The following is a 57,671-nucleotide window of genomic DNA, read 5'->3' as shown; positions in this document are numbered from 1 at the left end:
CCTGCACGAACGCACGGTCATCGCCATCGCCCACCGCCTCCAGACCGCCCACGACGCCGACCGCGTCGTCGTCATGGAGGACGGCCGCATCATCGAGGTCGGCACCCACGACGCCCTGGTGGCCGCGGGCGGCCCGTACGCCGCCCTGTGGCACTCCTGGCACAGCAGCGACTGACCCCTCGGCCGGCCCGCAGCTCGCGCACGTGGGCGCCCGTTCGGCTCGGGTGGCCCGCCGGGTTCGGTTGGCCCGCTCGCGCACGTGGGCGCCCGCTCGGCTCGGGTGGCCCGCCGGGCTCGGTTGGCCCGCTCGCGCACGTGGGCGCCCGCTCGGCTCGGGTGGCCCGCCCAGCTCCGTTGCCCGCCGGGCTCGGGTGGCCCGCCAGCGCCGTTGCCCGTCCAGCGCCGTTGGCCCGCCCGGCTCGGGTGGGCCAACCCGGCTCGGGCCGACCTCCGCCTTCGGGTGCGCCCAGGCCGACCCGCTCGGGTGGCCGGTTCGTGCTCGCGCGCGGGTTACCGGCGCTTCGCGGCCAGCCGCTTCAAGTCCTCCGGAGGGGCCGCCAGGATCTTGCCGCGTGACCGCCAGGCCATGATCGACCCGATCGAGACGGCCGACATGACCGAGCCGATCGAGAGCCAGGAGCCGATCGACAGGATCGACAGGTTGGAGCCGATGGACCCGATGGAGAGCGACGACCCCACCGACCCGATCGACAGCACCGAGCCTTTCGAATAGATGCTCAGCACGGAACCCTCGGACTTGTACGACAGGATCGAGCCGTCCTTCATCCCGTGATTATCCCGCCCCCCTCCGTCTCGTGCCGCCCCCGACCTGTCAGAAGTCGGCGCAGATGTACGGCATCCGACGAGGGAACAGGCTGGTGAGCGAAGCCACCGCGGCCCCGTCGACCTGGCCCAGACCGCGTGTGACCACCTCGACGGGGTCGAGAACCCCGTACAGCAGGGCGCTGAACCCACCCACCGAGAGCGTCGCCGCCGGGGTCGAGGTGCCCTTGGTCACCGTCAGCCGGCCGTCCTCGCCGACCAGCCGCCACAGCCCGCCCACCAGCGGATCGTCGACGATCTCGATCGTGACGTCGCCCGCGCCCACCGCCGTGCCCGTCAGCGCCGGCATGTCGAGCACGCGCACCATCGGCCCACCGTGCCGGGGATGGTCGACCTTGGCCTCAGTCGTCACGGTGAAATCGGTGCCCCACAGCTCGGGCACCTCCTCGGTGCTCACCCGCACGTGGACGCGCGCCACCTGATCGACGTGCCGCCCGAAGAACTGCAACAGCAGGGCCCGCCCCAGCGGCCCGGTCGTGAGCAGGTCAGAAGCGTAGAGATCCCCGCCGTACGCCGCCACCTGGTAATCCACCACGCCGACGACCTCACCGTCGACGCGAGCGACCGCCACCCACCGCTTGTCATCACGGAACTCGGCCGCGCGCGTCGCGTCGTACACGGCGAACCCGTGACGCTCCCCGAGCAGGCGCTCCCGCAGCCCCAGCCACTCGTCGAACCCGTCCCGCATCGGCAACCGCTCCACCTCACCGGGCAGCTCGGCCCGTGTCAGATGGGAGAGCCCCTCAGGCGCGAACGTGGCGATGCGGTGGCGCGGCGTCCCGACATAGCCGAACCGGGCGTAGAAGCTCGGCCGGAACGGGTAGAGCGCGCTCACGGTGCTGCCCTCGTCGCGGGCCTGGCGCAGCAGCCGCTCCAGCACCCCACGAACGATCCCTCGGCGCCGCGCGGACGGATGCGACGCGACCGACGCCACACCGGCCATGTCGTGCACCACGCCCCGCACGTTCTGCCGCATCCGCAACGAGGCCGCGCAGGCCAACGTCTGGCCATCCTCCTCGGCGACCAGGTTGATCGCCGTCTCGAAGAACCTCATGCGCTGCTCATAGGCCGCCTCGTCGCCGTCGGACCACGGTGAGGGCAGGAACGCGTACGTCTGCAGCGGGAACATGGTCGCCGTGCGCTCCGCCGCGCTGATCTGTCGGAACTCCATGGACTCATCCAACACCGGGGCGACCCGGTGGCGCCCGCTTGGTTTCCAACCTGTGGATAACGAGGAACGCCCTGGTGAACGGGCCCCGGCGACGCGCCGGGGGACCCCGGTTTGGCAAGGCTCCCGATGACCAGCTAATGTTTCTTCCGTCGCCGGGGCAAGCCGGAACGCAGGCAAGCCAAGCGACGTGCGGACGTAGCGCAGCTGGTAGCGCATCACCTTGCCAAGGTGAGGGTCGCGGGTTCGAATCCCGTCGTCCGCTCGGAGAGGCCTTCACAGACGTGCTGGGCCGGCTCGGTGGAGTGGCCGAGAGGCGAGGCAACGGCCTGCAAAGCCGTCTACACGGGTTCAAATCCCGTCTCCACCTCGGCAAGGTTTTTGTTTTACGGGCGATTGGCGCAGCGGGAGCGCGCTTCCTTGACACGGAAGAGGTCACTGGTTCGATCCCAGTATCGCCCACCAGGTCAGAGGCCATATCCAGTGACGGATATGGCCTCTTCTCATCACTGGGTGACTATCTGGGTGACTAAGCCCCGAGTTCTTCCTCGGTCGGAAAGATCCGATCCATGGCCTCAGGTCCCGTGAGCAGGACAGGCCGCAGCTGGGGGCGGTACACCTTCTCGGTGACCGAGGTGCCGGAGTGTCCGCACAGGTCCGCGATGTCCTAGAGCGAGGCACCGCCATCTGACACGAGCGACACGAAGCTGTGCCGTAGCTCCCGAGGTGTCCAGTCGGCCGGAGTTTCGTCGAGGCTACTGGGCTAATCGAAGCCGTGGGAGCGTTGCGGCAGATGCCGACGGTGAGCGTTGCGGTCAGCAAATTTGGACCGGTTCGCCATCGGCGAGAGGGTCAGTCCTATGCCTGGTCGACAGTCGGTGCCTTCCCCTGATTAGTGGGTAGCGAGACGAAGGATGTACCGGCCGAGGTAGCCGTCAGAGGCCGTCAGAGGCCGTTGAGGCAGGCTTTGTTCAAACTTTCTGTACGTCTTCAAGGCGGCCCGATCGGGCCGCTCACTCCGTCGCCGAGGGCAGCGCACTGCCGCCCGCGAGGGATGCGGGCGGCGGCGCGCTAACGCTCCTCGGCCACACTCGTGGAAAGCGGAGAGAGAGGTCGGGCCTGCCGAAGACCGCCAGAGCCCTCGGGTATGAAGAGGGTCCCGGCAGCCGACCGGCACGGCCAGGGCGACGCGGCGCAGGTGCCCGTGCCGGGCGTAGCGCGTGGGCGGGCCGGTAACTGGTTGCGGTTACTGCGCCTCCGGCGGGGGCACTCCGGCTCCGGGATGGCTGCGCACCCCGTCACCCTCGACCCGGGCAAGCCGAGCAGGACCCCCGACGGCGCCCGCCGACCTGGGTGCCTATGTCAAGGCCATCTTGACGCGGCGGGCGCCGGCGGCGGCCCGCTCCCACGGTGGCGGGTCGAGCGTGACGGGATGACAGCGTGCCAAAAAGCGCTTGGACGGCGAACCCTGACGTTCGCAGGGGCTCTGCGATAGCCGCTATCTCTGGTTATGCGTCTTGAGCCAAGCATTCCATTTGGAACCGACCGTGTTATCGGGAAGTCCTGCTTTTGACCTCTCTTGAGGTCTTGCACTGTCAATCCATGTCATACCGATTAGCGATCCGCGATGATGCCGTCGACCGAAGGCAGAAGTGAAGGGTAGTCCGTAAACAAAGAGCGGTTGGAAAATGCGTGGCAGCACTTCTATTAGCGCTCCGCCGACTAGGCCGATCAACGCGCCCGCAAGGAAGTTGCTACCCTCGCGGTTTCGGGCAAGCGACTCATCCGCAATTCTAATGGCGGGAGTAGTTGCATCCCCTGGTTCGAAGTCGTCCCAGGAGAGCTTGGATGAATCCCTTAGACTAGGCGAGGCGTAGGTGACCGACTCCCCCGGGAATAATGGCCCCAAATCAATCTTGGAACTTGCAAATCCATCGAATCCTACATATGGCAACCGCAATTCCGCGATGTTGCCGCTGAAATCGCCTAGGGGTCGCATCATCTCGCCTCGGAGCACGATGCGCTCCACGCGCGAGTATGTTTTGGGAATCACTAATGAAATGAGCTCCGTCACATCTACGGACTGTATCTTAAGCGCTACAACTTGCTCGGATCCATCTTCGAACTGCCGGAAGGCCATAGGATTTCGTAATCGGGCGTCACCGGTCAGGAGAATGGTGGCGTAGTTTTCCTGACTATTGACAATGTTGGTTAGCGACCAAGCGAGTATATCGACGCGCTCGAAGTCATCGATCGTGTCCCGCCCTCCCTCTGTGGCGAAAGCTAAGGTCGTCCGGATCCCTGGTGAGTCTTTCGATGGCTTAAGGGTAGTCACTGCAGATATGCCGCCCCGATATTCAGAATTTGGAATCGGCTGATTCGCAGACTGATATATCTCGAACGCGGTTATTGCACCTGCTGTCGCTATGGAAGAAAAGAGCAGAAGTTCGATGTACCATCTGACGCCGAGAAGGGGCCGCGAGTCGCCCGTTTGATCCATCGGCTTGGCTCCTCCCAGATGTAGCGATCGCTTGCAGTGGTGCTACGAGGCGTTGGTGCTTGCTGGGAACCTGTGGGCAGCAGCCCCTAGGGGCGCGACGTCATTGCATCCATGGTCGTCACCGTCGACCAAGTCGAAGAGGGGGTTGTCGGATGCTTGTCAGACGAACTGGCGCGATAGTGCCCATCCGCGGCCTCGACCACCTGTCGTAGGCATGCGTGTCCGGCGACGGCGCACGTTCTTACCCGCGCGGACCGACTGAGTGACGAACTGGGTGACAGCGACCGTTGATCGCAGCGGACACTCAGGGACGACCACGGACTAATTCATGCAAGTCATGGGGAGCAGTCCGAGTTCGCTTAGGGTCGAGAATTCAGCACGGCGGATCCCCATCAGTTCGAGTTCGGCAGCGAGGGTTCCTGGCAGCGCCTGCGTCATAGTGTGGAGATCATGACAGGCGACGGTGCATCAAGGGCGGGCCGAGCTTCAAATGCCATGTATGGACATGTTGAGGAGCGGGACGGTGTGGTAGTCCAGTTCATGCTGGGCGGCGAGGACGCTTCCGACACGGTGGACAACGTCGACGCGCACATCTACTTGCCTGATGGCACCCACCGGTACGCGACTTTCTTCACCACGGAGGCGATCAACGCGCTTCTCCGTAAGTGGGCCAGGACTGGAGAGACAGGCGGTGGCCGGTACTTCTGGTGCTCGGATCAGGTCGTCGTTCCCCGGCCAGGCGTGCCGGCGATGATGGAGGCGGTTACCGAGATGATCCGATCCGGCGATATCACCTTCATGTGTGGCCTCGTAGATGATGGCCCGGACGAAGAAGGCCAGAGTGAGGACCCGGCGCCGAGTGCCTAACTGGGTGACAACCGGGGTGTCTAGGGCCGGACGTCCACGGGCTTCGGTGGGCTATTACCCCAGGTCAAGGGTTATTTTTATGCTGGCCAGGCGGTCATTATCGTTCCTTGATACAGAAGAGGTCGCTGGTTCGATCCCAGTATCGCCTACGAGATGCAGGGGCCGCGGTTCGCCCAAAGCGCGAACCGCGGCCTTTCGTCATATCTGCTCAGGGGGCCGCGCCCCTGAAATCCCACGGTGCGGTGGACACGCTCCGCGGTCCCGCGCCGGCGTGCGGACCACACTTTCGAGCCGGTATCGCGTCGGTGGGCCAACAGGTTGACGTGACCTCAGGTGTTCCCTGAACTCTGACAAACTCGCTCGGGACGCACGACGTGTCAGGCGCCGGTGAAGGTGTCCGCGCCGAGCACAGCGAGCAGGGCGAGCTTGTCGTGGCTTTCCGTGCCGGGTGTAGCGGTGAAAATAAGCAGTGACTGCCCCTGGTCGGGATCGAGCAGCGTCTGGCAGTACAGATCGATGCGTCCGACCTCAGGATGAACGAAGCGCTTGGCGCTGCTCCACCGCAGTCCCACCTCCTGACGGTTCCACAGCTGAGCGAACTCCCTGCTGCGGTGTTGCAGCTCGGCCACGAGCATGGCGGCCGGTGACCCGGGGCCTTGGGCGGTCGCTACGGCGCGCAGGATGGCGACGTAGACGCGGCTGTGCTGATCGTGGTCGTCGGGCAGATAACGGTCCCGGGCGGCGGGGTCAGTGAACCACCGGTAGAGGGCGCTGCGCGCCGGCCCGGTGTGACGGGTCTCGTCGCCGAGCAGAGCTACGGCGGGCGGTGTCTGCCGCAGTGTTTCGCCGACCGGACCCACGATCTCAGCCGGCGTGTCCTGCAGCCGGTCCATCACCCGCAGCAGACCGGGACTGATGTGCGCATCGCGCAGCTGTCGAGGTTGCAGCCGGTGACCACAGAGCAGGAACAGGTGGTCCCGTTCGTCGGGGGTCAGCCGCAGGCCCCGGGCGATGGCCGCGGCCATCTGCTGGGACGGCTGGGAACCGCTACCGCGTTCCAGCCGGGCCAGGTAGTCGGCCGACATGTCGCACAGCTCGGCGACTTCCTCGCGGCGCAGGCCGGTGGCGCGCCGGCGGGCGCCGCGGCGCAAGCCGACGTCCTCGGGTTGCAGGGACTCCCGCCGGCCACGCAGAAAAGCGGCCAGGCCGTCACGGTCCAGCGTCGCGTCGACCATCGGGCTCTCCTCTCGCACGTCATCGCGCCTGGACCTCATCGTCCGGTAACCCGTGACCGTTAACCACGCCCTGGCATTCAGCGGCTGAGCACGTCCTTCATCCCTTTCCCGGCGGCACCTCTACTGGATGACGGCATACCGGCACGTCCCCTCAGAGGAGTTTTCCATGACCAGATGGACCGCGGATCACCTGCCGAGCATGACCGGCGCAACGGTAGTGATCACGGGCGCCGGTGGAGGAATCGGGCTGGTGACCACGCGCGAGCTCGCCCGTGCCGGCGCGCATGTGGTGCTGGCGGTGCGGGACGTCGACAAGGCCCGCCGGGCGGTGACCGGCATGCCTGGTGACTTCGATGTCCGGCACCTCGATGTCGCCGACCTGGACTCCATTCGCGCTTTCGCGCAGTCGTACACCGGCGCCATCGATGTTCTGATCAACAACGCCGGGGTGATGGACATCCCGGCCGCGCGTACCCCGCAGGGCCTGGACCTGCAGACCACGACGAACTACTTCGGGCCTTTCCTGCTCACCTCCTTGCTGCTGCCCCGGTTGACCGACCGCGTGGTGACGGTGTCCAGCCAGCTGCACCGCTTCGGCAAGCTGCACCTCGACGACCTCGACTGGCGTACCCGCAAATACAACGGGCTCGCGGTCTACGAGTCCTCCAAGCTCGCCGTTGTGCTGTTCTCGCTGGAACTGCAACGGCGTCTGACCGCCACGGGCAGCCGCCTGCGCTCGGTCATCGCCCATCCCGGCGTCGCCCGGACCGGATTGGTCACGCACTCGAAGCTGAACATCGTCAACCGCCTGCCGTTCCTCGTCCAGGACGTCGAGCAGGGCGCGTTGCCGCTGATGTACGCGGCCACCCAGGACATCCCCGGCAATGCGTATGTCGGTCCGGACGGCTTGTTCAGCTTCACGGGATACCCGGTCATCCGTGAGCCGGGCCGCGCCGGTCAGGACCCGGCCGTGGCCAGGGAGCTGTGGCAGGCAACGGCCACCCTCGTCGGAGCCGACGCCTGATTCGGACGATCGCTCAAGGTACGGGATTTCCGGTGTCGCCCGGGGTAGTAGGAGCCGGTGACCAAGACGGTTCTGGTAAGCGGCGCGTCCGGCTTCATCGGCTCCCACGTGGCTGCGCGCCTGGCCGAGGAGGGCTACCGGGTGCGCGCCATGACCCGGCACCCGCAGGACTACCACGGCGCCGGGGAGCCGGTTGCGGCGGACGTGTCCGATCCCGGCAGCCTGGCCACGGCGTTCGCCGGGGTTGATGTGGCTTACTACCTGGTCCACTCCCTGGGGTCGGCCGATTTCGAGCGCCGGGACGCCGACGCCGCCCGGAACTTCGCCGAGGCTGCGGCCGCGGCTCAGGTGGAACGGATCATCTACCTGGGTGGGCTGGGCGCGAACGACGGCAAGCTGTCGGCGCATCTGCGGTCGCGGCGGGAGGTCGAGGACATCCTCCGGGCCGGGTCGGTGCCGGTGACCGTGTTGCGGGCCGCGGTGGTCATCGGGCACGGCGGCATCTCCTGGGAGATGACCCGGCAACTCGCCCACCGGTTGCCGGCGATGGTGACCCCGCGCTGGGTGCGCACCCGGACCCAGCCGATCGCCCTGCCGGACGCGGTGCGCTATCTCACGGGGGTGCTCGAGCCGGTCGAGGCCCGCGGTCGTACGTACGAGATCGGCGGCCCGGAGGTGCTGCGCTATATCGACATGCTGCAGCGCGTCGCCAAGATTCGTGGCGGCCGGCTGCCCAACCTCACCGTGCCGCTGCTGACCCCGCGGTTGTCGTCGGCGTGGCTCAAGTTCGTCACCGACGTCGACCTGGCGACCGCCCGCAACCTGGTCGACTCCATGTCCACCGAGGTGGTGGTGCGGGACGACGCCATCCTGCGGCTCGTCCCCGGTACGCCTCTCGGCTACGACGAGGCGGTGCGGCTCGCCCTGGCCGACCGCGAGCGGGCCGGCCGGCACGACAAATCGCGGGCGACCCGGTGACGTCAGCCTGGCTGAGCCGCGCGCGACGGGCCGTGGGTCCGTCGCTGATCGACCAGGTCGAACGCGACCACCACCAGACCGACCGGGAGTTCCGCAGGCGTCGCGTCGTCGTCGCGATCACCTTGCTGATCGGCGCCGTCCTGTTGGGGATCTCCCTGTCGGTACGCCCCGGCGACAACATCTTCTACCTGCTCACCGTGCTGGTGGCGCTCACCTGGGTCACCGGAGCGCTGCTGTCCGGGCCGCTGCACCTGGGCCGCATACCGTTCCGCGACCGGCTGCGGCGCCCGATCGTCACGCCGATCGTCACCGGGCTCGTGCTGGGCGCCGTCTTCGTGTCCGGCTCGCTCGTCGTCCGCGAGGTGCCGCCGCTGCGCGAGCTGGTCAACAGCGTGCTGGACCATGCCCGGTACGGCGCCATCGTGCCGATCGTGGCGGTCACGCTGCTCAACGGCGTGGCCGAGGAGGTCTTCTTCCGCGGCGCGCTGTTCGCGGCGATCGGCCGGCGGCACGCCGTCCTCATTTCCACCGTGATCTACGCGGCGGCGACGGTCGCCACCGGAAACCTCATGCTGGTCTTCGCCGCCTTCGTGCTCGGCCTGATCCTGGGCCTGCAACGGCGGGCCTCCGGTGGCGTTCTCGCCCCCATCCTGACCCACATCACCTGGTCGACGACGATGGTCCTGGTGTTGCCCGCCCTGATCCGCGAGTAAGGGACGCGACGCAGCGGTGGGACGGCGAACTCAGGCGACGAAGATCTGGACGGAGCCGATCTCGTTGTTCCAGCCGGGGCCGCTCAGGTCGACGATGGTACGGGCGTCGACACCGCTGCCCGAGACGATCAGGTCGAAGTACCCGTTGGCGGACGAGCAGTTCGTCCACTGGTAGAACCGCACCCGATAGGCGCCGGTGTCGGTGCGGACCGTCACGCCGAGGCTGGAAGCCGCATCGTTCACCGAGCCACCGGTCGTCCAGGTGTGCAGTGACAGGTTCTGGCAGCCGGTGCCCACCTGACCCCAGGAGCGACGCCAGAAACCGTTGGCCACCTGAAGGCTGGTGTTGTTGTAGAGGCAGACGTTGAGCCAGTCGGCTCGGGTCGGGTCGGGGCAGAACCAGTTGCCGAGACCGTTGGCCTGCGCCGCCTGAGGGACAACTCCGACCCCGGTGGCAACGATGACGGCGGCCGCCAGCCCTCGCAAAGCGCGCTTGAGATGGAGTTTCAAGGTTCCTCCTCATAGGAGCGTCAGGAGCGATCACCATACGTCTGAAAGAAGAACTTGAGTGCCCCAAGTGGGCGCCAACTTGTGAAGACCTGAACCGGACGGGTTACGGAAGGTTCCGGCGGGTCGGTTTCGTGCGAGGGTGGGCTGGTGAGTGACGTCGAGGTCTTTCTCGAGACGATCGCGGACGAGCAGCGCCGGCGCGACGCGCGCCTGCTCGTCGACCTGATGGCCGAGGTCACCGGGGCCGCGCCGGCGATGTGGGGCGGCGGCATCGTCGGCTTCGGCTCCCGGCACTACAGATACGAGTCGGGCCGCGAGGGGGACGTCGCCGCGGTCGGCTTCGCGCCGCGGAAGGCGCAGACGGTCCTGTATCTGACGGGCTATCTCGATTCGTACGCCGATCTGCTCGACCGTCTCGGCCCGCACACCCACGGCAAGGGCTGCCTGTACGTGAAGCGCGTCGACCGGGCCGACCAGGCCGCGCTGCGCGAGATCGTCGCCCGTTCCTACCAGGCCGCCGGGATCGCCGGATAGCGTGCCGGCCTCCCCTTCGTTCAACCGTTAGCCTGGCGAGGATGCGCGCCGACGATTGGCTGGACCCGCGGTGGCAGGCGTCGGCCCGGGACTGGATCACGTCGACGTCGGCAGCGCTCGGCACGCCGGTGACCGGGGAGATCGAGCAGACCCGGGTACGACCGTGGTCGGTCACCCTTCTCGCGCCGACCTCGGCCGGGCGCCGCTGGTTCAAGGCCAACACCCCGGAGTGCGCCTACGAGGCACGGCTGGTGTCGGCTCTCGCCGGTTGGATCCCCGACCTCGTGCTCGCGCCCCTCGCGGTGGATGCCTCCCGGGGCTGGCTGCTCACCGCCGACCGCGGTCTGACGTTGCGCGAGTCGCTGGCCACCGCCGGCCGGGAGGAGCGGCTGCGGGCCTGGGAGGAGATGCTCCGGGCGTACGCCTCCCTGCAGCGCACGCTGGTGCCGCACGCCGCCGAAATGGTGTCGCTGGGCGTGCCCGACATGCGGCCGGCCCGGCTGCCGGGTGTGCTCCGCTCATTGCTGGCCTCCCCGGACGTACGCCCGGCCCGGGTGGTCGACGAAGCCGAGTTCGCCGGGTGGTGTGCGGAACTGGCCGCCGATGGCATCCCGTCGTCGCTGCAGCACGACGACCTGCACGACGACAACGTGTTCCCGGGGCTGCGCTTCTTCGACTGGGGCGACTCGGCCGTGGCCCATCCCTTCGGCTGTCTGCTGGTCGCGCTGCAATCCGCCTCGTTCCTCCTGGAGTGTTCGCCGCCGGAGTTGCTGCGTCTGCGCGACGCCTACCTGTCGGTCTGGTCCGATCTGGCCCCGCCGCCGGCGCTGCGTCGCTCGGCCGGCCTGGCCTGCCGGGTGGCCCGGGTCCCCAAGGCCGCCGCCTGGCACCGCGCCGTCCGGGATGCCGCCCTGCCGGTCGAGGAGGACTTCCGCACGGCCCCGGCCGAGTATCTGGACGAGCTCGGCGAGCCCGCACCGATCTGAGCGCCGGGCCGGCCACCCCGCGGGGAGCAGGACCGGAGTTGTTCGGTAGCGGACGCCGCCGGAGTGCGCGCGGCCACGGATGCGTGACTTAACGTGATCAGTGACCGGTGCGTCACCCCCCGACCGCCCGGCTCGGAAGAAGGATTCCCATGCGCCTGCGCCGGAACCTGTGGCTGGCCGTCGCCACCACCGCTGCCGTCACTCTCACGACCGTGCCGGTCTCCGGTGCGGCCCTGGCCGCCAAGAAGTCGCAGGCCGCAAGGGACACCGACCGCGACGGCATGCCGGACGCCTACGAGAAGGCCAACGGCCTCAACACCCGCAAGAACGACGCCAGGGCCGACAAGGACCGCGACAAGCTGCCCAACCTGGCCGAGTTCAAGGCCGGCACCAACCCGTCGCGGTCCGACACCGACGGTGACGGCGTTCGCGACGGCGACGACAAGCGGCCGAAGATCAAGGACCCGGTGCGGCAGGCCCGGGCCGTGGTGACGTCGTTCGACACCGGCACCGGCTCGCTGACGCTGACGTACCCGAAAGGTCCGGTCGTGACCGTCACGGTGACCGGCGAGACGGAGTTCTCGTGGCACCGCAGGGGTTGCGCCGCCCCGGCCACCGTGGCCGACCTCAAGCCGGGCGCCGGCGTCCACAAGGTCGACGTCAAGCGGGCCGGGCCCGAAGCCGGCGACGACGAGCCCGGTCACCACGAGCCGGGTCACCACGAGCCGGGTCACCACGAGCCGGGTCACCACGAGCCGGGTCACCACGGGCCGGGTCACCACGGGCCGGGTCACCACGAGGCCGGCGACGACGAGCCCGGCCGTGACCAGCCGATGGCCGACTCCGCGACCACTCGTCCGGGCGGCGTCCAGCTCGTCGCCGAGGAGATCAGTCTCATCTGCGGGGCGTGAGGCCGAGTGCCGTAACGGGGGCGCTCTAGGCTCTGCGGCATGACCCGCATCCTGCTGATCTCGGGCAGCACCCGCGAGGACTCCCTGCACACCGCCGCCCTGCGCACCGCCGCCTGGCACGCGCCGGAGGACATCAACGCGGGACTCTTCGAGGGGCTGCGCACCGTGCCCGCGTACGTGCCGGGTGAGACCGAACCGCATGACACCGTCGTGCTGCTGCGCCACCAGGTGCGCATCGCGGATGCCGTGCTGATCAGCACGCCGGAGTACGGGGGTTCGGTGCCGGGCGCCCTGAAGAACCTGCTCGACTGGCTGATCGACGACAACCTGCTCGCCGGGAAACCGGTGGCCTGGCTGTCGCTGGCCCACGCGAACGAGGACGACGGGGCGCGGGCCACCCTCGAGACCGTTCTGGATCACGCCAGCGCCAAGGTCCTCCGGGCCGCGTGCATCCGCCTGCCGATCGACCCGGGGGCGGTCGACGACCGCGGTCTGGTCACCGACCCCCGGCTGCACCAGGCCCTGCTGGACGCCCTGCAGGGCCTGGCTCGCCTGCTGGCCCTGACCGAGGCGCCGCCCCGGCCCGCGTGGCAGCACTACTCCAGCGTCTTCCCGGTGATCGAGCGCCGGGACGCGCCCGGCTGGCAGACCGGCCGGGGTTGAGCATCCTGCCCTGCGATGTGCTTGCCTCCTGTGCGGTGTGCCCAGGAGAATGGCCGTCGACGGGGGAGGATGGCAACGATGCGATCTCTGGACGCCACCGACGCGCGCATTCTGCTGGCCCTGGATGCCGACCCCGACGCCACCGTGGTCGCCCTGGCCGAGCGTCTCTCGATGTCGCGCAACACCGTCCAGGCCCGGCTGCGGCGCATGCGGGAGTCGGGCGCGCTGGGCGCCTACTCGCGCCGGGTCGAGCCGGCCGCCCTGGGCTACCCGTTGATGGCTTTCATGACGTTGTCGCTGAGCCAGCGCCAGGGTGACCTGGCCGCCCAGCAGATCGTGCGGATCCCCGAGGTGGTCGAGATCCTGGCGACGACCGGCGACGGTGACCTGCTGGTCCGGATCGTCGCTCAGGACACGGCCGATCTGTATCGGATCACGAATCTGGTCGTGGCCGCCCCGGGCGTGGTCCGCACCTCCACGTCGATCGTGTTGCACGAGGTGGCGCCGCACAGCGTCGACGGGTTGCTGCGGCGTGAGGCGAGCTCACACTAGTCACTCACTGTAATTGGTGGCCCGGAATCGGTACGCTGAATACGGCCCTGAAGGATCTTGGGCAATTGATTTGATCTTTCGAACGTGATTCGCATTGATCTTTGCCAACGGCGTCCCGCATCAGGGCTTACACCAGCGGTAATGCGCACCGTGTCTAGTACTCGGCGTCCTGCACTACATGTTGGACAGACGGACGAATCCATGCCGGCCACTGCAAGTTGCACGGCAAATCGGGCACTCGGCGCGTTCGGGCGATGAATTGGCACATTCAATCGCCGCCTACTCATTGTTCTATCGAGGTCACTCTTCGTACTCTGATGGTCAACAGTCATCGATCAAGATGAGTGCGACAAGCGGGCCGACCTGGCGGCGGCCTGCGGGGGAGCCGAACATGCTTATCAAAGTCATCGACCGGATCACCGATCAAGCGATCCACGAGATCATGTGGACCATGTACCGGGATGCTTTCGAGGAGCTGAACCACCTGGCCGTACAGCGGCATCTGATGTTCCGCGAAGAGTTCGACCAGGTAATGGCTGATCCACGAGTCGACAAGTACCTTGCCCTCGATGACGACGGCACCATCTGTGGCGTGGCCACCTACACGAACGATCTCGATGCGGTGCCGCTGATCGCGCCGCAGTACTTCGAGCGGCACTGGCCGGAGCAGTATCACTCTCGCAAGATCTGGTACATCGGCTTCGTCGCGGTCAGCCCGCACGCTCAGGGTCGCGAGGCGTTCGCCCAGCTGGTGGAGCAGATGTACATGGTCGCGTCGGCTCAGAACGGCCTGGTCTGCCTGGACATCTGCAGCCACAACGACGAGGTGCGCCGGATGTCGCGGGTGTTCCGGATGATGGTGAGCCGGCTGAGCGACAACATGAAGTTCACCCGCATCGACCAGCAGTCGTACTGGCTCTACGAGTTCCCCTCAGCGGCTTAGCGAGCCACGGCGCCGCAGACCCGGGCGCACAGCGCGGCAGGCCGTCCCGAAAGGTGACGGTCTGCCGCGGAGCTGGGGGAAACCTTTACGTCATAGGCAACTCCTCTGCTGGTCGATCGGCGTTTCCTCTTCCCACACGGTGGGGGAACCGGCGTGGGAAAGATCAGTACGGATAACCGCTGCGGGCGCCCACCGGATCGGCGTGCAGCGCTCGCAACATCGAACTGTCGGGAACGGCATTGACCCGGCCCTCGGTGCCCCGGCCGATCGCCGCGTAGACCTCGGGGCGGGCGGCCCGCATGATGATCGCCCAGACGAAGCCGATCAGGGCAATGGTCAGATACAGAGCCGGCACGAGCCACTGGAACGGCGAATCCCCGTCGACCTGGAGCAGTTCCCCGAAACCGATACAGGTGGCGGCCAGGACGATTGTCAGCAGCAGGAAGGCCGTCGCCGGTGCGATGTAGGCCTTCCAGATGCTTTCACCGCGCCGGTTCCTCATGAAGAAGGCGAGCACCGCGGCCGACGCCGCCCACATGAGGATGAGCACCCCGAGCCCGCCGATCGTGGTGAGCCACGCGAAGACGAAGACCAGCGGATCGGACCCGACGAGCGCGTACAGGCTGAGCACGATGATCGCCAGCACGCTCTGGGTGATCGAGCCGAGGAGCGGAGCCCCCGTACGCGGGTGGGTGCGCCCCCACGCGGCCGGCAGCACGCCCTCACGGCCGAGCGCGAACTGGTAGCGCGACACCGCGGCGTGGAACGCGAGCAGCGCCGCGAACACGCTCGTCAGGAACAGGACGTAGCCGATGTCGACCAGGAAGCCCGGTACGTGCGGGCCGACCAGCGTGAACACCAGATCGGTCTCGTGCTGGGCGGCCTGCGCGGCGATCCGATCGGGGCCCGTGCTGACCGACATGGCCCAGGCCGAGAGGGCGCACAGCACCCCGGCGAGGATCACGGCGATGTGCGTCGCCCGGGCGATCGTCCGCTTGGGGTCCTTGGCCTCCTCGGAGAGGACGACCGTGGCCTCGAAACCGACGAAGCCCGCGATCGCCAGCACCAGCAGGATGCCGACCACCGGGGTGGCCAGCGGCGCCGGGGAGAACTGCGAGAAGGTGATGTGGCCGTCGGCCGGGTTGCTGATCATCACGAGGTCGTAGATGAGCACGACGCCGATCTCGAGCACGAGCAGGACGGCCAGCACCTTGCCGCTCAGGTCGACCCAGAGCAGGCCGAGGATGGCGACGGCGAACCAGGCGGCGATCGCGCAGGCGTACCAGGGCACCGCGAAGCCGAACGCGCCGAGGATGCCGCTGGCCACCGAGCCGAACAGTCCGAACAGGCCTATCTGCATGAGTGAGTAGGCGGGCAGGGCGACGAACGCCGCTCCCACGCCCACTATCCGGCCGAGACCGTGACTGATGTACGAGTAGAACGCCCCGGTGTTGACGATGTGCCGGCTCATGGCGACGAAGCCGACCGTGAACAAGGACAGCAGGCCCGCCGTCACCAGATAGGCGATCGGCACCGCGGTGCTGCCGATGATCGCGTAGATCGTCGTGATCGACCCGATGATCACCGTGAGCGGAGCCGCGCCCGCCACGCCGAAGAAGACCACCGAAGGGACGCCCAGCCTGTTCTTGGCCAGCGCTTTCGAGACGATGTCCGGCTCTTCGGGTTCCATACGTGCCACCAGCAGCCTCCCGGCCCAATGATCAGAGTTGTTGTCCCGGAGGTGGTGGCGCCCGGTGCCGCTCACCGCCGGCCGACTGTCACCACCGAGCCCACGGAGGCCTCGGTGTATTCGATGAGCTCCCGAAGGTCTGACGGGAGCGATCCGACGGCGCTGGACAGCGACTGGAACGCGTGCCGATGCGCCTCGAAGTCGTAGAGCACGTGCCGGGTGAGCCCGGTCGCGGCGATCAGGCCGATCAGCAACCGATCGCTGACGCTCATGCCGATGCCCCGGACGAGCATGTTGGCCAGCCGGGCCGGCGCCCACGCGGCCGCGTTGCGCTGGGCCGCGCTGTTGGGCATGTAAAGCGTCTCGGTGGAGAGCATGCGCCGTCGGGTGACCGGCTCGACCGCGCCGAGGCGGGAGAGCCGCTCGCCCACCCTGACTGCCGAGTCCTGCGAGAGGAAGGCCAGCCAGATCCGGACGTCCCGATGCTGTGGTTGTGCGATCAGCAGGTCGAGGATGTCGTGCGCGAGTGCGTCGGTGGGTGGGTGCCGGTCGAGGAGGATCAGGTCTCCGTCGGAGATCCCTATCCGTCCATCCAGGATCAGCTCGCCCAGTAGTGCGGCGGCCAGGCCCAGGCCGGTCGCACGTGGATGGAGACGGGACCGGCCGGTGCGGTCCTCGTGTGCGATCAGGAAGTACTGGTCAGCCAACACGCCGCCACGCCCCTTAGACAACGTCTTGTGTTGCTCGGTCGATTCGGTGGTCACCATGGCCGTGATGATCACTGTGGGTAGAAAACGTTGTGACTCGATGTCCGCGCATCATGTACCCGGGCGAAGGGCCAATACAAGAAGGCTAGTACTTTTTGTTTGGTGCTCCGTGTTTGGATCATGGAGGCCTGACCCGTACTATCGGTCTCATCAGGACCGAGGGAGTCCAGGTGTCCGTTGATGAGGGGCCAACCCTGCGCCGTCGCCGTCTGGGCGCGGAGCTCAAGCGGTGTCGCGAGGCAGCGGGGCTGACGCAAGAGAACGTCTCACGGCATTTCGAGTGGCATGCCGCCAAGGTCACGCGCATCGAGACCGCGCGGGTGGCCGTGACGCCACGCGACGTCAAAGATCTTCTGACCCTGTACGGGGTCGGTGATCAGGATTATCGGGACGCGCTGGTCGAGTTGGCCCGGCTGTCCCGCGAGCGAACGTGGTGGACGGACTACCGGGACATCATGCGTCCCGGCAACTTCGTCGGCCTGGAGGCGGCGGCGGCCGCGATGCGCGCCTGGGAGCCGATCCTCGTGCCCGGGCTGTTGCAGACCGAGTCGTACATGCGGGCGCTGATCCGTACCGGTCGGTCGAACGAGTCGTCACAGCAGACCGACCGCCGGGTGAACCTCCGGCTGACCCGGCAGAGCCGGCTGCGCGGGCCGCGGCCGCTCGAACTCACCGCCATCATCGACGAATCGGTGGTGCGCCGGGTGGTGGGCGGTAACGCGGTGATGAACGAACAACTCCGGCACCTGATAGAAGTCGCACAATTACCCAATGTGTTGGTGCAGATTTTGCCCTTCGATGCTGGTGAACACACGTTCCTCGGCGGGTCGGCGGCCCTTTTGGAGTTTCGGGAGACCACCCATTTGGATGTTGTCTATCTTGAAGGTCTTGCGGGAGACTACTACGAAGAGCAACCCTCTGAGGTTGTCCGTTACCGGCAAGAGTTCGAGCATTTGAGCGCTCGCGCGCTGGATGCTCGAATGACCATCAAGATGATCGAGAGCCTGCTCGTCGCGTAGTGCTCGAGACAACACCACTCCGAAGAGCAAACCAGCTCCGAGGAGCAACCTGCTCCGAAAGACAATCGCATATGAAGGGGGGTGCTTGAGTTGCTCACGCACCAGCCACCTGCTGCTCTCACCGGCGCGGTCTGGAAGAAGGCCAGTCGCAGCAACGGCAACGGTGGAAACAACTGTGTCGAGGTCGCGTTCGTCGACCAGGGGGTCGCCGTCCGGGACAGCAAGGACCGCTCCGGTCCTGCGCTCATGTTCACGACCGCGGAGTGGTCCGCCTTTGTGGACTCGGCCAAGGATGGCGAATTCGACCTCCATCCCTGACCGCTGAGACTACCTATAGGCACGCACCGCTGGGAAGTGCCTACACAAAGTCAATCTTCTCCGGTGCGTGCTTGAGGGTGCCGTAGCACTGCTCACCAAGCGTTGCGGCACCCTAACTCTGAATACAGATTTCCGCGCCGTTCCGCCGGCGCGGAATTTTCGTGTGCTCACCCGTTCCGGTGAATGTTCCGGCCGCCAACTTAATGGCCGCCACCGGCATCGTGCCGAATAATGGTCGGCCGATCGTCCGGGATGGTCGACGGATCGAAAGCGAACCGTTCTCGCGGCGCCGCATCCTTTACGTATCCGGTCACGCCGACCCCTGTCGCCCATGACAAAGACGCCGCACAGCCGAGGCTGTGCGGCGTCTTGCTCAGGAGTGATCAGTTGCGGCCGAAGTTCTGGGTCCAGTACGGGGTGCCGGACTTGTAGGCGAGGCCGACGCCGACGGCGGTGCTGGCGCAGTTCAGGATGTTCTTGCGGTGGCCGGTGCTGTTCATCCAGGCGGTCACGACCTGCTGCGGGGTCTTGTAGCCGTACGCGATGTTCTCGGCGGCGGCGTCGCGCTTGGGGTAGCCGGCGCGGACCTCGCGGGTGACGAAGTTGCTGCCGTCCGAGCCGGTGTGGTCGAAGAAGCCGGCCTTCACCATGTCGGTGCTGTGCGCGCGGGCGGCGGTGACCAGGCGGCTGTCGATCCGCAGGGCCGTGCAGCCGCGGGCGGTGCGCTCGACGTTGGTCAGCTTGACGACCTCGGTCTCGTACGCGGCCTGGTCGACGACGGCGGTCTTCCTCGGGGCCTCGGCGGTGGCGGCCGCGAACGCGGGGGCGCCGAACAGCGTCGGGACGGCGATCAGAGCGGCGGTGACGGCGGCGCGGCGGACGAAACGCTTCAAGGTGAACCCTCTCGGTCGGTGTCTGTCACCGCTACCGATCGGGCCGGGCCGGGCCGGATGAAGAAGGGGACCCGGGAAGCAACGCCGGGCAACGCAGTCGCTACCCGGGCCGCCGCTGCGCGCGTTGTTCGTACCGGAAAGTCCGGATAACCGGACACGAAGCAGGGCCGGCGCATCGGCGCCGGCCCCCGCAGGACCGGTGGATCAAACCGTGCGGTTCCAGGGAAACCCTTGCGCTGGGGCCGCGACGGTACGATGGTGAATAGCTCTTCGTGACCCGACGAATTCGTAAAGTGACACTGTCTCCTCTGGCCGGGCGGTATCCCGTCAGGCATCATGACCGGACAGCGTCCCTTCAGGAGTGTGTGATGACCTCACAACTCGAGCTCGCGGCCCGCACCGCGTTCGCCCAGGTGCTCACCGACTGGCGTACGCGTCGCGGCCTGTCCAAGAAGCAGCTCGCCGCGTCGATGGGCTACCACCCGTCGTACATCAGCCATGTGGAGAGCCTGCGCCACCACCCGACCTTCGAGTTCGCCGGCCGCGCCGAGGCGGTCCTGGCGAGCGGAGGAGAGATCATCTCGCGGTACGAGCAGTGCCGGCAGGCTGCCGGCGAGCCCGCACCCGTCCCGGTCGTCCGCAGCGACTACGAGCCCAGCCCGATGCTGCCCGCCACGCTCGTCATCGAGGAGGAGAACGCCACCCTGACGTACGCCGACGGGTGGTACTTCGCGAAGGTCGAGCGGTTCGTCCGCAATGTCGGGGACAGGCCGGTCACGTGTTATCCCGTGCGCGTCGACGTCGACCGCTTCCCCGACCAGCCCGGCGTGTCCCGCCGGCTCTACCAGGAAAGCCCGCTGCAGCTCTCCGATCTCGACTTCGAGGCTTCCGCGGGCGATGACCGCCCCGAGCCGATGGAGGTGCGGGTGACGCGCTCCTCCGATGCGTACCTCAAGATGATTCTGGTCTTCGGCAACGCGCGGGCCCGGTTCCCGCTCTACCCGGGCGAGCGCACGCGGGTGACGTATTCCTACCGCGTGCCGGCCAGCCTGTGGGGTCAGTGGTTCCAGCGCGACATTCGTTTCCCGACCAGGGCGCTGACGATGTCGTTGCGGCTGCCGGCCTCGCTGGGCGCCGAGGTGAGTGCCGAGAGCCTCTCGTACGCGGGGATCAAGGGGTTCTCGCCGACCGAGTCGCCCGGGGAGAACGGAACCGTCGTCTACACGCTCCGGCTGCGTGAGTTGCTGCTGACCAGCCAGATCCGGATCCGCTGGCGGTTCGCGGACCGCGCTCCGACCGGGTTGAGTCACCTCGCCGCCTGAGTCACGTCGCCGCCTGGGCCGCCGGCCGCCTGGGTCGCCGGCCGCCTGGGTCGCCGGCCGTCTGGGTCGCCGGCCCGGGCGCCCGGGTCAGGCGGCGTGGCCGCGGACCGCCCAGGCGGCGGCGGTCAGGGCAATGGCGCCGCTGGGGGAGACCGGCAGGCTCGCGCGCAGCCGTTCGCGGATCTCGGCCTGGTCGGCGCCGGGGAGGGTGGCCAGATAGGCCGGCGCTGCTCCCTGACCGCCCAGGAAGGGGCGCCAGAAGTCGTCGAAGTCCCGGAAGACCGTGGGGATCTCGATCGACCGGGCGGTGACGTCGTGCAGTCCGGCCGCGGCCCAGGCGGCCCGGAGGACGGGCTCGCGACAGATCGGGAAGCGCGGGCCCTCGTCCCGGTCGGCGGCGGACGGGACGACTGCGGCGGCGGCGTCCCAGAAGTAGCGCATCATGCGCATTCCGGCCGCGTAGTCCCAGACGTACGAGGCCACGACCGCACCGGACCGCGCAACGCGGGCGAACTCGGCGATCGCGTCGGCCGGGCGCGGCACGAAGTTGAGCGCCAGGCCGCTGACGACGGCGTCGAAGCGGCCGTCACCCAGCGGCAGGGCGGCCGCGTCCCCGGCCACTCGGGTGGCCCGCGCCGGAGCCTGCCGCAGAAACCCGCGCGACGGGTCGACGCCGGTCACCGCGCCCGGGTCGGCGCTGCCGAAGATCGCCTCGGTGAGCGCGCCGGTGCCGCAACCCGCGTCGAGCCACCGGCCGCCGGGCGGGACGGCCAGCCATCGGACGAACTCGGCGGCCACCTTGCGGCTCCACCGGCCGACGTACGCCTCGTAGGCGTCGCCGACCTCCCAGACCTCGTTGCCCATGGCCCGACTCTGCCGCACCCGAGCGCCGTAATCGACTGCCCCGGCTCGGCTTGTCGTTCTTGCGTTGCCGATCTTCGGGTGAGCCACCGCCTCCCTCGCCCTGATGAGCACAAGACGTTGATCTGGGAGCGGACCTGCCACAGAGAGCGGCTACGTCACGCTCTGCGGGAGTGCTTCCCGGCCGCGCTGACCGCCTTGGCCGACTTCAGCGCCGCTGTCACCCTCGAGTCGCCGGCCAAGGCCCCGACCCCGGACAGTGCGGCCCGTTGAGTATCACTCCGATCGGCGCGGCCCTGCTGCGTGCTCACCGTCATGACATCGAGGGCAAGGCGGCGGTGATCCAGGCAATGCTGCGCGGCGAGCAACTCACGCAACCGGCGGTCGTCAACGCCGCCTCGGTCCGGGTGCTGGTCGCTTTGTCGGAAACGCTCAACACGCAGTTGAAGGCGTTGCAAGGCCAGGTGAAGGCCCATATTGGCCGTCACCCGGACGCTGAGCTGATCAGGTTTCAGCCCAAGCTCGGTGTGATCCTCGCCGGCCGAGTTAGGCGACGCCTGCGATCGTTACGTCTCGGCGAAGACGAAAGAACCACGCCGTGACCAGCGCGATCACCGCGCGATCGGTACCAGGAAGACCGTGTTGGCACGACTTGTGCACAACGATCGCCTCGTCGACGCGCTGATACTTCAGGCTTTCTTGGCCCTGGCTGTAGGGCATCGCGGCGACGAGTGCGTCGCGTTGTCCACAGGCGAGGGCGGTCAGATCTGGCGGTCGCGGCCCGCCAGGTAGCCGGCGATGATCTGGGGGACCATCAGGCAGATCATCAGCACCAGCGGGGCCCGCCAGCCGTCGGTGGCGTCGTGCAGGGCGCCGACCAGGAACGGGCCGGGGATGGCGAAGATGTAGCCGACGCTCTGGGCGAAGGCCGACAGGCGGACCACCGTCGCGGGGGTGCGGCCGCGCAGCGCGATCATTGTCAGCACCAGCGGGAACGCGGTGTTGACGATGCCCAGGAACACGGCCCACAGCCAGGGCGCGGCCGCGGGGTCGTACCAGAGGCCGCCGTAGCCGGCGAACCCGAAGACGCCCAGGCCGACCGCTATCCAGCTCTGCGAGCGCATCCGGCCGGCGAAGGCCGACAACCCGAAGCCCAGCGGCACACCGAGGAACGACGTCGCGGCGAACAGGAGGCCGGCCTGCTCGGCCGAGACGCCGGCGTCGCGGTAGATCTGGGGGAGCCAACCGATGATCACGTACGCCGAGGTGGACTGCATGCCGAAATAGACCGCCAGCGCCCAGGCGACGGGGTTCCGGCCCACCCGTACGAGATCCTCGGTCCGGACCTCGGCGGGCCGCGCGACCGGCTCGCGGGCCAGCGGCAGCCACGAGGGCACGGCCAGCACGGCGACCACGGCCCAGCAGGCCAGGCCCAGCCGCCAGTCGCCGCCGAAGGCGTTGGTGGTGAGCGGAACGGTCGTGGCGGCCGCGGCGGTGGCGCCGACGTTGAGCGCCACGGTGTAGAGGCCGGTGGTGGCCCCGACGCGGTCCGGGAAGCGATCCTTGACGACCGAGGGCAGCAGCACGTTGACCACCGCGATCCCGGCCAGCGCGACCAGGCTGAGCAGAAGGAACAGGGCCGTGCCGGGAGCGAACGGCCGCACCGCGAGACCGGCGGCGAGCACCACCAGCCCGACCAGGATCACCCGCGACGCACCGAACCGCCGGGCCAGGCGCGGCGCCGTCAGGCCGACCGCGGCGAAGCAGACCACCGGTACGGAAGCCAGCAGCCCGGCGACGGTCGAGCTCATGGCGAGCCCGTCGCGCAGCTCGTCCAGCACCGGGCCGACGCTGGTCACGGCCAGCCGCAGGTTCACCGCGGCCAGCAGCAGGGCCACCAGCGCGACCGCGCGGCTGCTCTTTCTGGTCAGGTCTTCAGGGGCAGTCACCACTTACACATCATCGACTGCCCGAAGATCCGGGTCACACCTGGTCCTGCTCCTGTTCCACCTGCTGGTTCCACTCGCGCTTGGACGACTGCCAGCCGTCCTCGTTCAGGCCGCGCCGCCAGTAGCCCGAGATCGACAGCTGGTCCATCGGGATGGCCCGCTCCACCTTCAGATAGCGGCGCAGGTCCTTGACGAAGTTCGCCTCGCCGTGCACGAACGCCTGCATCCGGCCGGCCGGGAACTCGTAGCCGCGGACGGCCTCGATCAGCGCCTCCCCGACGGGCCGCCCGTCGCGGTGCAGCCAGGTGATCTCGGCGTCGTCGGAGGCTTCGAGCTTCTGCTCCTCGTCGGCGTTGTCGATCTCGATGAACGCGCGTACGGAAGCGCCGGCGGGCATGCCCTCGAGCGCGGCGGCGATGGCCGGCAGGGCGCTCTCGTCCCCGGCGAGAAGGTGCCAGTCGCTGTCGGCGGCGGGGGTGTAACCGCCGCCGGGACCCATGAAGCGGAACGGGTCGCCGGGCTTGGCCCCGACGGCCCACGGCCCGGCGATGCCCTCGTCGCCGTGCACGACGAAGTCGACCCACATCTCGGGGATCTCGGGAAGCCACTTGCGGACCGTGTACGTCCGGACGGCTGGCCAGTCCGCCCGGGGCAGCGTCTCGCGGATCTGGCCCATGTCGAACGGCTCGGGATAGGTGACCCCGGGCAGCGGGAAGAGGGCCTTCACGTAGTGGTCGGTATAGGCGCCCGCCTCGATGCTCTTGAGCGCCTCGCCGCCGAGGACCACCCGGACCATGTGCGGGGTGAGCTGCTCCACCCGGGTGACGACGGCCTCGGTCGCCGCTCGTGCCGGCCTGTTCGCCATGCTGAACCCTCTTCCTTGTGCGGCGGTTGCCGGTTGGTAAGGCTACCCTCACTTCGGCTCGCCGGTCGGCGAGCCCGGTATGCCGGTCCTCAGGCCGTGGGCACGAAAAGGGCGGCCCGCTCGTGCGGGCCGCCCTTCGCGATTGCTGAGTGCCTACTCCCAGGTGCTGCCCGGGAGGCGCCGGCGCCGGGTCAGCGCCATGATGATCAGGCCGATCATCAGGAGGACGGCGGCCCCGCCGACCATGGCTACCGTGTTGGAGCCGGTCTTGGCGAGCAGGCTTCCGTCGTCGTTCTTCTTGGCGCTTTCCGCCTGCACCTGGGCGACCTGGTCGGCCACCGGGGCCTTGTTGCCCGAGTTGAACTGGCCGTCGTCGTAGGTGTAGTCGGTGGCGCCGGCCGCGCCGCTCTTGGACGGCTTGGGCTTGGGAGCCTTCGTCGTGGGCGGGGTGTCGCCGCCGGTGCCCTCGTTCGAGCCCGACTCGGTTTCGCCGGCGTTCTCGTTGCCGTTGTCACCGCTGTTGCCGTTGCCGTTGCCGGTGTTGCCGTTGCCGCCGGTGTTGCCGTTACTGGTGTTGCCGCCGGTCGCCGGCTTGGTCGGCTTCGTCGGGGTGGTGGCCGGCTTGGTCGGGTCAGGGGTGAATTCGTCCTTCACCGTCGGCGTGGTGGGGGTGGCCACCGGGGGCTTGGTCGGCGCGACGGTGCCGCCGGGGTTGCCCGGCGCCCCACCGTTGTCGCCGCCGCCAGGGTTGCCACCGTTGTCGCCGCCGCCAGGGTTGCCACCGTTGTCGCCACCGCCGGGGTTGCCACCGTTGTCGCCGCCACCGGGGTTGCCGCCGTTGTCGCCGCCACCGCCGGGGTTGCCGCCGTTGTCGCCACCGCCGTTGTCGCCGCCGCCGTTGTCAGCGCCGCCGTTGCGGACGGTGATGCGTACGGAATCGATCGCGGGGGTCTGGTTGGCCCGCACCATCATCGGGACGCGGTGGGAGCCGTCGCCGGCCCACGAGGCGCACTGCGCGGTGCCCTCGCTGGGCACGCCCGGCACCTGGATGACCACCTCGTCGGGGGAGGAGCCGCCCTTGCTGTCCTCAGTGGCCACGAAGAACGCCGGCACCGGCTCGGGCGCGGGCGCCTCGTTCGTGTTGTCGAGCATGCGGCAGGCCGTGTGGAAGTGGCCGCGGACCAGACCGTCCCGCAGGACCGAGCTCTCCACGTAGTAGCCGCCCTTGCCGGCCGCGAGGAAGCGGTCCCGGATCAGGTTGCGGGTGCTGATCTTCAGCGAGAACGGGGTGTTGGGCGCCACCTGCTGCGGCGCCTCGGTGATGAGCAGGGTCGGGTTGTCCTTGGCCTCGCCGACCTCACCGAACTCGGTGGAGACACAGCGACTGCCCAGCTGGAAGCCGTCGTGCGCGGCCAGATTGCTGTCGACGCACGTGTCGGTCAGGATCACCTGGCCGTTCACGACCTTGCCGACTCCGCTGCCCTCGGGCAGGTCGTTCTCGGCGGCGCCCGAGATCTGGGCGAAGCCGACGGCTGCACCCAGGGCGGTGATCACGGCTCCGACCGCGAACAACCGTCGGTTGCGTCCCGACGGCGTGGCGGCCGCGCGGCGGTAAGCAGACCTACGCATGCGTGATACCTCATCTTCGCAGAATCCAGTCGGCCCACATTCCGACCGGCTCCCAGACGGTAAGAGCCACGCCGCCGGAATGCAATTCCGACAGCGAACTTGATGAATTCTTAGCCCAGACTTAAAGAAGAAATATGGCCGGGCCCTCGAACCCCGGACATCATCCGAACGGATGATGTCGGCGGTTCAACCAAGATCGCAAAAACTTTGCTGAGCTGGACCTTTTCTCTCCGCGCCTCCGGTGACGCTCCGGGGTCGCTCGGAGACACGTCTCCACCGAGAAATGTAAAGCATGGTCGGCCGGATCCACCTGGGGACTACCTGAGAACTGCTTCAGTATGGGTATTCGACCCACATTCTTCCGCGCCGGACATCGATTGCTGGGCCAGGCGTTGTGGTGCCTGAAGACGCCCTTGTCCGTTACCGGGCCGAGGCCGGTCATGCTTTCGGCGGCGCCGGTCACGGTGTCCTCGACCGGCCGTCCTCGGCGAACTCCCTGGCCGCGCGCTCGGCGAGGGGTCTTGCTTTTCACGTACGGGCCGACCTTGCTCGCATCGGTCCAGTCCGGCATCCGGGCGGACGACTCTCGCGCGGGTGGTGGGCGGGCGGTCAGTGCCAGAGGCCCCGGGTCAGGTAGACGTCGCGCAGGACGGTCAGGCGGTCGGTCATGATGCCGTCCACGCCCAGGTCGAGCAGGCGGTTCATCTCGGCCGGGTCGTCGATCGTCCAGACGTGGACCTGGAGGCCGAGGCGGTGGGACAGGGCCAGGAATCGCTTGTCGACCACCGGGAACCGGCCGAGGCGCGGCGGGACCTGGACGGCGGCCACCGACGGCGGCAGGCGCAGCGGGAGGCCGGCCAGCGAGGCCAGGCGGAGGCGGGCCACCGAGCGGGAGCCGAGCGAGGTGGCCACCGTCGGGCCGGCCAGCGCCCGCGCCCGGGTCAGGCGCCGGTCGTCGAAGGACGCCAGCAGGACCCGGCCGGCCGCGTCCGAGCGCAGGATCGTCTCGACCGTGGGCTCCACGCCCGGGTCGGCCTTGATGTCGATGTTGAAGCGGACCTCGGGCCAGGCGGCGAGCACCTCGTCGAGGCGGGGCACCAGGGCAGCGCCGGCGATGCGGACGGACTGGAGATCGGCCCAGGTCAGCGAGGAGATCCGGCCGGCCTGGCCGGTCACGCGGTCGAGCGTCTTGTCGTGGAAGACGACCGCTACCCCGTCGGCGGTGGCGTGCACGTCGGTCTCGACGTAGCGGTAGCCGAGCTTCACGGCGCGTTCGAAGGACTCGACCGTGTTCTCGTCGCCGTCGGCCGCGCCCCCTCGGTGGGCGAAGGCCAGCGGCGTCGGGGCGTCGAGGAAGCGCACGAGCCGATCGTAGGTCCTTCGAGCGGCACGGCCGGCGAGACGGGGCGGCGGGACCGGGGAGCGGCGGCGCGGCGACAAAACGGCGGATAAGCGCGGTTAAGACGGTGATCGATGGGAGGCGCTTTGTTGCACAGAGGTAAAAGTCCGTCGTTGATATTGACCGGCGCCACCGTGGCTGATGATTCTTTGTCATCGGTCCGGGGGAGGGTGGCGCCAGCTGGAAACCATCGAGTACGACGTGGTGATCGTCGGCGGCGGCACGGCCGGCTCGGTGGTCGCGTCCCGGTTGTCGGCCGACCCCGAGCTGCGGGTCTGTCTGGTCGAGGGTGGCCCTTCCGACGTCGGTGACCAGGCGATTCTCCGGTTGCGCAACTGGCTCAACCTGCTCGAGGGCGAGTACGACTACGACTATCCGATCGTCCCGCAGCCGCGCGGCAACTCGCATCTGCGACATGCCCGGGCGCGGGTGCTGGGTGGCTGTTCGTCGCACAACACCATGATCAGTTTTCTGCCGCCACCCGAGGATTTCGCGGACTGGGTGGGGGCGGGCGCGGCCGGCTGGTCGTACGAGGAAATGATGCCTTTGTGGAAGCGGCTGGCGATCAACATCACCCCGGTGGCGCCCCGTGACCGCAACCCATTGGCCGAGGATTTCGTCGCCGCGTGTCACAGCGCGCTGGGGGTCCCGGTCCACGACGACTTCAACGGCGCGCCGTTCGCCGACGGCGCCGGGTTCTTCCCGGTCGGCTATCACCCCGAGACCGGCGTCCGGTCGTCCGCCTCGGTGGCCTACCTGCACCCCCACCTCGACCGGCCCAACCTGACGATCCTCACCGGGCACTGGGCGTTCCACCTCGACCCGGACAACGGGGTCTCGGTGCGGGCGGACGGCCGCACCAAGGTTTTGAAGGCCCGGCACGAGTACGTTCTGTGCGCGGGAGCCATCGACACTCCGCGACTGCTGCTGCTCTCGGGCATCGGGCCGGCCGCCGACCTGGAGAAGCTCGGCATCGACGTCGCGATCGACGTGCCGGGCGTGGGGGAGAACCTGCTCGACCACCCCGAGTCGCTGATCCTGTGGGAGGCGAGCCGGCCGATCCCGCCGATGTCCGCGATGGACTCCGACGCCGGTCTCTTCGTGCGCCGCGAGCCGGGCGCCACCCGGCCCGATCTGATGTTCCACCTCTATCAGATCCCGTTCACGTTCAACACCGAGCGGCTCGGTTACGACGTGCTCGAGCACGGCTTCGGCATGACGCCCAACGTCCCGCGCCCGCGCAGCGCCGGGCGGTTGAGCCTGGCCGACGCCGACCCGGCGACCAAGCCGCTGCTCGACTTCCGCTACTTCACCGACCCGGGCGGCTACGACGAGCGGACCATCGTGGACGGTCTGCGCCTGGCCCGCGAGGTGGCCGCCACCGAGCCGTTCGCGTCGTGGATCGCCCGCGAGATCGCGCCCGGCCCGGCCCTGCGTTCCGACGAGGAGCTTTCGGCGTACGGGCGGGCAGCCCACCACACCGTCTATCACCCGGCCGGCACGTGCCGGATGGGCGCGGCCACCGACGAGCGGGCGGTGGTCGGCCCCGACCTGCGGTTGCGCGGCGCGCCGAACGTCCGGATCGCCGACGCGTCGGTCTTTCCGCTGATGCCGTCGGTGAACCCGATGGTGACCGTGCTGATGATCGGCGAACGGGCGGCCGACCTGATCGCCGCCGAGCTGACCGGACCGCGGGGATAGGGAGGCGGATGGATGGCGCCGATGATCGAGGTCGCGAACCTGTGGAAGGTGTTCGGCCCCCGGGCCGAGCAGGTTGCCGGGACGCCGCTGGCCGATCTGACCCCGGCCGAGCTGCGGGCCCGCACGGGTTGTGTCGCCGCCGTCCGCGACGTCAGCTTCGACGTGCGGCCGGGCGAGGTGTTCGTGGTGATGGGCCTGTCCGGCAGCGGCAAGTCGACGCTGGTGCGCTGTCTGACCCGGCTGATCGAGCCGACCAGCGGCGAGATCAGCATCGCCGGCGAGCCGGTCCGCGCGATGAGCCCGAAGCGGCTGCGCGAGCTGCGCCGCCGGCAGGTCGCGATGGTCTTCCAGCACTTCGGGTTGCTCCCGCACCGGCAGGTGCTCGACAACGTCGCGTACGGCCTCGAGATCCAGGGGCTCTCCCGCGCCGAGCGGCACCGGCGGGCGGCCGCGACGCTGGCCCTGGTCGGTCTCGAGGGGCACGAGCACCAGTACCCCGACCAGCTTTCCGGGGGCATGCAGCAGCGGGTCGGCCTGGCCCGGGCGCTGGCCGCCGACCCCGAGGTGCTGCTGTTCGACGAGCCGTTCAGCGCGCTCGACCCGCTGATCCGCCGGGATATGCAGGCCGAGGTGCGCCGCCTGCACGCCGAGGTCGGCAAGACGCTGGTCTTCATCACGCACGACCTGGCCGAGGCGCTGACCCTGGGCGACCGGATAGCCGTCCTGCGCGACGGCGCCCTGGTCCAGGTCGGGACGCCGGAGGAGCTGGTGGGCGCGCCGGCCGACTCCTATGTGGCCGACTTCGTCCGGGACGTGCCGCGCTCGGACGTGCTGACGCTCCGCTGGATCATGCGCGACGCCACGGCCGGGGAGCTGTGCGAGGACGAGCCGCTGAGCCACCGTACGGTCATCCGCGACGCGGTCCACCGGGTGCTGCGGGCCGACCGCCCGATCGCGGTCGTCGACGGCGCCGAGCGCGTGGGGGTCGTCGACGCCGATCAGCTGGTGCCCGCGCTGGTCGGCCACCACCGCCAGGTGCCGGTGTGAGCCGCCCGTCCGGGGCGGGCCGGCCGTGACGGCGACGGTGCCACCGGTCCTTCGCGGCGGCCGGGTGACCACACCGGTGGCCGGCGCGGCGGTGGCGCCGCGCCGGCGGGGGCGCCTCCGGACCCGTACGACGGCCGGGGTCCTGGTCGTCGCGACGGTGATCGCCTATGCGGTGTTCCGGACGGACGGGGCGGCCGACGACAACGACCGGGCGTTCCGGTTCTTCGACAGCGTGCGCGACTGGGTGGACGACAACCGGGACACCAGCCCGCTGTTCCTCTACGGCTTCAACTACGCCCGGCTCGGCGTGCGGCAGCTGGTCGACGTCCTCGCGGCCGGGCTGTCCGGGCTCGGCTTCGCGGGGCTGGTCGCGGCGGTCACGGCGCTGGGGGCGGTGCTCGCGGGATGGCGTACGGGGCTGCTCGCGCTCGGCGGCTTCCTGGCCTTCGGCGTTCTCGGGCTGTGGGAGCAGAGCGTCGACACGCTGGTGCTGACACTGTCGGCCGTGGTGCTCTCGGTGCTGATCGGGGTGCCGCTCGGAATTCTGGCGGCGCGGGTTCGGTGGGTCGGGGCGGCGCTGCGCCCGGTGCTCGACGTCCTGCAGATCATGCCCACGTTCGCCTATCTGGCCCCGATGACGCTGCTCTTCCTGATCGGCGAGCCGGCCGCGGTGATCGCCACGATGATCTACGCAGTGCCGGCCACGATCCGGATCACCGCGCTGGGCATCGCCGAGGTGTCGCCGACCGCGGTCGAGGCGGCCACGGCGCTCGGCTCGACGCGGTGGCAGCTGCTGGCCAAGGTGCGGCTGCCGTTGGCCCGGACGACGATCGCGCTCGCGGTCAACCAGACGATCATGCTGGCCCTGTCGATGGTCGTGATCACCGCGCTGATCGACGCGCCCGGTCTGGGGCAGAACATCGTGAGCGCGTTGCAGCGGGTGAACGTCGGTGCGGCGTTCGACGCCGGTCTGGCGATCGTGATCCTGGCCGTGGTGCTCGACCGGATCACCACGAACGCCGCCCGCCGGACCCGGGTGCACCGCACCGACCGGCAGCGCCGGCTGCGGCTGATCGGGGCGGGCGTCGCGCTGGTCGTGGTCGCCGTCGCGAGCTTGGTGACCGTGGACGCCGGCGATCTGCCCACCTACTCCTTCGCGGCGCCGGTCAACGACCTCGTGGGCTGGATCGAGCTGCACTGGTACGACGTCACCGAGGGGCTCAAGAACGGCGTCAGCGCGGGCGTGCTCGACCCGCTCGAGACCGTGCTGGTGACGACGCCATGGTGGCTCTTCGTGGCCGCCGTGGCCGCGTTCGGCACGCTGATCAGCGGCCGGCGCGCGGCCCTGATCGCCGCGCTCGCCGCCGCCGGCCCGGCCGCCCTCGGTCTCTGGCAGCACACGATGCAGACGCTGGCCACGGTGCTGGTCGCGATCGTCATCACGATGGTGATCGGGGTGGCCGTCGGGGTCTTCTGCGCCCGGCACGACCGGCTGGCCACCGGCGTACGGCCGCTGCTCGACGCGGCCCAGACCATGCCCTCGTTCGTATATCTGCTGCCGGCCGTGGCGTTGTTCGGCGCGAGCCGCTTCACCGCGATCGTCGCCGCCGTCATCTTCGCCGTCCCGCCGGTCGTGCGCCTGGTCGAGCGGGGGCTGCGGGACGTGCCGCCGGCCGTCGTCGAGGCCGCCCTGTCGGCCGGGTCGACCCCGCGCCAGCTGCTCTGGAAGGTGCAGTTGCCGATGGCCCGGGGCGGCCTGCTGCTCGCGGCCAACCAGGGGATCGTGATGGTCCTCGCGATGGTCGTCGTCGGCGGCCTGGTCGGCGCGGGCGCCCTCGGCTACGACGTCGTCGCCGGTTTCTCCCAGCGCGAGCTGTTCGGCGAGGGCCTGGCCGCGGGACTCGCCATCGTGCTGCTCGGCATCCTGCTCGACCGCTTGACCCAGGGTTTCCACGACTCGAAGGGACCGCGTACATGAGATCACTCCGGACGGCCGCCGCGGTGGCGCTGATAGCGACCTTGACCGCCTGCGGCGGCGCGACCTCGGGCGCGGGGGAGGACGAACCGAGCGCGGGCGCCAAGGGCACGGTCAACCTCGCGATCAACCCGTGGGTCGGCTACGAGGCGAATGCCGCGGTCATCGCCTACCTGCTCGAGAAGAAGATGGGCTACACCGTCGAGAAGAAGGAGCTCAAGGAGGAGATCGCCTGGCAGGGCTTCGAGACCGGCGAGGTCGACGCGATTGTCGAGAACTGGGGGCACCCCGACCTCAAGAAGACCTACATCGAGGACAAGAAGGTCGCGGTCGAGGTCGGGCCGACCGGCAACCAGGGCGTGATCGGCTGGTACGTGCCGCAGTGGATGGCCGACAAGTACCCCGACATCACCGACTGGAAGAGCCTGGACAAGTACGCCGATCTGTTCAAGACCTCGGAGTCCAAGGGCAAGGGCCAGTTCCTGGCCGGCGACCCGTCCTTCGTGACCAACGACGAGGCCCTGGTCAGCAACCTGAAGCTTGACTACACCGTCGTCTACTCGGGCAGCGAGGCGGCGATCATCAAGGCCGCGCAGCAGGCCTCGGCCCAGACCAAGCCGCTGCTCTTCTACTTCTACGAGCCGCAGTGGCTGTTCGCCAAGGAGAAGTACGTACGGGTGAAGCTGCCCGAGTACAAGGACGGGTGCGACGCCGACCCGAAGAAGGTCGCCTGCGACTATCCCGACTACGTGCTCGACAAGATCGCCAGCAAGAAGTTCGCCGACGGCAACAGCCCCGCCTACCAGCTCGTCAAGAACTTCACGTGGACCAACGACGACCAGAACCTCGTCTCGGACTACCTCACCAACCAGGGCATGTCGGCCGACCAGGCGGCCGAGAAGTGGGTGAACGAGCACGAGGCCACGTGGAAGCCGTGGATCCCGGCCGGGAGCTGACATGACCGGGGCCAAGGTCGTGATCATCGGTGCCGGCGTGGTCGGCTGCGCCCTGGCCGACGAGCTGACCGCGCGCGGCTGGACCGACGTGACCGTGCTCGAGCAGGGCCCGCTGTTCGTGACCGGCGGGTCCAGCTCGCACGCGCCGGGGCTGGTCTTCCAGACGAACCCGTCGCGGACCCTGGCCCGGCTCGCCCGCTACACCGTCGAGAAGCTGACCGGCCTGGGCTGTTTCCGCCCGGTCGGCAGCCTCGAGGTGGCGACCACGCCCGAGCGGCTGCGCGAGCTGCACCGGCGGTTCGGCTTCGGCCAGTCGTGGGGGATCGGCTCGGCGGTGCTCGACCCGGTCGCCTGCGCCGAGCTCTTTCCCCTGCTCGACAAGGACCGGATCGGTGGCGGCCTGCACGTGCCGACCGACGGCCTGGCCTCGGCGGTCCGGGCGTGCGAGGTCCAGGCGGCCCGGGCCCGGCGCAACGGGGCCCGGTTCGTCGCCCACGCCCGGGTGGTCGAGCTGCTCACCGCCCGGGGGAGGATCGCCGGGGCGCGCACCGAGGCCGGGACCTTCGCCGCCGACATCGTGGTGAGCTGCGCCGGTTTCTGGGGACCGAGGATCGGCGACCTGGCCGGCGTCCCGATCCCGCTGCTCCCGATGGCCCACCAGTACGCGCGGACCACCGGGGTCGGGGCCGCGGACACCCTGCCGATCCTGCGTCACCAGGACCGTGACCTCTACTTCCGGGCGCACGGCGACGCCCTCGGGATCGGCTCCTACCTGCACGAGCCGATGCCGGTGAGCCTGGACCAGCTGCCCGGCGGCGCCCACCCGTCGATGCTCCCGTTCACTCCCGGCACCTTCGCGGAGTCCTGGGCGGCGGCCGGCGACCTTCTGCCGGTCGTGCGGGAGGCCACCCGGGCCGACGGCTTCAACGGTGTCTTCTCGTTCACGGCCGACGGCTTCCCGCTGCTCGGCGAGGCCGCCGGACTGCCCGGCTTCTGGACGGCCGAGGCGATCTGGGTGACCCACTCGGCCGGCGCCGCCCGCGAGGTGGCCGAGTGGATGGTCACCGGCCGCCCGAGCCTCGATCTGCACGAGTGCGACCTCAACCGGTTCGACCGGTCCCAGCTGGCCCCGGCCTACACCCGGGAACGGTCGATCCGCAGCTTCGTCGAGGTCTACGACATCGTCCACCCGCTCGACCCGCCCGGTGTCCGGGACGTCCGCACGACGCCTTTCCACGCCCGGCAGGTCGAGCTGGGCGCGGTGTTCGGCGAGGCGGCCGGGTGGGAAAGGCCCCTCTGGTACGCCACCAACGCCGCGCCGGCCGAGCCGGTCCCCCGGGACGAGTGGTCGAGCCGGCACTGGTCCCCGATCGCCGCCACCGAGGCCGCGGTCACCCGGGAACGGGTCGCGCTCTACGACATGACCCCGCTCATGCGGCTCGAGGTCGACGGCCCGATCTCCTTCCTCCAACGGATGACCAGCAACAACGTCGACAAGCCGGTCGGCTCGGTGACCTACACGCTGCTGCTGGACGAGGCCGGCGGCGTGCGCAGCGACGTCACCGTGGCCCGGCTGGCCCAGGAGCGCTTCCAGGTCGGCGTCAACGGCCCGCTCGACCTGCACTGGCTGCGCCGGCACGCCCCGGCCGGCGTCCGGGTCCGGGACGTCACCGGCGGCACCTGCGGCGTCGGAGTGTGGGGGCCGCGGGCCCGTGACCTGGTGGCGCCGCTCACCGACATCGACGTCTCGCCAGGGAACTTCCGCTACTTCCAGGCGCGGGAGGGCTACCTGGGCACGGTGCCCGTCACCATGCTCCGGCTGTCCTACGTGGGCGAGCTGGGCTGGGAGATCTACACCGGGGCCGACCACGGCGGCAAGCTGTGGGACACGCTCTGGGCGGCCGGCCGCGAGCACGGGCTGATCGCCGCGGGCCGGGCCGCCTTCACGAGCCTGCGCCTGGAGAAGGGGTACCGGCTGTGGGGCGCCGACCTGACCGCGGAGGACACCCCGGACGAGGCCGGGCTCGGGTTCGCCGTGCGCCGCGACGCCGGTGACTTCCTCGGCCGGGCCGCGCTGTCCGGCGAAGCTCCCCGGCGGCGGCTGACCTGCCTGGTGCTCGACGACCCGGGTTCCGTGCCGATGGGACGCGAGCCGGTGTATCGCGACGGGGCGCCGGTCGGGTTCGTGACCAGCGCGGCCTTCGGGCACACGGTCGGCGCCCCGATCGCGTACGCCTGGCTCCCGGCCGCCCTGGCCGTGCCCGGCACCGAGGTGTCGATCGGCTACTTCGACCGCCGGCTCGGCGCCACCGTCGCCGCCGAGCCCCTGGTCGACCCCCGGCACGAACGGCTGCGCGCCTGAACCCATTTGGAGGCACCCTTGTCGGCGTACGACGTCATCGTGGTCGGTCTCGGCGGGATGGGCAGCGCCGCCGCCCAGCAGCTCGCCGCCCGCGGTCAGCGGGTTCTCGGGCTGGAGAAGTACGGTCCCGCGCACGACCGCGGGGCCAGCCACGGCGGTTCCCGGGTCACCCGGCAGTCCTACTTCGAGGGCCCGGAGTACGTGCCGCTGCTGCTGCGCGCCTACGAGCTGTTCGACCAGCTCGCCACCGACTCGGGCCGGGACGTGATCACGCTGACCGGTGGTCTCATGATCGGCCGGCCGGAGAGCCGCACGGTGGCCGGCAGCCGGGCCAGCGCCGAGCAGTGGGGCCTCGAGCACGAGATCCTGGACGCCGGCGAGGTGCGCCGCCGGTTCCCGACGTTCGCGCCGGAGCCCGGCGAGATCGCGCTCTTCGAGGCCAAGGCCGGCTTCGTACGGCCCGAGGCCACCGTGGCGGCGAATCTGCAGCTCGCCGCCGGGCACGGCGCCGATCTGCGGTTCCACGAACCGATGACGAGCTGGGAGCCGGCCGGCGACGGGGTGCGGGTCACGACCGGGCGCGGCGAGTACACCGCCGGGCAGTTGGTGATCGCTCCCGGGCCGTGGGCGCCCGGCCTGCTGGCCGACCTGGGCGTCGAGTTCCGCATCGAGCGGCAGGTGCAGTACTGGTATCAGCCGCGCGGCGGCGTCGAGCCGTTCCGGCCCGACCGGCACCCGATCTACATCTGGGAGGACGCCGAGGGCGGCCAGATCTACGGCTTCCCGGCCATCGACGGCCCCGGGGGCGGCGCCAAGATCGCGTTCTTCCGCCGGGGCACCCCGACCACGCCGGACACCCTGGACACCGAGGTGCACGAGGACGAGGTCGCCGAGATGGCGGCCTACTGCGGGCGGCGCCTGCCGGACCTGCCCGGCCGGTTCCTGCGCGGCGAGCCCTGCATGTACAGCACCACGCCGGACGAGCACTTCGTCATCGCCCGTCACCCGGCTCACGAGTCGGTGACCGTGGCCTGCGGTTTCTCGGGTCACGGGTTCAAGTTCGTGACCGTGGTGGGAGAGATCCTGGCCGACCTGGCCACTTGCGGCGCGACCGTCCACCCGATCAGTCTTTTCGATCCCCGTCGATTCGCGGCCACCGTGGAGTAGAACCATGACGTCTTCGTTGATCCCGACGCTCGCCGGCCCCTCCTACACCGACCCGTCGATCTTCGCGCGGGAGCAGGAAGCGATCTTCGAGCGGATGTGGTTCTGCGCCGTCCGCGGCGGTGACGTGGGTACGCCGGGCGCGTTCCGCACGGTCCAGGTCGGGCGGGAGAACGTGCTGATCACGCGCTCGGCCGACGGCCGGGCCCGGGCCTTCCTCAACGTCTGCCGGCACCGGGGCGCCCGGATCTGCGTCGAGGAGTCCGGCACCGTGAAGCGGACGTTCAAGTGCTCGTACCACGCCTGGGCCTACGGCCTGGACGGCACGCTCGTGGCCGCGCCCAACCTGGTCAAGATGCCCGACGTCGACCGGGTGGAGTACGGCCTGAGCGCCGTGCACGTGCGCGAGTGGCTGGGCTATGTCTGGGTGTGCCTGGCCGGCGAGCCGCCGTCCTTCGAGCAGGACGTCATGGGGGCCTGCGTGGAGCGCCTGGGCGACCTCGACGCGATCGACCGGTACGCGCTCCCCGAGCTCGAGGTGGGCCGGCGCATCCGGTACGACGTGGCCGCCAACTGGAAGCTGATCATCGAGAACTTCATGGAGTGCTATCACTGCTCGACCATCCATCCCGAGCTGGTGCACGTGCTGCCGGAGTTCGCCGGCGGGTACGCGGCGCAGTACTACGTCGGCCACGGCGCCGAGTTCGGCCGGGACGTGGCCGGCTTCACCGTCGACGGCAGCCCGGGCGTGACCCCGATCGGCACGATCGCCGCCGAGCAGGACCGCCGTTACTACGCGATCACCATCAAGCCCCAGGTCTTCGTCAACCTCGTGCCCGACCACGTGATCCTGCACCGGATGTACCCGCTGGCCGTGGACCGCACGATCGTCGAGTGCGACTGGTTGTTCCTGCCCGCGGTCCTCGCGTCGGGCGTGGATCTGAGCCGCTCGGTCGAGCTGTTCGACCGGGTCAACCGGCAGGACTTCGAGGCGTGTGAGCGCTGCCAGCCGTCGATGGCGTCCCGGGCGTACGCGCGCGGGGGTGTGCTCGTCCCGAGCGAGCACCACATCGGCGCGTTCCATACGTGGGTAACGGACCGACTGCATCCGATTCGGGATAAATAGCTCAGTATCGTCACGCATTTCTGCGCACTGTCCTACTTTGGGCTCGTCCTAGTGGGGCAAATCATCCGAATTGGAGCGCAGAACTGTGTCTTCCTCACGTTCCTCGAGGGTGGCTCGGGGCGGCCTCGTCGCTGCCCTAGCCCTCTCGATAGCCAGTGCTGTCTCGCCCGTGGGCGCCTCGGCAGACACCGGGGATCCGCTGATCGACTACCCGACGTTCAAGGGTGCGTCCAACAACCTGGACCGTAACGGCGCCGCCGACCTCATCATGTCGGCGGGCAGCAAGGTCGACCAGCGCATCCTGCGGCTCACGCCGGGTGGCTACCGTCAGTCCGGCTCGGCCTGGTCGACCACCCGGCTCGACGTCACGAAGTCGTTCGAGTCCTCCTTCAAGGTGTACCTGCACCACTTCCGGCCGGGCGCCGACGGCATCGCGTTCGTCGTGCAGACCGAGGGCCCGCGGGCGCTCGGCGGCTGGGGCGGCGGCGTCGGCTACCGCGGCATCGAGCCGAGCCTGGCCGTCGAGTTCGACACCTACCAGAACTCGTACGACCCGAGCCGCAACCACCTCGCGGTCGTGCTCGGCGGCAACCCGAACTACCAGGCGGAGACGGCCGAGTCGCCGATCCCGCTGTTCGGCCGGCCGTTCAACGCCCGGGTCGTCTACGACGCCGAGTCGACGCTGCTGCGGGTCTACGTCAAGTCGCTGAGCGCCGGCTCGACCGAGCAACTGGTGCTGGAGCACGAGATCGACCTGGCCGAGCACGTCGGCGACTCCGCCGCGTGGATCGGCTTCACCGCCTCGACCGGCACGGGCCTGTCGAAGCAGGACATCTACTCCTGGACCGTCCAGGGTTCCGGCGTCTGATCCGGCAGTCCGCCGGCGCCCGACGGGTGCCGGCGGATGTCCCCCGCACGTCCCCACCGAGTCTTGGAGTGAAGTCATGTCCACGGTCCCCTACGCTCGCCCCGAGGCTGGAGCGGGAACCGAACTGCCGCCGCCGGTCGTCGTCGGCGCCGACGAGCCCCTGGTCAGCGTCATCATCCCCGCCCTCAACGAGGCGCTGAACCTTCCGCACGTGATGGCCGCCCTGCCCGCGGTCGACGAGGTCATCCTGGTCGACGGCGGGTCCACCGACGACACGGTCGACGTGGCCCGCCGCCTGATGCCGGGCATCCGGGTCATCCAGCAGAACCGCCGGGGCAAGGGCAACGCGCTGGCCTGCGGCTTCGCCGCGGCCACGGGCGACATCCTCGTCATGATCGACGCCGACGGGTCGACCGACCCGCGGGAGATCCCCGGCTTCCTCGCCGAGCTGCGGTCCGGCGCCGACTTTGCCAAGGGCTCGCGCTTCGCGGCGACCGGTGGCAGCGCCGACATCACCCGGCTGCGCCGGGCCGGCAACCGGTGCCTGAGCGGCCTGGTCAACGTGCTGTTCGGCACCCGGTACAGCGACCTCTGCTACGGCTACAACGCGTTCTGGGCCCGGCACCTCGACGCCTTCGCCCTGGACAGCACGACCGAGGCCGACGGCCGGCTCTGGGGCGACGGTTTCGAGATCGAGACCCTGCTGACCCTGCGCGCCGCCCGGGCCCGCCTGCGCATCGTCGAGGTGCCCAGCTACGAGCAGCAGCGCATCCACGGCGAGAGCAACCTCAACGCGTTCACCGACGGCCTGCGGGTGCTGCGCACCATCGCGCGCGAGTGGCCGCGCCGGGGGCGCACCGCCACCCCCGCGCGGGAGCGGGCGCGGTGAGGATCGGCGTCGTCACGAGCGCCTACCACCCCGACATCGGCGGTGTGGAGACCCACGTCCGGCGGCTCTGCGCCGCGCTGGTGGCTACCGGTGACGAGGTCGAGGTGCTCACCCAGCACACGATCGGCTCGGTCGACTCGATCGACGGGGTCGTGGTCCGCCGGTTCCCGCTGACCGTCAAGGCCGCCAACTACCGCTGTTCGCTGGCGCTGTGGCGGTGGCTGCGCGGCAACGCCGGCCGCTACGACGTGCTGCACGCGCACAGCTATCACGCGCTGGCCGCGCTGCCGGCGGCGCTGACCAACCGCACGCCGCTGGTCTTCACGCCGCACTACCACGGCACCGGGCACAGCCGGCTGCGGGCCGCGCTGCACCCGCTGTACCGGCCGTTGGGCCGGCGCATCGTCGCCCGCGCCGGCCGGGTCATCTGCGTCACCCGGGCCGAGCGGGAGCTGCTGATCAACCACTTCCCCGAGGCCCGGGACCGGATGGTGGTGGTGCCGAACGGGACCGACCCGGCGCCCGACCTGGTGGCCGGGCCCGAACCCGGGCACAGCATCCTCTGCGTCGGGCGGCTGGAACGCTACAAGCGGGTCGACCGGGTGATCCGGGCGATGACCCAGTTGCCGGCCGACCACCGGCTCGACGTGGTCGGCGCCGGGCCGGCCGGCGAGGAGTGGGAGCAGCTCGCCGTGCGGCTCGGGCTGGGCCCGGACCGGGTCGTCTTCCACGGCCGGCTGTCCGACGGCGCCTTCCACGCCCGGATGGCGTCGGCCGCGGCCGTGGTGTCGGCCTCGGAACACGAGGCGTTCGGCATGGCGGTGGCCGACGCGCTGACGGCCGGCATCCCGACCGTGGCCAGCTTCATCCCGGCGCACCGGGAACTGGCCTCGATGGTCGCGCCGGGCGCGCCGCTGTGGCTGGTCAACCCGGACGACGAGGTCGCGCTGGCCGGCGCGTTGCGGGTCGCGGCCGGCGCCCCGCGCGCCCAGCACGGCCGCAACGCGTTGCCCACGTGGAGCGACGTCGTGCTGGCGACCCGGGAGATCTACGCGAGCGTGGCGCCCCGCGTCCACGTGATCCAGCAGGCCGGGGCCGGAGCCGGGGCCGGCGACCGATGACCCTGACCCGGCCGGTGGCCGACGACCGCGCCGTCGCAAGCACGCCCGCACCCGAAGCGCCCGCGACGGCGTCCCGCCGCCCGGCCGTGCTCTGCGCGGCCACGCTGGTCGTGACCGGCGCGGCCGGGGCCGCCCTGCTGGTGGCGGCCAACCGCGCCGCCGAGCGGGACACCGGCCAGCAGTTCGCGCTGTTCTGGGCCGGGCTGCTGGTGTTCACCCTGCCCGCGGTGTTCTGGCTGGTCCGCCCGGCGTCGGGCGTCCGGCTGCGGGTCGCGGTCCTGACCGCGTACGCCGGCTTCACCTTCCTGCCCAAACTGCTGCGCACGCCGGACGGCCCGCTCTATCACGACGAGTTCGCCCACTGGCGTCAGGCGCGCGAGATCCTGCTCGACGGCCGCCTCTTCGAGCAGAACCCGATCGTCAAGGTCGTCGGCGACTTCCCCGGCCTGCACTCGACGGTCGCCGCGATCTCGGGGCTGACCGGCGTCTCGATCTGGCACGGCGCCCTGGTCGTGCTGATCATCGCCCACCTGCTCGTGGTGCTGGGCGTGGCCGTGCTGGCCGAGGAGATCTGGCACGACGCCCGGATCGCCGCGGTGGCCACGATCATCTACAGCCTCAACAGCTCGTTCCTGTTCTTCGACACCCAGTTCGGCTACGAGTCGCTGGCCATCCCGCTGCTGGTGTGGACGCTGGTCGCCCTGCACCGGGCGATGCGCGGACCGGCCGGCCGGGCCCGGCTGGGTTGGTCGGCGGTGACGGTGATGCTGTCGGCCGCGACCATCGCCACCCACCACCTGACCGCCCTCGGGCTGCTCGGCGTGATGCTCATCCTCTGCGCGGTGGCGACCGCCCGGGCCCTGCGCCGGATCAACCCGCGCGCCGTGACCTGGACTGCCTGGGGGCTCACGGCCGCGGCCGCCGTCCTGGTGGTGACCTACCTCGCGGTGGTCGCCCCGCGCACCGCCGGATACCTCGACCCCTACCTGGCCCGCGCGCTCGACCAGATCGCCGGGATGGCCGGCGACGGCGGGGGCGGCAGCCGCACCCTCTTCCGGGAGTCCGTCGCGCCCTGGTGGGAGCGGTACGCGGCGTTCGCGGCCCAGGGCGTCGCGGCGATCGCCATGGCCGTGGCCGCGCTGCGGCTGCGCTCGCGGCGCGAGGGCGACGCGGTGTCGCGCAACGGGGCGCTGGCCATGCTGGTGCTCGGCGCGCTCTACTTCCCGGCGGCGCTGCTGATCCTCACCCCGTCCGGCGCCGAGGGGGCCCGGCGCTCCTGGGCCTTCAGCTATCTGGGCATCGCGCTGGTCGTCGCCCCGGTGGTGGTGTGGCTGCTCGAGCGGGCGACCCGCCGGGCCCGTGTGGTCAGCGGGGCCGCCCTGCTCACCGTGTGCGCGGTGGTGCTGGTCGGCAACACCGCGGCCGGCATGAACCCGTCCTACCGCTTCCCGGGGCCGCCGGTCTTCGGCTCGGACACCCGCTCGGCGATCCCCGAGGTGTCGGCCGCGTCGGCCTGGCTCCGCTCGACCGCGGGCCGCGACCTGCGGATCGTCGCCGACCGCTACTCCGGATTGATCTTCGGCTCGTTCGGCGGGCAGCGGCCGGTCACCGGGTCGGCCTCGTTCCCGACGTACGACCTCTACCTCGCCCAGCCCGGCCGCGCGATCTCACCGCGGCTGATCGAGCAGCTCAGCTCGTGGCGGTTCACCTACCTCGTCGTCGACCGGCGGATGGCCCGGGAGGTGCCGGAGATCCAGATCTACTTCGAGACCAACGAGCCGGTCCCGCACGGCGACAAGCCCGCGTTCACGCTGGGCCAGCTGACCAAGTTCGACCGGACGCCGTGGACGATCAAGGTCTACGACAGCGGCAACATCGCGATCTACCGCTTCGACTTCGACTCGCTGCGCCCGGGCGAGGCGGGCCGATGACGACCGTACGCCTGCTGGCCGTCACCTATGCCGCCCTGCTCGGGCTCGTCGTCGGCCCCCGGGTGCCCTGGCTGTTCACGATCGTCCTGGTCGCCGCGCTGGTCGGGCTGGGCGAGCTGTGGCTGCGCGCGCTGGCCGGCGAGGCCATGCCGGCCGTGACCAGGATCGGCCTGGCCACGGTGTCCGGCCTGGTCAGCCTGCCGTTCGTGGCGCTCGTCCTGCACGTCTCGGGCGTGCTCATCCGCCCCCGTCCGATCGCGATCGGGCTCGCCGTCCTGGTCACTCTGCTCGGCGTGATCGTGCTGCTGCGCGAGCGTGCCGTCGGGGCCCCGGTGGATCCGCGCCTGACCCGCACCCTGGTCGCGGTGGCCGTGCCCGGCCTCCTCACCCTGGTCGCCGGGTTCCTCGCCCTGCGCGCGTACGACCGGTTGCCGCACCCGCCGCAGCCGGGCTACACGAGCCTGGCCCTCAACGGCTGGGCGACCGGCATCGACGGCCCGGTCGCCATCCCGGCCCGCGGCGTGCACGTGCCCGTCCGGGTGAGCAGCGCCGGGATGCCGGCCACGACCGAGCCGCTGCGGGTGCGCGTCGGCGACCGCCTGGTCTCGGGGCGCGCGCTGGCCGTCGAGCCCGACAGCACCCGCTCGGTCGACGTGTTCGTACCGGCGCCGCCCGACCGCTGCCTGCACCGCATCGAGATCAGCCTGGGCGCCCGCAGCACCGTCTTCTACGGCCGGGGACCGGCCGGGCCGGGACGGGCCGGATGCTGAGGACGGTCGCGCGGGACTCCCTGGCCCGCAACAGCGTCCTCATCATGGCCAGCACGGTCGGCACGGCCGGGCTCGGCTACGTCTACTGGCTGCTCGCGGCGCGCGAGCTGACCCAGCCGTCGATCGGCACGGCGACCGCACTGATCTCGGTCTCGGTCGTCGTCAGCATGGTGTCCAACCTGGGCATCGGGCACGTGTTCATCCAGCGGCTGCCCGGCACGGACGCCGGCGAGTGGTCGCGGATCGTCGCCGCCGGGCTGCTGCTCGGCTGTGGCGCCACGGCGGTCACCTCGTTCCTCGCGGCCGCCGTGCTGCCCTCGGTGGCCGGCCACTTCGGCTTCCTGCGCAGCTCGTCGGGGGCCACGGCGCTGGTCGTCACCTCGGTCGCGCTGACCGCCTCGGCGCTGCTCGACCACGTCTTCGTCGCCCATCGCGCGAGCCAGGGCATGTTCACCCGCAACCTGGCGCTGGCCGGCGGCAAGCTCGCGCTGCTGGCCGTCCTCACCGGGGCCGGGTACGGCGGCGCGGGCGTGGTGCTGCTCGCCTGGACGCTCCCGTCGCTCGGCGTCACCGCGTACACCCTGTCCTCGAGCCTGACCCGGCTGCGCCCCGGCGCCCGGCTCGGCCGCGCCGGCGTCGGGGCCGAGCTGCGGCGCCTGCCGGGCTCGCTCGGCGGCCACCACCTGATCAACCTCGCCCAGGCCGGCCCGACCGCGCTGTTGCCGGTGCTGGTCACCGCCCGGCTCGGCGCCGAGGCCAACGGGCACTTCTATGTGGCCTGGATGACCGCGTCGATGCTGTTCATGGTCTCGCCCGCGGTGGCGTCGGCCCTCTACGCCGAACGCGCCAACGCCCACCCGGCCGCCCTGCCCCGGGCCGCCGCCGTCGTGCTGGCCGTCACCGGGATCCCGGCCCTGCTGCTGTTCTTCGCCGGCGACCGGGTCCTCGCTCTGTTCAGTCCCGGCTACGCCGCCGAGGGCGAGCTGCTGCTGCGCATCCTCGTACTGGCCGCGCTGCCCGACGCGATCACCAACCTGGCCGTCGCGCACTGGCGCTCGCTCGGCCGGTTCCGCCGCTGCCTGCGGCTCAACCTGCTGATGGCCACCATCTGCCTGACCCTGACCTGGCTGTGGCTGCCCGGCACCGGCATCGAGGCGGCCGGCATCGCGTGGCTGGCCGGGCAGACCGCGGGCGCGGTGGCGGTCGGCGTCCGCACCCTGATGTCCCGAAGGAAGGCCCCCACCGGATGAAGATCCTGCACCTGTCCAACCTCTACGCGCCCGTGATCGGCGGGCTCGAGCGCAGCATCGCCACCAGCAGCGAGGAACTGGTCCGACGCGGGCACGAGGTCACCGTGCTCACGCTGGCGACACCGCTCGCCGATCACGACGAGACGATCCACGGCGTACGGGTGAAGCGCGTGCGCAGTGTCGCCAACACCTGGCTGCCCGGCCTGAACGCCGACCCGTCCAAGCCGTTCCACCCGACCACGGCCGACCCGCTGACCACCGCGGCCATCCGGCGGGTCCTGCGCGCCGGCGACTACGACGTCGTGCACAGCCACGACTGGATGATGTACAGCTACCTGCCGCTGCGCTTCGGCCGGGACGGGCTGCCGCACGTCCACACGGCCCACGACTTCGGGTTCACGTGCGTCAAGAAGACGTACGCCCGCAACGGCCGGCCCTGCGGCGGGCCGCGTCTGGCCCGCTGCGTGCCGTGTGCGAGCGAGCAGTACGGGCGGCCCCGCTCGGCCCTGCTCACCACGGCGTTGCGGGCCCAGGGGCACCGCGGCATCGACGCGCTCACCGCGATCTCCCCGGCGGTGGCCGACGGCGTCATCAACGGGCGGCTCCCCGGCGACGTGCCGGTCCGGATCGTCAGCAGCCTGGTCCCGGACGGCCTGGACGAGCTGGCCCGCAACACACCCCGGCCGGCGTGGCTGCCGCAGGGGCGATACCTGCTCTTCGTCGGCCAGCTCGGCCCGCACAAGGGCATCGACGTGCTCTTCACCGCGTACGAGCGGCTGCGGGCCGGATGGCGGCAGCCGGAACCACCGCCCGCCCTGGTCTGTCTCGGGACGCCGCGAGCCGACACCCCGCCGATCCCGCCCGGCGTCCTGGTGCGGCACAACGTCGCGCACCCCGAGGTGATGGCGGCCTGGCACCACGCCGCGGCGGGGGTCGTGCCCTCGGTCCTCGAACCGATGGGCCAGGTGGCCGTCGAGGCCCTGCTGGCCGGGACGCCGTTGATCGCCACCGCCGCCGGCGGGCTGGCCACCATGATCCGCGACGGCGAGAGCGGCCTGCGGGTGCCGGTGGGTGACCCCGACGCGATCGTCGCCGCCCTGCTGCGGCTGCTCACCGACCCGGCCCTGACCGCACGGCTGCGGACGGCCGGTCACCAGCGCGGGCTGGACTACACCGCCGCGCGCGTCGTCCCGCAGATCGAGGAGGTCTACCGTGACTGCATCGCCACCGCCACCCGCTGACGGCCGCACCCGGGTGGTGGTCGTCGGCTCCGGCTGGCGGTTCCTCTCCGGCATCAGCTACTACACCTGCCGGCTCAGCAACGCGCTCGCGTCGCGCTACGAGGTCGGCGCCATCCTGATGCGACAGTTGCTGCCGACCCGGCTCTACCCCGGGCGCGAGCGGGTGGGTCAACGGCTCAACGACCTCTCGTACGCCCCGTCGGTGAGCGTCTTCGACGGCGTCGACTGGTGGGGCGTGCCCAGCCTGATCCGGGCGGTGCGATTCCTGCGGGCGTTCCGCCCCGATGTCATCGTGTTCCAGTGGTGGACGGGCACGGTGCTGCACTCGTATCTGGTGCTCTGTCTGGTCGCCCGCCTGTCCGGCATCAAGGTCGTGGTCGAGTTCCACGAGGTGCAGGACACCGGCGAGGCGCAGCACCGGTGGGCGTCCCTCTACTGCCGCAAGCTGATCAAGCCGCTGCTGCGCCGCACCGACGGGGTCGTCGTCCACTCCCGCTTCGACCGGGTCGCGCTGCGAGCGACGTACGACCTGGGCGGCGTGCCGGACGAGATCGCGCTGCACGGCCCGTTCGACCACCACGACACCCAGCCCGCCGCAGCCTCGCAGCCCGCCGCAGTCTCGCAGCCCGCCGCAGTCTCGCAGCGCGCAACGGTCTCGCAGTCGCCTGCAGCCGCTGATTCCTCCTTCACAGCGGTTGCGGCGGACTCGTCGTCCTCGGCGGCTGCGGCGAGCCCCTCTTCGCCGGCGGCCGCTGCAACCCCCTCTTCGCCGGCGGCCGCGGTGAGCCCATACCCCTCGGCGGCTGCGGCGAGCCCGTACCCCTCGGCGGCTGCGGCGAGCCCGTACCCCTCGGCGGCTGCGGCGAGCCCGTACCCCTCGGCGGCTGCGGCGAGCCCGTACCCCTCGGCGGCTGCGGCGAGCCCGTACCCCTCGGCGGCTCCGCGGCCGCGGTCGGGCGAGGAACAGTGCCGGCTGCTGTTCTTCGGCACCATCCGGCCGTACAAGGGGCTGGAGGATTTGGTCGAAGCTTTTGGAAGGCTGCCCGCGCACTACACGCTGACGGTCGTGGGGGAGACGTGGGAGGGCTGGACCCTCCCGGCTTCGATGATCGCCGAGTCGCCGGCCGCCGCCCGCATCACGTTCGTCAACCGGTACGTCGCGGACTCCGAAGTGGACGGGTTCTTCGGGGCGGTCGACCTGGTGGTGCTGCCCTATCGGCGCAGCTCGGCCAGCGGTCCCTTGCACATCGCCATGAGCCACGGGCTGCCCGTCGTGGTCACCGCCGTGGGCGGGCTCGTCGAGGCGGCCGAGAGATATTCCGGCACCACCTTCGTGCCCGCCGCCGCTCCGGAAGCCCTGGCCGACGCCATCGTCGCGGCTTCCGGGAAAACGGGAAGGCGGCACACCGACCCCTCCTCATGGGAGCAGTCGGTGGCCGCCTTCTCGCGCCTGTTCGCCCGGATGGGCCTGCCGACCAGCGAGCCCTCACCCGCCGGGTCCGAGTTCGCTGGATCTTCCCCCGCCGGGCCGCAGCTCGCTGGGTCTTCACCCGCCGGATCTCGGACCGCTGGGTCTTCACCTGCCGGGTCTGAGATCCCTGGATCTTCACCTGCCGGGTCTGAGATCGCTGGGTCTTCGCCTGCTGGGCCTCGACCCGCCGGGCTGTCACCCGGCGGGTCGTCGCATGCGGAGCGTTCGGCTCAGGAGGCGGAGACCACCGCGTCGTCGAACCAGATCGTGCCCTTGTTGTCGCCCGACTTGAGGTGAACCTGCATGCTGGTCGAGCCGGCCGGGGCGACCCCGTCGACGACCAGCTTGGTCCAGCCGGTGGTGCCGACCGGCAGCCACGTCGACGAGGCGCCGCCGAGCCACTTGTCGTTGATGTCGAACCAGCTCAGCGCGATCTGCGTGGTGCCCGTGGCGGCGTTGCCGCGGGCCCACACCTCGCCGTGCCACTTCTGGCCGGACGTGACCGGGGCGATCGGCGAGACCCGGTACGACGGCGAGCCCGACGCGGTCTTGCCGGTGTTGGTGAGGCTGATCGACCACTTGCCGGTGCGCGCGGCCGACTGGGTCTTCACCGCGAGGCCGAGCTCCGGCATGTACGCACGCCACGGGCTCTGACCGGCGGTGAGCTCGAAGCTCGGGTCCATGAGCGACGCCGGCATGGCGGCGTCGGCCCAGCCCGCCTTGACCACCGCGGCGGCCGGCTTGGCGGTGCCGTCGACCCGGTAGAGGCCATAGCTGTACTGGGCTGGGATGCGCGAGACGGCCGAGGACGGGATCGCGCCCTGGGTGAAGTCGTTCAGCGTCCACGGCGCCACCGACCGCACCCCGGCGGCCTCCGCGGCCTCGAAGACGCGGGCCAGGAACGCGGCCTGCTCGCCCTCGGTGTTCTGCAGCGTGTTCAGGCCGACCTCGCCGATGACCATCGGGTACGGCGCGACCGTGGCCTGGGCGTTCCTGATGGTCGCGAGAGCGCGCTCGGAGTTGCCGTAGAAGTGGAAGTCGAAGAAGTCGATCGGCGTGGCGGCCAGGGCTGACTTGATCTTGGCCATGCCGGCCGCGCCGGCCGTGCCGTCCACCGAGAACGTCAGCGGCATCGTCGGGAACGCCGACCGCATCGCCGGCACCATCTTGCGGGCCCAGGCGACGGCCTGCGCGTTGTTCGCGTTGAACTCGTTCTGCAGCTCGAAGGCGATGACCCGCTTGTCGTTTTTGTATCGGGTCAGCACGGTGTTCGTCCAGGAGACGCTGTTGGCGACCTCCTCGTAGCCGTCCCACCAGTCGAAGAGCGTGAACTTGACGGTCATGCCCCGGGCGGCGGCCATGTCGACGAAGCTGGCCAGGCGGTCCTGGTACCCGTTCCACGGCTTGGGCCAGCCGAAGGTGGTCGGGAAGATGATGATGCGGACGTTGTCGGCGCCGAGCGCGTCGGCCTTGGCCAGGTCGGCCTGGATCTTGGCCGGGTCCCACTCCGTCCACATCCTCGACCAGCCGGCGGCGGACGGGTAGTAGTTGAGCGACTTGGCGGTCTTCACCGCGGCCAGCCGGGAGGCCAGGGTGGGGGCGGCTTCGACGACCTCGGTGATGGTCTTGGCGGGAGCGGGCGTGGCCGGGGCGGCGGCCTTGGTCGCGGGGGCGCTGGTCTTCATGACCGACTTGACGGTGGTCGGCGTCGGCGTCGTCGACGAGGAGGGGGCGGCGCTGGCCGGGCCCTGGGGGAGGGCCAGGCCCAGGAGCAGCGACGAGGCCAGGAGGGCGGCGCGGCGGCGGGGCGAGTTCACGGTGTGTCGTCGTCCTTCGGTCAGGTGTGCGGAATGTTCTGTGGGAGCGGCCCCTCCAATCGGTCGGACGGTTCGGCGGTATCGGGATTGCTGATTGCATTGGCGTTGCCGCGGGGTGCGGGCAGGGTGCATCGGCCGGAGACCGCGAGCGGCGCCGGCTGGGCTGTGCTGGGCCCTACGGAGCGGGGTAGTGGCGGGGGGTGTAGACGACCGTGGTGCCGTCGCCGCGCTGCACGGCACGGGTCTGCGACGAGCCGATGATCAGCAGGCAGCGCATGTCGACGGTCGCCGGGTCGAGCTCGCCCAGCGTGGTGACGCGGACCGTCTCCTCGGGTCCGCCGACGTCGCGTCCGACGACCACCGGCGTCTCGGCCGAGCGGTGCTCGAGCAGCACCTCGCGGGCGTTGACGAGCTGCTCGCGGCGGGTCTTCGAAGCCGGGTTGTAGAGCGCGATCACGAGGTCGGCGGAGGCCGCGGCGGCGAGCCGGCGGGCGATGACCGGCCACGGCTTGAGCCGGTCGGAGAGCGAGATGACGCAGAAGTCGTGCCCGAGCGGCGCGCCGGCCCGGCCGGCGACGGCCTGGGCGGCGGTGAGCCCGGGAACGACCCGGACGGGCACGTCCTTCCACTGCGGGTCCTCGCTGACCTCGAGCACCGCCGAGGCCATCGCGAACACGCCCGGATCCCCGGACGAGACCACGGCGACGCGTCGCCCCCGCTTGGCCAGGTCGAGCGCGAACGCGGCCCGTTCGGCCTCGACCCGGTTGTCGGACGGGTGCTTGCGCTGGTGCGCGCCGGTAGCGACCCGATCCAGATAGGGGAGGTAGCCGACCAGGTCGTCGGCCTGGGCCAGCGCGGCCCGGGCCTCCGGGGTCAGCCACAGCGGGTCGCCCGGCCCGAGCCCGACCACGGTCACGCTCCCGCCCTCGTCCCGGGGCCGCTCGCCGTCCACGAACGCCGTCGCGGCCGGGCTGGGCAGCAGGGCGAGGGAGAAGTAGGGCACCGAATCGGGATCGACCTCGGTCAGCGGGGCGTGCCGCTCGCGGTCGGTGGTGGCCCGTTCGACGTACCAGGCGTCGTCGATCCGGCCGGCCTTGGTCAGCGCCTCACGGACGCCGTCGAAGGTGCGGCCCAGTTTCATCACCGCGGCCGAGTCGGTGCCGGCCAGCCGGGCGGCCAGCTCGGCCGGCGGGAGGGTGCCGGGCAGCACGGTCAGCACCTCGTCGCGCTCCATCAGCGGGCGGCCGAGCACGGCCGACGCGGCGCTGACCGACGTGACGCCGGGGACGACCTCGGCCGGGTAGCGGTGCGCGAGACGCTTGTGCATGTGCATGTAGGACCCGTAGAAGAACGGGTCGCCCTCGGCGAGCACCACCACGTCCCGCCCGGCGTCGAGATGGGCGGCGAGCCGTTCCGCCGCCTCGGCGTAGAACTCGTCGATCGCGCCCTGGTATCCGCCCGGGTGATCGGTGTCGCCGGTGGTCACCGGATAGATCAGCGGCTCCTCGATCTGCTCCTCCCGCAGGAGGCCGGCGGCGATCGCGCGCGCGTTGCTGCGCCCGTGCCGGGCCGCGTGGTACGCCACCACGTCGGCGGCCTCGATGAGCCGTGCGGCCTTGAGCGTGATCAGCTCGGGGTCGCCCGGCCCCACGCCGACCCCGTAGAGCCGGCCGGTAGTGGTCGTCACGTCACTCCACCTCCGACGCGAGGGCGTTCACCGCGGCCGCGGTGATGGCGCTGCCGCCGCGCCGGCCCCGCACGATCAGGTGTTCCAGGTCGGTCGCGGCCAGGGCGTCCTTGGACTCGGCGGCGCCGATGAAGCCGACCGGGATGCCCAGGATCGCCGCGGGGCGGGGCGCGCCGGCGTCGATCATCTCGAGCAGGCGGAAGAGCGCGGTGGGGGCGTTGCCGATCGCCACGACCGAGCCCTCGAGGTGGTCGAGCCACAGATCGAGGGCGGCGGCGCTGCGGGTGGTGCCCAGCCGCTCGGCCAGCGCGGGCACGGCCGGGTCACGCAGGGTGCAGACGACCTCGTTGGCCGCGGGCAGGCGCTTGCGGGTGATGCCGGAGGCGACCATCTCGGCGTCGCACAGGACGGGGGCGCCGGCCAGCAACGCCTTGCGGGCCACCGTGGCCACCTGGGGGCTGTAGGCCAGGTCGGGCACCAGGTCGACCATGCCGCAGGCGTGGATCATCCGGACCGCGACCCGGGCCACGTCGGCCGGGAGGCCGCTCAGGTCGGCCTCGGCCCGGATCGTGGCGAAGGAACGCCGGTAGATCTCGGCGCCGTCCTTCTCGTACTCCATCAGTTCCTCCTCGCGGCGGCGACCGCGTGGGCCGGGTCGCCGGTGAACGTCTCCCCGTCCGGCTGCCGGGTCACGGCGTAGCCGGTGGGCGTGGCCTCGACCCGGACGTGCGGGACGGACGGGCTGCCGCACCCGCGGGCGCAGCCGATCCAGTGGACCGGCCGGCCGTCGACGTACGCGCTGGTGTGATCGGCATCGGCGCGCACATCAGCCAGGGATTTCGCGCAGCCGGGGCGGCCGGCGCAGGCGGTGACCCCTACCCACCGCGAGGTGCCCTCAACCGCGAGGCCGGCCTCGCCCAGCGCGTGAGCCCAGCGGCGGGCGGCCTCGGGGGTCAGGTCGGGAACGACGACGCCGCGCCCGGGTGTGACGACCACGCGGCTCGCGGTCGACAGAAGCCGGAGCGCCTCGCCGCCGAGCCGGCCCAGCGGCACCAGCGCGCTCACCGCGACCAGCCCGTCGGCCTGCGGCAGCACGCCGATGGCGAGCCCGTCGCCGGCGCCGCCGGTCGTGCCCGCGCCGGTCGTGCCCGCGTCGTCCGTGCCCGCGCCGTCCGGCGGGGGCACGAGGCGCCGGCCGAGAGCGGCGGTCGTGCGTCCGGCCACGCGGGCCGGGCCGTCGGCCAGCTCGTGCAGGCGCCAGGCCGGGGCGCCCGGGGTGGCGGCCGCCCGCTCGGTGAGGAAGACGCCGGCCGCGGCGAGGAGAGCGGGCACCACCTGGCCGGCCGGCACCCGCAACCCGAGATCGTGACCGGCGAACAGGAGGGTGGCGTCGGCTCCCGCGGGGGCGGGGAGGGCGGTCAGATCGGCGGTCAGGGGCACCTCGCCGATCGCGAACAGGAAACGGCCGGGCAGGGCGGCCAGGGCCGGCGTGGCGCAGAGGCCCCGGTCGAGCTCCTCGACGAGGGCGCGGACGGTCGCGTCGGCCAGCGGCGGGGCGGCGATGTTGCGGACGGTCTCGTGGGTCTCGGACGGCAGCAGGCCGGCGGCCGCCAGGCGGGCCGCCAGCACCGTCGGGTCGGCCGACCGCAGGCCTCTGAGCTGCACGTTCGCCCGCGACGTCAGTTCCAGGTGGCCGTCGCCGAACGCGGCCGCGAGCCCGGCCAGGACGGCCAGCCGCGGGCCGGTCAGCAGGCCGCCGGGCAGCCGGACGCGCGCCAGCGGACCGTCGGCCGCGGCGTGCAGGCGCAGCGCGCCGGGGCAGGCGTCGACGTCGGAAGCTCGGGCGGGCACGGCCCGGATACTACGTTCGCCCACCGGCCGGACCGCATCCTCGGGTCGGCATAGTCACACCGGGGACCCCTCCTTGACGGCACCCGGGGCGGCCCGGAAGGGTGGGAGGTCACGAGCGGCGACGCCGCGGAGGAAGCCGGTGCGACTCCGGCGCGGTCCCGCCACTGTCACCAGGCCCACCCGGGCCCGGGAGCCAGGAACTCCGGTCGCCGTGATCTCTACTACCCGGGGCGCGGACCCCGAGGGGAGCTTGGCGTGTTCCTGCTGCTGTCGACTTCCGACACCGACCTGCTCAGTGCCCGGGCCAGCGGCTCGCCGTGGCGCCTGGCCAACCCGGCCCGCACCGGCGTCGACGACCTGCCCGCGCTGCTCGACGGGGTGGAGCTCGTCGTCGTCCGCATCCTGGGCGGTCGCCGGGCCTGGGAGGAAGGGCTCGACGCGCTGCTCGGCGGGCCGATCCCGGTGGTCGTGCTGGGCGGGGAGCAGGCGCCGGACGCCGAGCTGATGAAGCTGTCGAGCGTGCCGGCCGGCGTGGCCGCCGAGACGCACCTCTACCTGGCCCAGGGCGGGGCCGGCAACCTCGCCGCGGCGCACGACTTCCTCTCCGACACGGTGCTGCTGACCGGCCACGGGTTCGCGCCGCCGCAGGCCGCACCCGACTGGGGGCCGCTGCCCCGCGAGACCACGGCCACCGGGCCGACGGTCGCGGTGCTCTACTACCGGGCCCACCACATGGCCGGCAACACGGCCTTCGTCGAGGCGCTCTGCCGGGCGATCGAGGCCAAGGGCGGGCGTCCGCTCCCGTTGTTCACGTCGTCCCTGCGTACGGCGTCGGAGGAGCTCCTGACCGAGCTGCGCAAGGCCGACGCGCTGGTGGTGACCGTGCTCGCGGCCGGCGGCACCAAGCCGGCCACCGCGGGCGCCGGCGGCGACGACGAGGCCTGGGACGTCGGGGTGCTGGCCGGGCTCGACGTGCCCATCCTGCAGGGCCTGTGCCTGACCAGCAGCCGCGCGACCTGGGAGGCCAGCGACGACGGGCTGTCCCCGCTCGACGCGGCGACCCAGGTGGCCATCCCCGAGTTCGACGGGCGGATCATCACCGTGCCGTTCTCGTTCAAGGAGATCGACCCGGACGGGCTGTCGGTCTACGTCGCCGACGACGAGCGGGCGGCCCGGGTCGCGGGCATCGCGGTGGCCCACGCGCGGCTGCGGCACATCCCGGCGGCCGAGCGGCGGATCGTTTTGATGCTCTCGGCCTATCCGACCAAGCACTCGCGCATCGGCAACGCGGTCGGCCTGGACACCCCGGCCTCGACGGTGGCGCTGCTGGCGGCCATGCGGGGAGCGGGCTACCGCATCGGGGACTTCGGCTCCTACGACGGCGACGGCCTCATCCACACCCTGATCGCGGCCGGCGGCCAGGACCCCGACTGGCTCACCGAGGAGCAGCTCAGCGGCAACCCGGTGCGGATCTCGGGGGCGAAGTACGCGGCCTGGTTCGCGACGCTGCCCGAGGACCTGCGCGCCGCCATGGAGCAGCACTGGGGGCCGCCGCCGGGTGAGCTCTACGTCGACGGCGGCGACATCGTGCTGGCCGCCCTGCGCGACGAGAACGTCGTGGTCATGGTGCAGCCGCCGCGCGGGTTCGGCGCCAACCCGGTGGCCATCTACCACGACCCCGACCTGCCGCCGAGCCACCACTACCTGGCCGCGTACCGCTGGGTCGCCGACGAGTTCGGCGCGCACGCGGTCGTGCACGTCGGCAAGCACGGCAACCTCGAATGGCTGCCCGGCAAGAACGTCGGCATGTCGGCCTCGGACGGCACCGACGCGGCCCTCGGCGACCTGCCGCTGATCTACCCGTTCCTGGTCAACGACCCGGGGGAGGGCACCCAGGCCAAGCGCCGGGCGCACGCCACCCTGGTCGACCATCTCATCCCGCCGATGGCCCGGGCCGAGTCGTACGGGGACATCGCCCGCCTCGAGCAGCTGCTCGACGAGCACGCCAACATCGCCGCGCTCGACCCGCCCAAGCTGCCGGCCATCCGCTCGCAGATCTGGACGCTGATCCAGGCCGCCCGGATGGATCACGACCTGGGCCTGGACAACCGGCCCGGCGACGAGGAGTTCGACGAGTTCATCCTGCACGTGGACGGCTGGCTGTGTGAGATCAAGGACGTCCAGATCCGCGACGGCCTGCACGTGCTGGGCGTGGCCCCGGCCGGCGAGGCCCGGGTCAACCTGGTGCTGGCCATGCTGCGGGCGCGGCAGATGTGGGCGGGCCAGGTGGCGGCGCTGCCGGGCCTGCGCGAGACGCTCGGCCTGGGCGACGACGCCTCGACCGCCGAGACCGACCGCGTCGAGGCCCTGGCCCACGAACTGGTCGCCGCGATGGAGTCGCACGGGTGGCCCACCGACGACGGCCGCATCACCGAGATCATCACGGCCGTCGGCCTCCCGGAGCAGGACACAGCCGAGGGCGCCGCGGTCGACCCGGCCGCGGTGCGCGACGTCCTGCGGTTCGCGGCCACCGAGGTCGTGCCGCGGCTCGACCGCACCACCGACGAGCTCGACAACCTGCTGCACGCGCTGGACGGCGGCTACGTGCCGGCCGGGCCCAGCGGTTCGCCGCTGCGCGGGCTGATCAACGTGCTGCCGACCGGGCGCAATTTCTACTCCGTCGACCCCAAGGCGATCCCGAGCGCGCTGGCCTGGGAGACCGGGCAGGCGATGGCCGAGTCGCTGCTCCAGCGCTACCGCGAGGACTACGGCGACTGGCCCCGCTCGGTCGGCCTCTCGGCCTGGGGCACCAGCGCCATGCGCACGGCCGGCGACGACATCGCCGAGATCCTGGCGCTCATCGGCGTACGCCCGATCTGGGACCCGGCCTCGCGCCGGGTCACCGGCCTCGAGCCGATCGGCCGCGACGAGCTGGCCCGGCCCCGCATCGACGTCACCGTGCGCATCTCGGGCTTCTTCCGCGACGCGTTCCCGCACGTCGTGGCCATGATGGACGACGCCTTCCGGATGATCGCCGACCTGGATGAGCCGGACAACTTCGTCCGTCAGCACGCCCTGGCCGACCGCGACGACCACGGCGACTGGCGGCGGGCCACCACCCGCATCTTCGGCTCGCGCCCGGGGGCGTACGGCGCCGGCATCCTGCCCTTGATCGACAGCCGCAACTGGCGGGACGACAAGGACCTGGCCGAGGTGTACGCGGTGTGGGGCGGCTTCGCCTACGGCCGGGACCTCGATGGCGTGGCCGCGCGCCCGGACATGGAGAACGCGTACCGCCGCATCGACATCGCGGCCAAGAACATCGACACCCGTGAGCACGATATCGCCGACTCGGACGACTACTTCCAGTACCACGGCGGCATGATCGCCACGGTCCGCGCGCTGACCGGCAAGGCCCCCGCGGCGTACGTCGGCGACTCCACCAACCCGGACGCCACCCGCACCCGCAGCCTGACCGAGGAGACCGCCCGGATCTTCCGGGCCCGGGTGGTGAACCCGCGCTGGATCGCCGCGATGCGCCGGCACGGTTACAAGGGCGCCTTCGAGCTGGCCGCGACCGTCGACTACCTGTTCGGTTTCGACGCCACCGCGGGCGTGGTCACCGACTACATGTACGAGCAACTGGCCACCACGTACGCCCTGGACCCGGAGAACCAGAAGTTCTTCCAGCAGTCCAACCCGTGGGCGCTGCACAGCATCAGCGAGCGCCTGCTGGAGGCGGCCGAGCGCAAACTCTGGGACTCGCCGTCGGCCGAGACCCTGAGCGCGTTGCAGGAGCTCTATCTGGCCACCGAGGGCGACCTCGAGGACAACTGACGACCCGTTCCTTCAGGCTCGCAAAAAGGTCAGGACGGCCAGGACGCGGCGGTGCTCGCGGTCGTCCTGGTGCAGGCCGAGCTTGGTGAAGATGGACGTCACGTGGGCCTCGACGGTCTTGACCGCCAGGTGCAGGTCGGCGGCGACCGCGGTGTTGGACAGGCCTTGCGCCATCAGGGCCAGCACCGCGCGTTCGCGGCCGGTGAGGGCGTCGAGGGGATCCCGCTCGCGGCGCCGGGCGACCAGCCGGGCCACCAGCTCGGGGTCGAGGACGGTCTGGCCCCGGGCCACCTTGCCGATGTCGGCGCCGAAAGCCTCCAGGTCGGACACGCGGTCCTTGAGCAGATAGCCCACTCCGCCGTCGAAGTCGGTCATCAGCCGCAGCGCGTGGTGGACTTCGACGTACTGCGACAGCACCATCAGGCCGACGCCGGGGACCGCAGCCCGGATCGCGGCCGCCGTGTCGAGGCCCTCGCTCGAGAAGGCGGGCGGCATCCGCAGGTCGATCACGGCGACGTCGGGCGGGTCGGTGCGCACCAGGTCGAGCAGGGCCGCGCCGTCGCCGGCCTGGCCGGTGACCGTGAACCCGACGTCGGCCAGGACGCGGGCCATGCCCTCCCGGAACAGCACCGCGTCGTCGGCCAGCATCACGCGCACGGGATCACCGTCCGCAGGGCGGTGCCGGCCGGTCCGCTGTCGACGGTGAGGCGGGCGTCGAGCGTGGCGAGCCGGTCGGCCAGGCCTTCGAGCCCGCTGCCCGGCCGGGTCGCGGCGCCGCCGCAGCCGTCGTCGGAGATTTCCACGGTCAGCTCGGGCCCGGTGAGTCGCAGGTCGACGGTCACGATCGCGGCGCCGGAATGCTTGGCGGCGTTGGTCAGCCCCTCGCAGACGACGAAGTAGGCCGTGGACTCCACCTCCGGCGGGAGACGCCGCGAAACCGCCACGGACAGCCGGACCGGCAGAGCCGACCGGTCGGCCAGGAACCCGACCGCGGCTTCCAGACCGTCCTGGGTCAGGACCGCGGGGTGCAGTCCACGGGCCATCTCGCGCAGCTCGGCGGTGGCTTCGAGCAACTGCCGGCGTACGCCGTCGGCGCGCCGCGCGATCTCCCCGGCTCCACCGTCGGTGGCCAGCCGAACCACCGCGCCCAGCTCCAGGGCGACGGTCACCAGCCGCTGCTGGGCGCCGTCGTGCAGGTCCCGTTCCAGTCGCCGCCGGGCGGCGTCCCCGGCCGCGACGAGCCGCTGGGCGGTCGCCCGCAGCTCCAGCACCAGCCCGGCCTGGGCGGCCAGGTCGCCGACCAGGCGCAGTTCGGCGCCGGACAGGCTCTCGCCCGGCGCCTTGAGCACGGTGACGGCGCCGAGGTGGCGCCCGTCGTGCACGACCGGCACGACCGGCCCCCGCGGCCCGGCCGGGAGCGACGCCGTCGCGGGCCAGATCGACACCGGCCGGAGCTCGTCGGCCGGAC

At 70.8% G+C, this 57,671-nt stretch carries 50 protein-coding genes, 3 tRNA genes, 1 pseudogene and 1 riboswitch (2 of these 55 running past the window's edge); of the genes and pseudogenes, 34 read left to right on the top strand and 20 right to left on the bottom strand.

From position 1 onward, the window contains the following. Positions 1-175: the end of an ABC transporter ATP-binding protein gene (locus HJC40_RS29185; protein WP_250005905.1), read on the top strand. The gene continues 1,532 nt to the left of window position 1, outside the view; 175 of the gene's 1,707 nt are visible here — the last part of the coding sequence; its start codon lies beyond the left edge, outside the window; it ends in the stop codon at positions 173-175. A gap of 335 nt (positions 176-510) precedes the next feature. On the opposite strand, the gene HJC40_RS29180 is transcribed toward HJC40_RS29185, so the two are convergent. Beyond that, a complete protein-coding gene (locus HJC40_RS29180) occupies positions 511-786 on the bottom strand; it encodes a hypothetical protein (RefSeq protein WP_250006143.1) in 276 nt (91 codons plus the stop codon). A 46-nt stretch (positions 787-832) separates the two neighbouring features. Beyond that, entirely contained in the window at positions 833-2,014 is a 1,182-nt protein-coding gene (gene eis, locus HJC40_RS29175) for an enhanced intracellular survival protein Eis (protein WP_250005903.1), read from the bottom strand. 189 nt (positions 2,015-2,203) lie between these two features. Here eis and HJC40_RS29170 point away from each other — a divergent pair. The 3 genes from HJC40_RS29170 to HJC40_RS29160 all read left to right on the top strand — a co-directional run bounded on the left by HJC40_RS29170 (position 2,204) and on the right by HJC40_RS29160 (position 2,476). Then, a tRNA-Gly gene (locus tag HJC40_RS29170) sits at positions 2,204-2,276 on the top strand. A gap of 34 nt (positions 2,277-2,310) precedes the next feature. Then, a tRNA-Cys gene (locus tag HJC40_RS29165) sits at positions 2,311-2,381 on the top strand. A 20-nt stretch (positions 2,382-2,401) separates the two neighbouring features. Next, positions 2,402-2,476 (top strand) — tRNA-Val (locus HJC40_RS29160). 64 nt (positions 2,477-2,540) lie between these two features. Here HJC40_RS29160 and HJC40_RS29155 read toward each other — a convergent pair. Together HJC40_RS29155 and HJC40_RS29150 are read right to left on the bottom strand one after the other, a co-directional pair. After that, positions 2,541-2,756 (bottom strand): annotated as a pseudogene (locus tag HJC40_RS29155) (site-specific integrase); the annotation flags it as partial. A 753-nt stretch (positions 2,757-3,509) separates the two neighbouring features. Continuing rightward, complete coding sequence (locus tag HJC40_RS29150; protein WP_250005901.1) at positions 3,510-4,511, bottom strand: hypothetical protein; 1,002 nt, start codon at positions 4,509-4,511, stop codon at positions 3,510-3,512. Between the two features lie 450 nt (positions 4,512-4,961). Between HJC40_RS29150 and HJC40_RS29145 the strand changes: the two genes are divergently transcribed. Continuing rightward, on the top strand, positions 4,962-5,378 hold the full coding sequence (locus HJC40_RS29145; protein ID WP_250005899.1) for a hypothetical protein: 417 nt from the start codon (positions 4,962-4,964) through the stop codon (positions 5,376-5,378). A gap of 377 nt (positions 5,379-5,755) precedes the next feature. Here HJC40_RS29145 and HJC40_RS29140 read toward each other — a convergent pair whose 3' ends face one another. Beyond that, a complete protein-coding gene (locus HJC40_RS29140) occupies positions 5,756-6,613 on the bottom strand; it encodes a helix-turn-helix transcriptional regulator (RefSeq protein WP_250005897.1) in 858 nt (285 codons plus the stop codon). A gap of 166 nt (positions 6,614-6,779) precedes the next feature. Here HJC40_RS29140 and HJC40_RS29135 point away from each other — a divergent pair, with 166 nt between their 5' ends. The 3 genes from HJC40_RS29135 to HJC40_RS29125 are packed head-to-tail and all read left to right on the top strand — an operon-like array spanning position 6,780 to position 9,328. Next, entirely contained in the window at positions 6,780-7,637 is an 858-nt protein-coding gene (locus HJC40_RS29135) for an SDR family NAD(P)-dependent oxidoreductase (RefSeq protein WP_250005895.1), read from the top strand. Between the two features lie 57 nt (positions 7,638-7,694). Next, the gene (locus HJC40_RS29130) at positions 7,695-8,615 is read left to right on the top strand and encodes an NAD(P)H-binding protein (RefSeq protein WP_250005893.1); all 921 of its coding nucleotides are present in this window, start codon (positions 7,695-7,697) and stop codon (positions 8,613-8,615) included. Continuing rightward, the gene (locus HJC40_RS29125; RefSeq protein WP_250005891.1) at positions 8,612-9,328 is read left to right on the top strand and encodes a type II CAAX endopeptidase family protein; all 717 of its coding nucleotides are present in this window, start codon (positions 8,612-8,614) and stop codon (positions 9,326-9,328) included. The genes HJC40_RS29130 and HJC40_RS29125 overlap by 4 nt, the downstream gene beginning before the upstream one ends. A 30-nt stretch (positions 9,329-9,358) precedes the next feature. Here HJC40_RS29125 and HJC40_RS29120 read toward each other — a convergent pair whose 3' ends face one another. Further along, a complete protein-coding gene (locus HJC40_RS29120; protein ID WP_250005889.1) occupies positions 9,359-9,838 on the bottom strand; it encodes a hypothetical protein in 480 nt (159 codons plus the stop codon). A gap of 147 nt (positions 9,839-9,985) precedes the next feature. On the opposite strand from HJC40_RS29120, the gene HJC40_RS29115 reads away from it, so the two are divergent. The 6 genes from HJC40_RS29115 (at position 9,986) to HJC40_RS29090 (ending at position 14,427) form a co-directional block, all read left to right on the top strand. Beyond that, positions 9,986-10,372 (top strand): DUF1801 domain-containing protein, encoded by a 387-nt coding sequence (locus HJC40_RS29115; RefSeq protein WP_250005887.1) that lies wholly within the window; start codon positions 9,986-9,988, stop codon positions 10,370-10,372. A 41-nt stretch (positions 10,373-10,413) separates the two neighbouring features. After that, positions 10,414-11,358: a phosphotransferase family protein gene (locus HJC40_RS29110; protein WP_250005885.1), complete on the top strand. Its 945-nt coding sequence runs from the start codon at positions 10,414-10,416 to the stop codon at positions 11,356-11,358. Positions 11,359-11,507: 149 nt separating this feature from the next. Beyond that, a complete protein-coding gene (locus HJC40_RS29105) occupies positions 11,508-12,269 on the top strand; it encodes a hypothetical protein (protein WP_250005883.1) in 762 nt (253 codons plus the stop codon). Between the two features lie 39 nt (positions 12,270-12,308). Then, on the top strand, positions 12,309-12,932 hold the full coding sequence (locus tag HJC40_RS29100; RefSeq protein WP_250005881.1) for an NADPH-dependent FMN reductase: 624 nt from the start codon (positions 12,309-12,311) through the stop codon (positions 12,930-12,932). Between the two features lie 78 nt (positions 12,933-13,010). Further along, on the top strand, positions 13,011-13,484 hold the full coding sequence (locus HJC40_RS29095; protein ID WP_250005880.1) for an Lrp/AsnC family transcriptional regulator: 474 nt from the start codon (positions 13,011-13,013) through the stop codon (positions 13,482-13,484). Positions 13,485-13,875: 391 nt separating this feature from the next. Then, a complete protein-coding gene (locus HJC40_RS29090; protein ID WP_250005878.1) occupies positions 13,876-14,427 on the top strand; it encodes a GNAT family N-acetyltransferase in 552 nt (183 codons plus the stop codon). A gap of 163 nt (positions 14,428-14,590) precedes the next feature. On the opposite strand, the gene HJC40_RS29085 is transcribed toward HJC40_RS29090, so the two are convergent. Together HJC40_RS29085 and HJC40_RS29080 are read right to left on the bottom strand one after the other, a co-directional pair. Further along, complete coding sequence (locus HJC40_RS29085) at positions 14,591-16,117, bottom strand: APC family permease (protein ID WP_250005877.1); 1,527 nt, start codon at positions 16,115-16,117, stop codon at positions 14,591-14,593. Between the two features lie 71 nt (positions 16,118-16,188). After that, positions 16,189-16,884 carry a GPP34 family phosphoprotein gene (locus tag HJC40_RS29080; RefSeq protein ID WP_250005876.1) on the bottom strand — a complete coding sequence of 232 codons (696 nt, stop codon included), beginning with the start codon at positions 16,882-16,884 and terminating at the stop codon, positions 16,189-16,191. A gap of 170 nt (positions 16,885-17,054) precedes the next feature. On the opposite strand from HJC40_RS29080, the gene HJC40_RS29075 reads away from it, so the two are divergent. Together HJC40_RS29075 and HJC40_RS29070 are read left to right on the top strand one after the other, a co-directional pair. Further along, a complete protein-coding gene (locus tag HJC40_RS29075) occupies positions 17,055-17,903 on the top strand; it encodes a helix-turn-helix transcriptional regulator (RefSeq protein WP_250005875.1) in 849 nt (282 codons plus the stop codon). Between the two features lie 81 nt (positions 17,904-17,984). Beyond that, positions 17,985-18,221 carry a DUF397 domain-containing protein gene (locus HJC40_RS29070; protein ID WP_250005874.1) on the top strand — a complete coding sequence of 79 codons (237 nt, stop codon included), beginning with the start codon at positions 17,985-17,987 and terminating at the stop codon, positions 18,219-18,221. A gap of 383 nt (positions 18,222-18,604) precedes the next feature. Here the strand turns inward: HJC40_RS29070 and HJC40_RS29065 are convergent, their stop codons facing one another. After that, entirely contained in the window at positions 18,605-19,114 is a 510-nt protein-coding gene (locus HJC40_RS29065) for a CAP domain-containing protein (RefSeq protein ID WP_250005873.1), read from the bottom strand. 368 nt (positions 19,115-19,482) lie between these two features. Between HJC40_RS29065 and HJC40_RS29060 the strand changes: the two genes are divergently transcribed. After that, on the top strand, positions 19,483-20,436 hold the full coding sequence (locus HJC40_RS29060) for a helix-turn-helix transcriptional regulator (protein ID WP_250005872.1): 954 nt from the start codon (positions 19,483-19,485) through the stop codon (positions 20,434-20,436). An 87-nt stretch (positions 20,437-20,523) separates the two neighbouring features. Here the strand turns inward: HJC40_RS29060 and HJC40_RS29055 are convergent, their stop codons facing one another. Then, positions 20,524-21,300, bottom strand: coding sequence for a class I SAM-dependent methyltransferase (locus HJC40_RS29055; protein WP_250005870.1), 777 nt, complete (start codon positions 21,298-21,300; stop codon positions 20,524-20,526). A gap of 266 nt (positions 21,301-21,566) precedes the next feature. On the opposite strand from HJC40_RS29055, the gene HJC40_RS29050 reads away from it, so the two are divergent. Continuing rightward, the gene (locus tag HJC40_RS29050) at positions 21,567-21,899 is read left to right on the top strand and encodes a hypothetical protein (RefSeq protein WP_250005868.1); all 333 of its coding nucleotides are present in this window, start codon (positions 21,567-21,569) and stop codon (positions 21,897-21,899) included. Positions 21,900-22,058: 159 nt separating this feature from the next. Here the strand turns inward: HJC40_RS29050 and HJC40_RS29045 are convergent, their stop codons facing one another. From HJC40_RS29045 to HJC40_RS29030, 4 genes are all read right to left on the bottom strand, one after another. Next, entirely contained in the window at positions 22,059-23,246 is a 1,188-nt protein-coding gene (locus tag HJC40_RS29045; protein WP_250005866.1) for an MFS transporter, read from the bottom strand. A 34-nt stretch (positions 23,247-23,280) separates the two neighbouring features. Further along, positions 23,281-24,111, bottom strand: coding sequence for a siderophore-interacting protein (locus HJC40_RS29040; RefSeq protein ID WP_250005864.1), 831 nt, complete (start codon positions 24,109-24,111; stop codon positions 23,281-23,283). A 153-nt stretch (positions 24,112-24,264) separates the two neighbouring features. Continuing rightward, positions 24,265-25,740 (bottom strand): hypothetical protein, encoded by a 1,476-nt coding sequence (locus tag HJC40_RS46300; RefSeq protein ID WP_308200957.1) that lies wholly within the window; start codon positions 25,738-25,740, stop codon positions 24,265-24,267. A gap of 609 nt (positions 25,741-26,349) precedes the next feature. Next, positions 26,350-27,102: a glycerophosphodiester phosphodiesterase gene (locus HJC40_RS29030; protein WP_250005862.1), complete on the bottom strand. Its 753-nt coding sequence runs from the start codon at positions 27,100-27,102 to the stop codon at positions 26,350-26,352. A gap of 178 nt (positions 27,103-27,280) precedes the next feature. On the opposite strand from HJC40_RS29030, the gene HJC40_RS29025 reads away from it, so the two are divergent. The 15 genes from HJC40_RS29025 (at position 27,281) to HJC40_RS28955 (ending at position 47,308) form a co-directional block, all read left to right on the top strand. After that, positions 27,281-28,840: a GMC family oxidoreductase gene (locus HJC40_RS29025; protein WP_250005860.1), complete on the top strand. Its 1,560-nt coding sequence runs from the start codon at positions 27,281-27,283 to the stop codon at positions 28,838-28,840. A gap of 12 nt (positions 28,841-28,852) precedes the next feature. Continuing rightward, complete coding sequence (locus HJC40_RS29020; protein ID WP_250005858.1) at positions 28,853-29,887, top strand: glycine betaine/L-proline ABC transporter ATP-binding protein; 1,035 nt, start codon at positions 28,853-28,855, stop codon at positions 29,885-29,887. Positions 29,888-29,951: 64 nt separating this feature from the next. Beyond that, entirely contained in the window at positions 29,952-31,865 is a 1,914-nt protein-coding gene (locus HJC40_RS29015) for an ABC transporter permease subunit (RefSeq protein WP_250005856.1), read from the top strand. Beyond that, positions 31,862-32,818, top strand: coding sequence for an ABC transporter substrate-binding protein (locus tag HJC40_RS29010; RefSeq protein ID WP_250005854.1), 957 nt, complete (start codon positions 31,862-31,864; stop codon positions 32,816-32,818). The genes HJC40_RS29015 and HJC40_RS29010 overlap by 4 nt, the downstream gene beginning before the upstream one ends. Before the next feature lies 1 nt (position 32,819). Beyond that, a complete protein-coding gene (locus tag HJC40_RS29005) occupies positions 32,820-35,180 on the top strand; it encodes an FAD-dependent oxidoreductase (protein ID WP_250005852.1) in 2,361 nt (786 codons plus the stop codon). An 18-nt stretch (positions 35,181-35,198) separates the two neighbouring features. Further along, complete coding sequence (gene solA, locus HJC40_RS29000) at positions 35,199-36,347, top strand: N-methyl-L-tryptophan oxidase (protein WP_250005850.1); 1,149 nt, start codon at positions 35,199-35,201, stop codon at positions 36,345-36,347. A gap of 4 nt (positions 36,348-36,351) precedes the next feature. Then, positions 36,352-37,470 (top strand): aromatic ring-hydroxylating dioxygenase subunit alpha, encoded by a 1,119-nt coding sequence (locus tag HJC40_RS28995; protein WP_250005849.1) that lies wholly within the window; start codon positions 36,352-36,354, stop codon positions 37,468-37,470. Positions 37,471-37,639: 169 nt separating this feature from the next. Then, positions 37,640-38,338: an L-type lectin-domain containing protein gene (locus tag HJC40_RS28990; RefSeq protein WP_250005847.1), complete on the top strand. Its 699-nt coding sequence runs from the start codon at positions 37,640-37,642 to the stop codon at positions 38,336-38,338. Between the two features lie 76 nt (positions 38,339-38,414). Next, entirely contained in the window at positions 38,415-39,227 is an 813-nt protein-coding gene (locus HJC40_RS28985; protein WP_250005845.1) for a glycosyltransferase family 2 protein, read from the top strand. Then, positions 39,224-40,348: a glycosyltransferase family 4 protein gene (locus HJC40_RS46295; protein ID WP_250005843.1), complete on the top strand. Its 1,125-nt coding sequence runs from the start codon at positions 39,224-39,226 to the stop codon at positions 40,346-40,348. Before HJC40_RS28985 ends, HJC40_RS46295 begins: the two co-directional genes overlap by 4 nt. After that, positions 40,345-42,279 (top strand): hypothetical protein, encoded by a 1,935-nt coding sequence (locus HJC40_RS28975; protein WP_250005841.1) that lies wholly within the window; start codon positions 40,345-40,347, stop codon positions 42,277-42,279. Before HJC40_RS46295 ends, HJC40_RS28975 begins: the two co-directional genes overlap by 4 nt. After that, complete coding sequence (locus HJC40_RS28970) at positions 42,276-43,049, top strand: hypothetical protein (RefSeq protein WP_250005839.1); 774 nt, start codon at positions 42,276-42,278, stop codon at positions 43,047-43,049. Before HJC40_RS28975 ends, HJC40_RS28970 begins: the two co-directional genes overlap by 4 nt. Continuing rightward, complete coding sequence (locus HJC40_RS28965) at positions 43,043-44,299, top strand: lipopolysaccharide biosynthesis protein (protein ID WP_250005837.1); 1,257 nt, start codon at positions 43,043-43,045, stop codon at positions 44,297-44,299. The genes HJC40_RS28970 and HJC40_RS28965 overlap by 7 nt, the downstream gene beginning before the upstream one ends. Continuing rightward, positions 44,296-45,540: a glycosyltransferase family 4 protein gene (locus tag HJC40_RS28960; protein WP_250005835.1), complete on the top strand. Its 1,245-nt coding sequence runs from the start codon at positions 44,296-44,298 to the stop codon at positions 45,538-45,540. Before HJC40_RS28965 ends, HJC40_RS28960 begins: the two co-directional genes overlap by 4 nt. Continuing rightward, positions 45,512-47,308, top strand: a complete 1,797-nt coding sequence (locus HJC40_RS28955) for a glycosyltransferase (RefSeq protein ID WP_250005834.1) — start codon at positions 45,512-45,514, stop codon at positions 47,306-47,308. The genes HJC40_RS28960 and HJC40_RS28955 overlap by 29 nt, the downstream gene beginning before the upstream one ends. Here the strand turns inward: HJC40_RS28955 and HJC40_RS28950 are convergent. From HJC40_RS28950 to HJC40_RS28935, 4 genes are all read right to left on the bottom strand, one after another. After that, a complete protein-coding gene (locus HJC40_RS28950) occupies positions 47,242-48,828 on the bottom strand; it encodes a cellulase family glycosylhydrolase (RefSeq protein WP_250005833.1) in 1,587 nt (528 codons plus the stop codon). The genes HJC40_RS28955 and HJC40_RS28950 overlap by 67 nt on opposite strands. Before the next feature lie 175 nt (positions 48,829-49,003). Then, positions 49,004-50,515: a precorrin-2 C(20)-methyltransferase gene (locus HJC40_RS46290; protein ID WP_250005832.1), complete on the bottom strand. Its 1,512-nt coding sequence runs from the start codon at positions 50,513-50,515 to the stop codon at positions 49,004-49,006. Between the two features lies 1 nt (position 50,516). Further along, the gene (locus HJC40_RS28940) at positions 50,517-51,134 is read right to left on the bottom strand and encodes a precorrin-8X methylmutase (RefSeq protein ID WP_250005831.1); all 618 of its coding nucleotides are present in this window, start codon (positions 51,132-51,134) and stop codon (positions 50,517-50,519) included. After that, positions 51,134-52,366, bottom strand: coding sequence for a precorrin-3B synthase (locus tag HJC40_RS28935; protein WP_250005830.1), 1,233 nt, complete (start codon positions 52,364-52,366; stop codon positions 51,134-51,136). The genes HJC40_RS28940 and HJC40_RS28935 overlap by 1 nt, the downstream gene beginning before the upstream one ends. A 129-nt stretch (positions 52,367-52,495) precedes the next feature. Next, positions 52,496-52,569: riboswitch (cobalamin riboswitch) on the top strand. A gap of 52 nt (positions 52,570-52,621) precedes the next feature. On the opposite strand from HJC40_RS28935, the gene cobN reads away from it, so the two are divergent. Beyond that, complete coding sequence (gene cobN / locus HJC40_RS28930; RefSeq protein ID WP_250005829.1) at positions 52,622-56,203, top strand: cobaltochelatase subunit CobN; 3,582 nt, start codon at positions 52,622-52,624, stop codon at positions 56,201-56,203. Positions 56,204-56,215: 12 nt separating this feature from the next. On the opposite strand, the gene HJC40_RS28925 is transcribed toward cobN, so the two are convergent. Together HJC40_RS28925 and HJC40_RS46285 are read right to left on the bottom strand one after the other, a co-directional pair. After that, the gene (locus tag HJC40_RS28925; RefSeq protein WP_250005828.1) at positions 56,216-56,860 is read right to left on the bottom strand and encodes a response regulator transcription factor; all 645 of its coding nucleotides are present in this window, start codon (positions 56,858-56,860) and stop codon (positions 56,216-56,218) included. Then, positions 56,851-57,671, bottom strand: partial view of a histidine kinase gene (locus tag HJC40_RS46285; RefSeq protein ID WP_250005827.1) — the final stretch only. It continues 1,099 nt past the right edge of the window; the window shows 821 of its 1,920 coding nt (coding positions 1,100-1,920); the start codon falls outside the window, past its right edge; it ends in the stop codon at positions 56,851-56,853. The genes HJC40_RS28925 and HJC40_RS46285 overlap by 10 nt, the downstream gene beginning before the upstream one ends.

Origin of the sequence: Actinoplanes sp. M2I2 (assembly GCF_023544445.1) — a bacterium.
Taxonomy (GTDB): domain Bacteria; phylum Actinomycetota; class Actinomycetes; order Mycobacteriales; family Micromonosporaceae; genus Actinoplanes.
This window is presented reverse-complemented; position numbering and strand designations above follow the sequence as displayed.

Bases quoted from the DNA above. Each gene is read 5' to 3' on its own strand.
- HJC40_RS29105 (WP_250005883.1), top strand. From the start codon at position 11,508: ATGCGCCTGCGCCGGAACCTGTGGCTGGCCGTCGCCACCACCGCTGCC.
- HJC40_RS29140 (WP_250005897.1), bottom strand. From the start codon at position 6,613: ATGGTCGACGCGACGCTGGACCGTGACGGCCTGGCCGCTTTTCTGCGT.
- HJC40_RS29005 (WP_250005852.1), top strand. From the start codon at position 32,820: ATGACCGGGGCCAAGGTCGTGATCATCGGTGCCGGCGTGGTCGGCTGC.
- HJC40_RS29060 (WP_250005872.1), top strand. From the start codon at position 19,483: ATGACCTCACAACTCGAGCTCGCGGCCCGCACCGCGTTCGCCCAGGTG.
- HJC40_RS29020 (WP_250005858.1), top strand. From the start codon at position 28,853: ATGGCGCCGATGATCGAGGTCGCGAACCTGTGGAAGGTGTTCGGCCCC.
- HJC40_RS29085 (WP_250005877.1), bottom strand. From the start codon at position 16,117: ATGGAACCCGAAGAGCCGGACATCGTCTCGAAAGCGCTGGCCAAGAAC.
- HJC40_RS28960 (WP_250005835.1), top strand. From the start codon at position 44,296: ATGAAGATCCTGCACCTGTCCAACCTCTACGCGCCCGTGATCGGCGGG.
- HJC40_RS29090 (WP_250005878.1), top strand. From the start codon at position 13,876: ATGCTTATCAAAGTCATCGACCGGATCACCGATCAAGCGATCCACGAG.
- HJC40_RS29150 (WP_250005901.1), bottom strand. From the start codon at position 4,511: ATGGATCAAACGGGCGACTCGCGGCCCCTTCTCGGCGTCAGATGGTAC.
- HJC40_RS46300 (WP_308200957.1), bottom strand. From the start codon at position 25,740: ATGCGTAGGTCTGCTTACCGCCGCGCGGCCGCCACGCCGTCGGGACGC.
- eis (WP_250005903.1), bottom strand. From the start codon at position 2,014: ATGGAGTTCCGACAGATCAGCGCGGCGGAGCGCACGGCGACCATGTTC.
- HJC40_RS29080 (WP_250005876.1), bottom strand. From the start codon at position 16,884: ATGGTGACCACCGAATCGACCGAGCAACACAAGACGTTGTCTAAGGGG.
- HJC40_RS28970 (WP_250005839.1), top strand. From the start codon at position 42,276: ATGACGACCGTACGCCTGCTGGCCGTCACCTATGCCGCCCTGCTCGGG.
- HJC40_RS28965 (WP_250005837.1), top strand. From the start codon at position 43,043: ATGCTGAGGACGGTCGCGCGGGACTCCCTGGCCCGCAACAGCGTCCTC.
- HJC40_RS29180 (WP_250006143.1), bottom strand. From the start codon at position 786: ATGAAGGACGGCTCGATCCTGTCGTACAAGTCCGAGGGTTCCGTGCTG.
- HJC40_RS28975 (WP_250005841.1), top strand. From the start codon at position 40,345: ATGACCCTGACCCGGCCGGTGGCCGACGACCGCGCCGTCGCAAGCACG.
- HJC40_RS29135 (WP_250005895.1), top strand. From the start codon at position 6,780: ATGACCAGATGGACCGCGGATCACCTGCCGAGCATGACCGGCGCAACG.
- HJC40_RS29025 (WP_250005860.1), top strand. From the start codon at position 27,281: ATGATTCTTTGTCATCGGTCCGGGGGAGGGTGGCGCCAGCTGGAAACC.
- HJC40_RS29040 (WP_250005864.1), bottom strand. From the start codon at position 24,111: ATGGCGAACAGGCCGGCACGAGCGGCGACCGAGGCCGTCGTCACCCGG.
- HJC40_RS29055 (WP_250005870.1), bottom strand. From the start codon at position 21,300: ATGGGCAACGAGGTCTGGGAGGTCGGCGACGCCTACGAGGCGTACGTC.
- HJC40_RS28940 (WP_250005831.1), bottom strand. From the start codon at position 51,134: ATGGAGTACGAGAAGGACGGCGCCGAGATCTACCGGCGTTCCTTCGCC.
- HJC40_RS29095 (WP_250005880.1), top strand. From the start codon at position 13,011: ATGCGATCTCTGGACGCCACCGACGCGCGCATTCTGCTGGCCCTGGAT.
- HJC40_RS28985 (WP_250005845.1), top strand. From the start codon at position 38,415: ATGTCCACGGTCCCCTACGCTCGCCCCGAGGCTGGAGCGGGAACCGAA.
- HJC40_RS29145 (WP_250005899.1), top strand. From the start codon at position 4,962: ATGACAGGCGACGGTGCATCAAGGGCGGGCCGAGCTTCAAATGCCATG.
- HJC40_RS29010 (WP_250005854.1), top strand. From the start codon at position 31,862: ATGAGATCACTCCGGACGGCCGCCGCGGTGGCGCTGATAGCGACCTTG.
- HJC40_RS29100 (WP_250005881.1), top strand. From the start codon at position 12,309: ATGACCCGCATCCTGCTGATCTCGGGCAGCACCCGCGAGGACTCCCTG.
- HJC40_RS28995 (WP_250005849.1), top strand. From the start codon at position 36,352: ATGACGTCTTCGTTGATCCCGACGCTCGCCGGCCCCTCCTACACCGAC.
- HJC40_RS29110 (WP_250005885.1), top strand. From the start codon at position 10,414: ATGCGCGCCGACGATTGGCTGGACCCGCGGTGGCAGGCGTCGGCCCGG.